The 57,671-nt window shown below is 69.9% G+C and carries 39 protein-coding genes (2 of these 39 only partly in view); 15 read left to right on the top strand and 24 right to left on the bottom strand.

All coding sequences use genetic code 11. The features are described from left to right. A protein-coding gene (locus ACWD3E_RS18000; RefSeq protein WP_451388506.1) for a HAMP domain-containing protein crosses the window boundary here: on the bottom strand, positions 1 to 1,129 show its start. The gene continues 1,148 nt to the left of window position 1, outside the view; the window shows 1,129 of its 2,277 coding nt (coding positions 1-1,129); the start codon lies at positions 1,127 to 1,129; the stop codon falls past the left edge of the window. A gap of 273 nt (positions 1,130 to 1,402) precedes the next feature. Continuing rightward, positions 1,403 to 2,620 (bottom strand): CapA family protein, encoded by a 1,218-nt coding sequence (locus tag ACWD3E_RS18005; RefSeq protein WP_451388507.1) that lies wholly within the window; start codon positions 2,618 to 2,620, stop codon positions 1,403 to 1,405. A 20-nt stretch (positions 2,621 to 2,640) separates the two neighbouring features. Between ACWD3E_RS18005 and ACWD3E_RS18010 the strand changes: the two genes are divergently transcribed. Both ACWD3E_RS18010 and ACWD3E_RS18015 read left to right on the top strand, forming a co-directional pair. Beyond that, on the top strand, positions 2,641 to 3,618 hold the full coding sequence (locus ACWD3E_RS18010; protein ID WP_451388508.1) for a hypothetical protein: 978 nt from the start codon (positions 2,641 to 2,643) through the stop codon (positions 3,616 to 3,618). Positions 3,619 to 3,622: 4 nt separating this feature from the next. Then, the gene (locus tag ACWD3E_RS18015) at positions 3,623 to 4,036 is read left to right on the top strand and encodes an NTP pyrophosphohydrolase (RefSeq protein ID WP_451388509.1); all 414 of its coding nucleotides are present in this window, start codon (positions 3,623 to 3,625) and stop codon (positions 4,034 to 4,036) included. A gap of 12 nt (positions 4,037 to 4,048) precedes the next feature. Here ACWD3E_RS18015 and ACWD3E_RS18020 read toward each other — a convergent pair whose 3' ends face one another. The 10 genes from ACWD3E_RS18020 to ngcE all read right to left on the bottom strand — a co-directional run bounded on the left by ACWD3E_RS18020 (position 4,049) and on the right by ngcE (position 17,682). Next, a complete protein-coding gene (locus ACWD3E_RS18020) occupies positions 4,049 to 5,500 on the bottom strand; it encodes an ArnT family glycosyltransferase (protein ID WP_451388510.1) in 1,452 nt (483 codons plus the stop codon). Positions 5,501 to 5,582: 82 nt separating this feature from the next. Further along, entirely contained in the window at positions 5,583 to 7,106 is a 1,524-nt protein-coding gene (locus ACWD3E_RS18025) for an amino acid permease (RefSeq protein WP_451388511.1), read from the bottom strand. A gap of 165 nt (positions 7,107 to 7,271) precedes the next feature. Next, positions 7,272 to 9,212 carry a 1-deoxy-D-xylulose-5-phosphate synthase gene (gene dxs / locus ACWD3E_RS18030; RefSeq protein WP_451388512.1) on the bottom strand — a complete coding sequence of 647 codons (1,941 nt, stop codon included), beginning with the start codon at positions 9,210 to 9,212 and terminating at the stop codon, positions 7,272 to 7,274. Between the two features lie 145 nt (positions 9,213 to 9,357). Beyond that, a complete protein-coding gene (locus tag ACWD3E_RS18035; RefSeq protein ID WP_451388513.1) occupies positions 9,358 to 10,662 on the bottom strand; it encodes a sugar ABC transporter permease in 1,305 nt (434 codons plus the stop codon). Further along, positions 10,659 to 11,450, bottom strand: a complete 792-nt coding sequence (locus ACWD3E_RS18040; protein WP_451388514.1) for an ATP-binding cassette domain-containing protein — start codon at positions 11,448 to 11,450, stop codon at positions 10,659 to 10,661. The genes ACWD3E_RS18035 and ACWD3E_RS18040 overlap by 4 nt, the downstream gene beginning before the upstream one ends. A gap of 186 nt (positions 11,451 to 11,636) precedes the next feature. Continuing rightward, positions 11,637 to 12,737, bottom strand: a complete 1,101-nt coding sequence (locus ACWD3E_RS18045; protein WP_451388594.1) for a substrate-binding domain-containing protein — start codon at positions 12,735 to 12,737, stop codon at positions 11,637 to 11,639. 134 nt (positions 12,738 to 12,871) lie between these two features. Then, on the bottom strand, positions 12,872 to 14,083 hold the full coding sequence (locus ACWD3E_RS18050; RefSeq protein WP_451388515.1) for an ROK family transcriptional regulator: 1,212 nt from the start codon (positions 14,081 to 14,083) through the stop codon (positions 12,872 to 12,874). A gap of 269 nt (positions 14,084 to 14,352) precedes the next feature. Then, complete coding sequence (locus tag ACWD3E_RS18055) at positions 14,353 to 15,276, bottom strand: carbohydrate ABC transporter permease (protein ID WP_451388516.1); 924 nt, start codon at positions 15,274 to 15,276, stop codon at positions 14,353 to 14,355. Positions 15,277 to 15,280: 4 nt separating this feature from the next. Then, positions 15,281 to 16,207: a carbohydrate ABC transporter permease gene (locus ACWD3E_RS18060; RefSeq protein WP_451388595.1), complete on the bottom strand. Its 927-nt coding sequence runs from the start codon at positions 16,205 to 16,207 to the stop codon at positions 15,281 to 15,283. A gap of 29 nt (positions 16,208 to 16,236) precedes the next feature. Next, a complete protein-coding gene (ngcE, locus tag ACWD3E_RS18065; protein ID WP_451388517.1) occupies positions 16,237 to 17,682 on the bottom strand; it encodes an N-acetylglucosamine/diacetylchitobiose ABC transporter substrate-binding protein in 1,446 nt (481 codons plus the stop codon). A gap of 413 nt (positions 17,683 to 18,095) precedes the next feature. On the opposite strand from ngcE, the gene ACWD3E_RS18070 reads away from it, so the two are divergent. After that, the gene (locus ACWD3E_RS18070) at positions 18,096 to 21,839 is read left to right on the top strand and encodes a GH92 family glycosyl hydrolase (protein WP_451388518.1); all 3,744 of its coding nucleotides are present in this window, start codon (positions 18,096 to 18,098) and stop codon (positions 21,837 to 21,839) included. Between the two features lie 344 nt (positions 21,840 to 22,183). Further along, positions 22,184 to 24,841: a SpoIIE family protein phosphatase gene (locus ACWD3E_RS18075; protein WP_451388596.1), complete on the top strand. Its 2,658-nt coding sequence runs from the start codon at positions 22,184 to 22,186 to the stop codon at positions 24,839 to 24,841. A 76-nt stretch (positions 24,842 to 24,917) separates the two neighbouring features. Here the strand turns inward: ACWD3E_RS18075 and acnA are convergent, their stop codons facing one another. Continuing rightward, positions 24,918 to 27,635, bottom strand: coding sequence for an aconitate hydratase AcnA (gene acnA / locus ACWD3E_RS18080; protein WP_451388519.1), 2,718 nt, complete (start codon positions 27,633 to 27,635; stop codon positions 24,918 to 24,920). A 243-nt stretch (positions 27,636 to 27,878) separates the two neighbouring features. On the opposite strand from acnA, the gene ACWD3E_RS18085 reads away from it, so the two are divergent. The 7 genes from ACWD3E_RS18085 to sbnA all read left to right on the top strand — a co-directional run bounded on the left by ACWD3E_RS18085 (position 27,879) and on the right by sbnA (position 39,175). Beyond that, positions 27,879 to 28,211: a hypothetical protein gene (locus tag ACWD3E_RS18085; protein WP_451388520.1), complete on the top strand. Its 333-nt coding sequence runs from the start codon at positions 27,879 to 27,881 to the stop codon at positions 28,209 to 28,211. Positions 28,212 to 28,321: 110 nt separating this feature from the next. Next, a complete protein-coding gene (locus ACWD3E_RS18090) occupies positions 28,322 to 29,851 on the top strand; it encodes a helix-turn-helix domain-containing protein (RefSeq protein WP_451388521.1) in 1,530 nt (509 codons plus the stop codon). Positions 29,852 to 30,052: 201 nt separating this feature from the next. After that, entirely contained in the window at positions 30,053 to 32,641 is a 2,589-nt protein-coding gene (locus ACWD3E_RS18095; protein WP_451388522.1) for a Pls/PosA family non-ribosomal peptide synthetase, read from the top strand. Between the two features lie 13 nt (positions 32,642 to 32,654). Beyond that, positions 32,655 to 35,951 carry a non-ribosomal peptide synthetase gene (locus tag ACWD3E_RS18100; RefSeq protein WP_451388523.1) on the top strand — a complete coding sequence of 1,099 codons (3,297 nt, stop codon included), beginning with the start codon at positions 32,655 to 32,657 and terminating at the stop codon, positions 35,949 to 35,951. A 42-nt stretch (positions 35,952 to 35,993) separates the two neighbouring features. Beyond that, positions 35,994 to 36,998: a TauD/TfdA family dioxygenase gene (locus tag ACWD3E_RS18105; protein ID WP_451388524.1), complete on the top strand. Its 1,005-nt coding sequence runs from the start codon at positions 35,994 to 35,996 to the stop codon at positions 36,996 to 36,998. After that, positions 36,995 to 38,110, top strand: coding sequence for a 2,3-diaminopropionate biosynthesis protein SbnB (gene sbnB, locus ACWD3E_RS18110; RefSeq protein ID WP_451388525.1), 1,116 nt, complete (start codon positions 36,995 to 36,997; stop codon positions 38,108 to 38,110). The genes ACWD3E_RS18105 and sbnB overlap by 4 nt, the downstream gene beginning before the upstream one ends. Before the next feature lie 36 nt (positions 38,111 to 38,146). Continuing rightward, entirely contained in the window at positions 38,147 to 39,175 is a 1,029-nt protein-coding gene (gene sbnA, locus ACWD3E_RS18115; RefSeq protein WP_451388526.1) for a 2,3-diaminopropionate biosynthesis protein SbnA, read from the top strand. A gap of 66 nt (positions 39,176 to 39,241) precedes the next feature. On the opposite strand, the gene ACWD3E_RS18120 is transcribed toward sbnA, so the two are convergent. The 4 genes from ACWD3E_RS18120 to ACWD3E_RS18135 form a co-directional block, all read right to left on the bottom strand. Further along, a complete protein-coding gene (locus ACWD3E_RS18120; protein ID WP_451388527.1) occupies positions 39,242 to 40,729 on the bottom strand; it encodes a glycoside hydrolase family 3 protein in 1,488 nt (495 codons plus the stop codon). Between the two features lie 7 nt (positions 40,730 to 40,736). Continuing rightward, positions 40,737 to 41,567: a carbohydrate ABC transporter permease gene (locus ACWD3E_RS18125; RefSeq protein WP_451388528.1), complete on the bottom strand. Its 831-nt coding sequence runs from the start codon at positions 41,565 to 41,567 to the stop codon at positions 40,737 to 40,739. Beyond that, the gene (locus ACWD3E_RS18130) at positions 41,564 to 42,565 is read right to left on the bottom strand and encodes a carbohydrate ABC transporter permease (protein ID WP_451388529.1); all 1,002 of its coding nucleotides are present in this window, start codon (positions 42,563 to 42,565) and stop codon (positions 41,564 to 41,566) included. Before ACWD3E_RS18130 ends, ACWD3E_RS18125 begins: the two co-directional genes overlap by 4 nt. 87 nt (positions 42,566 to 42,652) lie before the next feature. Continuing rightward, positions 42,653 to 43,933: an extracellular solute-binding protein gene (locus ACWD3E_RS18135; protein ID WP_451388530.1), complete on the bottom strand. Its 1,281-nt coding sequence runs from the start codon at positions 43,931 to 43,933 to the stop codon at positions 42,653 to 42,655. Positions 43,934 to 44,155: 222 nt separating this feature from the next. On the opposite strand from ACWD3E_RS18135, the gene ACWD3E_RS18140 reads away from it, so the two are divergent. Further along, complete coding sequence (locus ACWD3E_RS18140; protein WP_451388531.1) at positions 44,156 to 44,902, top strand: GntR family transcriptional regulator; 747 nt, start codon at positions 44,156 to 44,158, stop codon at positions 44,900 to 44,902. Between the two features lie 55 nt (positions 44,903 to 44,957). Here ACWD3E_RS18140 and ACWD3E_RS18145 read toward each other — a convergent pair whose 3' ends face one another. Next, on the bottom strand, positions 44,958 to 47,276 hold the full coding sequence (locus ACWD3E_RS18145) for a Dyp-type peroxidase (protein ID WP_451388532.1): 2,319 nt from the start codon (positions 47,274 to 47,276) through the stop codon (positions 44,958 to 44,960). Positions 47,277 to 47,398: 122 nt separating this feature from the next. Beyond that, entirely contained in the window at positions 47,399 to 49,294 is a 1,896-nt protein-coding gene (locus ACWD3E_RS18150) for a galactose oxidase-like domain-containing protein (protein WP_451388533.1), read from the bottom strand. A gap of 242 nt (positions 49,295 to 49,536) precedes the next feature. On the opposite strand from ACWD3E_RS18150, the gene ACWD3E_RS18155 reads away from it, so the two are divergent. After that, on the top strand, positions 49,537 to 50,013 hold the full coding sequence (locus ACWD3E_RS18155; RefSeq protein WP_451388534.1) for a hypothetical protein: 477 nt from the start codon (positions 49,537 to 49,539) through the stop codon (positions 50,011 to 50,013). A 108-nt stretch (positions 50,014 to 50,121) separates the two neighbouring features. Here ACWD3E_RS18155 and ACWD3E_RS18160 read toward each other — a convergent pair whose 3' ends face one another. The 3 genes from ACWD3E_RS18160 to ACWD3E_RS18170 form a co-directional block, all read right to left on the bottom strand. Continuing rightward, positions 50,122 to 50,547 (bottom strand): DUF6299 family protein, encoded by a 426-nt coding sequence (locus ACWD3E_RS18160; RefSeq protein WP_451388535.1) that lies wholly within the window; start codon positions 50,545 to 50,547, stop codon positions 50,122 to 50,124. Positions 50,548 to 50,641: 94 nt separating this feature from the next. Then, the gene (locus ACWD3E_RS18165; RefSeq protein ID WP_451349075.1) at positions 50,642 to 51,040 is read right to left on the bottom strand and encodes a RidA family protein; all 399 of its coding nucleotides are present in this window, start codon (positions 51,038 to 51,040) and stop codon (positions 50,642 to 50,644) included. Further along, a complete protein-coding gene (locus ACWD3E_RS18170; RefSeq protein WP_451388536.1) occupies positions 51,037 to 52,170 on the bottom strand; it encodes an acyl-CoA dehydrogenase family protein in 1,134 nt (377 codons plus the stop codon). The genes ACWD3E_RS18165 and ACWD3E_RS18170 overlap by 4 nt, the downstream gene beginning before the upstream one ends. Before the next feature lie 194 nt (positions 52,171 to 52,364). On the opposite strand from ACWD3E_RS18170, the gene ACWD3E_RS18175 reads away from it, so the two are divergent. Beyond that, a complete protein-coding gene (locus ACWD3E_RS18175; RefSeq protein ID WP_451388537.1) occupies positions 52,365 to 53,957 on the top strand; it encodes an AMP-binding protein in 1,593 nt (530 codons plus the stop codon). A gap of 15 nt (positions 53,958 to 53,972) precedes the next feature. Further along, complete coding sequence (locus ACWD3E_RS18180; protein WP_451388538.1) at positions 53,973 to 54,785, top strand: PaaX family transcriptional regulator; 813 nt, start codon at positions 53,973 to 53,975, stop codon at positions 54,783 to 54,785. A gap of 34 nt (positions 54,786 to 54,819) precedes the next feature. Here ACWD3E_RS18180 and ACWD3E_RS18185 read toward each other — a convergent pair whose 3' ends face one another. Further along, positions 54,820 to 57,099 (bottom strand): bifunctional salicylyl-CoA 5-hydroxylase/oxidoreductase, encoded by a 2,280-nt coding sequence (locus tag ACWD3E_RS18185; RefSeq protein WP_451388539.1) that lies wholly within the window; start codon positions 57,097 to 57,099, stop codon positions 54,820 to 54,822. 1 nt (position 57,100) lies between these two features. Next, positions 57,101 to 57,671, bottom strand: partial view of an enoyl-CoA hydratase family protein gene (locus ACWD3E_RS18190; RefSeq protein WP_451388540.1) — the 3' portion only. It continues 257 nt past the right edge of the window; 571 of the gene's 828 nt are visible here — the last part of the coding sequence; the start codon falls outside the window, past its right edge; it ends in the stop codon at positions 57,101 to 57,103.

Below are 57,671 nucleotides of genomic sequence, written 5' to 3' on the forward strand. Positions count from 1 at the left end.
CGCCGAGCAGCTGTCGCCGCAGCTGTTCCAGGGAGTGGCCGATGCGGTGCGCCTCGCCGTAGCCGGGGACGGTGACGGGCCGGTGGAGGTCGCCCCGGGTGAGTCGGCGGGACTCCAGGAACAGCCGGATCAGCGGGCGCTGCACGGTGCCCAGCAGCACGGCCACGGCGATGCCGCCGACGATGAGGAGTGCGGCGGCGGCGAACAGGCCGAACGCCGGGGAGCTGGGATGATCGGGGTCCTCGGCCACCTTGACCATGGCCACGACGGACAGGCCGAGCCCGGAGGCGGTGGTGGTCTCGCCGGGGTCCGGGGCGGCGAGCGTGGCGTATCCGGCGACGGAGCGGTCACTGAGCACGTGCCCGCCGAGCAGGCTGCCGCTGACGCCCTGGTAGCCGCCCAGATTGCCGAGTTCCTTGCTGGTGCGCGGATCCTGCTTGGCCTTGCGGGCCGCGATCTCGGCGAAGGCCTTCAGCTGCTTGCGGGAGGCCTTGGCGTCGGCGCGGTCGGTGCTGGTGCGCGCCTGCTCGGGCTCGATGATGCCGTCGCTGCTGAGGATCGTGCCGTCGGGGTGGACCACGGCGATGGAGCGGAACTGGCCGAGGCTGATGCCGGGGGCCTTCAGGGTGTTGGAGGCGACCAGCAGCAGCTGCGGCTTGCCCGGCCAGGTCAGCAGCGCGAAGGACAGCAGCCGGGTCTCGCCGTTCTTAAGCCTGACCAGGCGCGGCGTGAGCCCGCCCTCGTCGCCGACGGAGCCGGTGTCCACCTGGGTGAGCGGCACGGTCTCGCCGCGGGCCGCGACCAGCTTGCCGGTGCGGATCTCGACGACCGCGGTGCCCATCCACTTCTGGTAGCTGCTGCCGAGCTTGTCGAGGACCTCGTCACCGGTGACCGGCTGGCCGGCGCTGAACAGCGCGGCGGAGCGCGTGAGGTCGGTGACGGACTCGTCTATGGAGGCACGCAGCGCGATGGCGCCGTCCTCGGCGAAGTGCTGCTGGGAGGTCAGCACCGCCTTCGGCACACCGGCGTTGTCGACGCGGCCCAGCACGAGTGCCGTGATACCGGCGAGCGACAGCAGAAGCACCGACAGCACCGCGATCGGCGGGCGGATGCCTCCGATCAGCGACATGTCGGCTCGTCGGCGGGCTCGGTGCTGCCGCGCCGGGGGCGGTGACGCCAAGGGAGGGTCCTCTCAGGGTGTGCGGCCGGTCAAGTCCACACAGGGGTACACGGGGACGGTCTTCAGATGTTTCAGAAATACACGCGCTCTGCGTGCACCTGTGGCGCAGGTGCACTCGCAGCACTCAGACAGGTAAGCGCCTCATAAAGTTGCTTACCTGCCTGTGTGATCTGCACAACATTCGCGTTTAGATGTTCAGGGTAGGGCAAAATGCGCACGTCATCAGGGCAGCGGGGTCAGCGGCTTCAGGCCGTCCTTGGCTGCGCCGCGGTTGAGCAGCGTGCCCTCGGTGCGCTCGAACGCGAGCCGCAGCCGTGCACGTTGACGGTCCGTGAGGTGGTGGTCGTCGCGGAGCGCGGCCGGCACGTCCAGCAGACGGTAGTCCCGTGCGTCGTCGTCGGTGTACGAGGCCTTGTTGCCGTCCACGGCGTTCACGGCGTCCGGCGGGATCTGCAGCATGGTCGGCTCGAAGCGCGGCTGGACGTCCCAGTTGCCCTTGCCGTGCTCGGTGAACGTGAACCAACCGATCACGCCCTCCTCGGTCAGCCCCGTCGGCACCTCGTGCCGGGCGATCTGGTTGCCCATGCCGTAGGCGACCCAGAGGCGGCCTTCGACCTTCTCCATCGGCTGCACGACGTGCGCGTGGTGGCCGATGACCAGGTTGATGCCGGTGTGCTCGGCGAGCTGCCGGGCGAAGGAGAGCTGCGCGACGGTGGGGTTCGGCTGGTGCTCCTTGCCCCAGTGCAGGGAGAGGATGACCACCTCGGCACCCGCGTTGCGGGCCCGCTTCTCGGCGGCCTGGATCGCGCTGAGGCTCTGCTGGTTGGCGAGCCACGGCTTGTCCTTCGGCGGCGTGTGCGGCTCGTTGAAGCCGAACGCGAAGGATATCTGCGCGACCTTGACGCCCTTGACGTTCATGATCAGCGGGGTGAGCGCCTCCTTCTGGGTGCGGAAGGAGCCGGTGTGCTTCACCCCGGCGGCGTCCAGCGCATCCGTGGTGCGCTTCACGCCCTCGTAGCCGTGGTCGAGGCTGTGGTTGGAGGCGGTGGAGCAGGTGTCGTAGCCGAGGTCCTTGATGGTCTTCGCGGTCTGCGGCGGCACCGCGAAGTTCGGGAAGCCCTCGAACGGGCCGTTGGGGGCGCCCATCACGGGCTCCTGGTGACAGATCGCCAGGTCGGCCTTGCTGATGACGGGCTTGATGCCGGCCATCATCGGCCCGAAGTCCAGCCCGTCCACGCCCTGGCCGGTGCGCTTGGCGTCCTTGCGGGCCTGGTCGACGAGCTCGGGATGCATCAGGATGTCTCCGGCCGCCGCGACGGTGAAGGTACGCCCGCCGCCCTGGTCACCTCCGTCGCCGGGAAGAAGGCCGCAGCCGGCGACGGCGGCGACGAGGGAGAGCGGAGGCAGCAGGGTCAGCACAGTGCGGCTACGTCTGGTCACCGGGATATCTTGATACAGCCATGAGAGCCACTCGCTCACGCATCATAACGATCGCGACAATTCTGCTGGTCATCGCGGGCCTCGCCGCAGGACTGACCGCGCTGCTGCGCGCTGCCCGGAACACCGGAGCGGACGACGCGGACCACCGAGGAGGCCAGGGCGCCGCGCAGGTCGACCTGGCCCGCGAGGTGGCGGACTACACCAGCCGGTTCGGCCCGGACCACGGCTACCGGCCGCCCGGCAAGGCCGACCGCACGGCCGTCGCCGAGGGGATCGGGCTGCTCGTCGACGGCCGCCGCAAACAAGCGGAACAGTTGCTTTCCCAACGCGACTTCACCGTGCGCACCATCGTCGACCGCGTCTCCGGGCACCGCTACACCGAGGTGGCCGACCGCACCGACGACGCCGTGTCGCCGCGCGGCTGGGGCCGGGTCTACATGGATCTGGAGCACCGTCCGCGCTGGTCGGTCCAGGTCCCGCATCCGATCTTCGACGAGGGCACCGAGCAGCTGGGCGTACGGGTCCTGCGCGACTCCCCCGGCGGCGTCCTGGTGATTGCGGGAGCGCACCGCAAAGCCGGCGTCGGGAACGCCGCGGACGTGGCGCACCGCCAGGACACCGTGTTCCACGCCATCTGCGCCGAGCTGATCCGCCGCAGAATGCCCGGGATCCAGTTGCACGGCTTCGCCTTCTCCGCCGCCCCCGAGTACGACATGGTCGCCTCCACCGGCGTCGGATCGGCGGGCCGCGCGGACGGCCGCAGGCTGGCCGACGACCTGCGCGACCACGGCTTCCGCGTGTGCCGGGCCTGGGTGCGTTCCTGCCCCCTGGAGGGCAAGGAGAACATGCAGGGCCGGGCCGCCGACGCCGCGGACGTACCGTTCCTGCACGTCGAGTTCGCCAACGAGGTGCGCGTCGACGGTCCGACCGCCGACCGCGCGGCCAGGGTCATCGGCGGGCTCGCCCGCCGCTGGGACACCGCTCCTGTGACACCCTGAGGGCATGGCGGACGAGACAGACAACCCGGACGGCGCCCCGGGGGCCGCTCCCCTGCCGCTGCTCGTCGTGGACGGCGCGAACGTCGTCGGCTCCGTGCCCGACGGCTGGTGGCGCGACCGCCGCGGTGCCGCCGAACGCCTGCGGGACCGCCTGGTGCCGTTCTCCCGGTCCGGAACGGCCGGGCTGACCGGGCCGTTGGAGCTGGTCCTGGTGGTCGAGGGCGCGGCCCGGGGCGTCCCCTCCGTGCCCGGGGTGCGCGTCGAGGAGGCGCCCGGCAGCGGCGACGACCGCATCGTGGAGCTCGCGGCGGCGGCCGGCGACCGCCCCTGCCTGGTCGTGACGGCCGACCGCGAGCTGCGCCGCCGGGTCACCGAACTGGGCGCCCACGTCACCGGCCCCCGCGCGGTACTGACCTGATCGCAGCGGGTCCTACTCCCCCGGCACCCGGGCGTACAGCACCGCCCCGTCGACCTCCCCCACCTCCTCGTACCGTGCCGCCAGCAGCCTGCGCAGGCTCGGGACGCGGTCGGGGGCGTACGGCTTGCCCCGGGAGTCGTCCACGACCAGGGCGGGGCTGTGCGCGCTCAGCTCCTGCCGGAACACCGGCCAGGTGCCCGCGACGGCGTACTTCTCGCCGACCTGCGGGCCGTCGCGCCCGCCGCTGTAGTTGGTGAGCAGTCCGGCGGTGAGATAGCGGGTGGCGGGGGTGCGGTCGGACAGCCAGTACGTCTCCGGGTGCATGCCCCACACGAGGACTTCGTCGGCGGGTGTGGTGCGGCGTGCGAGGGCCGCCGCGAGCCGTTCGGCGTGGGCGAGTTCGGGACGCGGGGCGCACAGGCCCCAGGCGAGGAACAGGGCGCAGCAGCAGGCCGAGGTGAGGACGGCGGCCACCAGCCGTTCGCGGGGCAGGACCTGCAGCGCGGCCGTCGCCAACAGGGCGACCGGCGGGGTGAGCTGCAGATAGTAGTGGCCGAAGAAGTGGAAGCCGACGAGGACGGCGCCGGCCGAGGCGGCCAGCCACAGCCACAGCTCGGCCGCCCCGGTGCGGGCCAGCCGCAGCGTCCGTACGACCGGCGGGATCAGGCCCGCGCAGGCCACGGCGAGGATCGCGGTGTTGGTCAGCCCCCGGACGAGGACGTGGAGTTCGGAGCCGGTGAAGGAGACGTAGGCGGCGGAGCCGGTGACCGTCCAGAACAGGAACCCGGCGGGGTCCGTGACCAGGGCCGCGCCCAGCACCGGTACGGCGCAGCCGGCCGCGAGCCGCAGCACCCCGGCGCGCGGGGCGCCCGCGCGGTGCAGCAGCCAGGCCACCGGCAGCAGGACCGCCGCGCCGGTCTGCTTGGTGAGGAAGGCACAGGCGACGGCGGCCCCGGCCGCGCCCCAGCGCCCGCGGTCCGCGCACCACACGGCCGCGGCCGTGCAGGGCAGTATGAACACCTCGAAGGTGGCGGCCTGGGCGTCCTCGGGGTTGAGCCCGACCGAGACCAGCAGGTACAGCGCTCCGGCGGTGCGGCCCGCGCCGTCGCCCCAGCGGCGCCGGGCGAGGGAGGCCAGCACCGCGGCGGTGAGCAGCTGGGCGAGGACGGCGAGCACCCTGAGCGGGGTGAGCGAGCCGGAGCCGCAGACCGCGAAGGCGGCCTCGTACAGCCAGGGCAGCAGCGGCGGCTTGCGGTCCACGACCGTCTCGTAGAGGTGCCCGCCGTGGGCGAGCAGACGCGCCTGTACGGCGAGATAGCCCTCGTCCGGGTTCCACAGCGGCCGGACGAAGGAGGGGATCCGCGTGACGCAGGCGAGAGCCGCGAGCGGGGGCAGCAGCCGCGTCCAGTACGCCGTCCGGGCGCGGCACACGGTCCGTTCGGGGGCGAGCGGGGCGGCGAGCATGGGGAGCACGCTATCCGGCCCCCATTCCCGGCAGAAGCGGGACATACGGGGCCGGAGGAAGGAGGAGCCGGACTGCCCGGTGTTACTCGGCGTTTCCGTTCGGCGGGCGCATGACCTCGCTGACCGTGGTCTCCTCGTGCAGGCCGAGGCGGCTGTGCGAGCGGCCGTAGAGGAAGTAGACGAAGAAGCCGATGACCATCCAGACCGCGAACCGGAGCCAGGTCTCGGCGGGCAGGTTGAGCATCAGCCACACGGTGGCGGCGACGGACAGGATCGGGACGAACGGCACCCACGGAGTACGGAAGGCACGGTGCAGGTCCGGGCGGGTGCGGCGGAGGATGACCACGCCGACCGCGACGACGACGAAGGCGAACAGCGTGCCGATGTTCACGAGTTCGGCGAGTTCGCTCAGGCTGGTGAAGCCCGAGATGACGGCGATGAGCACGCCGAGCAGGATGGTCGGCCGGTGCGGGGTCCGGAAGCGGGGGTGGACGATGGAGAAGAAGCGGGGCAGCAGGCCGTCGCGGCTCATCGCGAAGAAGACCCGGGTCTGGCCGAGCAGCAGGATCATGCAGACCGTGGTCAGGCCGACGACGGCGCCGAAGCTGATCGCGCCCGCGTACCAGGGGTGGCCGTTGGCCTTGAAGGCGTCGGCGAGCGGGGCGTCGACGGAGAGCCTGCTGTAGTGCTGCATGCCGGTGACGACGATGGACACCGCCACGTACAGCGCCGTGCAGATGAACAGGGAGCCGAGAATGCCGCGCGGCATGTCCCGCTGCGGGTTCTTCGTCTCCTCGGCGGCGGTGGCCACGACGTCGAAGCCGATGAAGGCGAAGAAGACCACGGAGGCGGCGGTGAAGATGCCCATCACACCGAAGTTGGACGGCGCCCAGCCGAACATCAGCTGGATGAGAGGCGCTTTGAGGCTGCCCCCGGCCGGCACCGTCTGGGCCTTGGGGATGAACGGCTTGTAGTTGTCGCTGTTGATGAAGAAGGCGCCGGCAATGATCACGATCAGGACGACCGTCACCTTGACGGCGACGACGACTTCCGTGACCCGCGCGGACAGCTTCATACCGAGGACGAGGATGGCGGTGAGCACCAGGACCAGTGCGGCGGCGAGGATGTCGAAGCCGAAGCCGCTGGCCCCGTCCCGGCCGCCCAGATAGTCGGGCAGGTGCAGGCCCGCGTTGTCCAGCAGCGACCGCATGTACCCGGACCAGCCGACGGCGACCACCGCCGTGCCGAGCGCGAACTCCAGGACCAGGTCCCAGCCGATGGTCCAGGCGGGCAGCTCGCCGAGGGAGGCGTACGAGAAGGTGTACGCGGATCCGGCCACCGGGACCGTGGAGGCGAACTCCGCGTAGCACAGCGCCGCGAGGGCGCAGACGACGCCGGCCGCGACGAAGGCCAGCGAGACCGCGGGGCCCGCGTTCTCCTTGGCGACCTTGCCGGTGAGCACGAAGATGCCGGTGCCGATGATGACACCGACACCGAAGACGGTCAGGTCCAGCGCGGTCAGGGACTTCTTGAGCGCGTGTTCCGGCTCCTCGGTATCGAGGATGGACTGCTCGACCTTCTTCGTACGGAAGAGGGTGCTGCTCACGGGCCTACCTCCCACGCGCTTGTCGTCCTCGACCGGCTCGACATGATCGAGAGGGCTGGGGCCGCGGATGCCCCGGCACAGGCAGGTTCACGCAGACGGGCCGGTTCCGCCACCGCAAGGAGTGGCGCAACCGGCCCGGAAACAGGCTCTTTCCCTGTCGCGTTCCTAGTCGCGGGCGGGCTCCACCGAGTCCACCTCGGCGTCCACCTCGTCGGCCGTACGGTCGAACCGGCCGTCCAGCCTGGCGACCAGCCCGGTGACCTGGCGGGCGATGTCGGGCGCGGTCAGCCCGATCTCGGCCATCACCTCGGCGCGGGAGGCGTGGTCGAGGAAGCGCGGCGGGATGCCGAAGTCGCGCAGCGGCAGGTCCACGCCCGCGTCGCGCAGGGCCTGCGCGATCGCGGAGCCCACACCGCCGACGCGGCTGTTGTCCTCGACGGTGACGACGACCCGGTGCCGCTCCGCCAGCGGGGCCATGGCCTCGTCGACGGGCTTGACCCAGCGCGGGTCGACGACCGTGGTGGAGATGCCCTGCTTGTCGAGCAGGCCGGCGATCTCCAGGCACATCGGGGCGAGGGCGCCCACGGACACCAGCAGCACGTCCGGCCTGCCGGTGCCGGGCTCACGCAGCACGTCCATGCCGCCGACGCGGCCCACGGCCGGTACGGCGGGGCCGACGGCGCCCTTGGAGAAGCGCACCACGGTCGGCGCGTCCGTGACCTCGACGGCCTCGCGCAGCTGCGCCCGCACCTGCTCGGCGTCACGCGGCGCGGCGAGCCGCAGCCCCGGCACGACCTGGAGGATGGACATGTCCCACATGCCGTTGTGGGAGGCGCCGTCGGTGCCGGTGATCCCGGCCCGGTCCAGCACGAAGGTCACCCCGCACTTGTGCAGGGCCACGTCCATGAGGACCTGGTCGAAGGCGCGGTTGAGGAAGGTGGCGTAGACGGCGAAGACGGGGTGCAGCCCGCCGTGCGCGAGGCCCGCGGCGGAGACGGCGGCGTGCTGCTCGGCGATGCCGACGTCGTAGATCCGGTCCGGGAAGGTGTCCGCGAACTTCTTCAGGCCGACCGGCTGGAGCATGGCGGCGGTGATCGCCACGATGTCGTCGCGCTCCTTGCCGAGCTCGACCATCTCGTCGCCGAAGACGGAGGTCCAGTCGGCGCCCGAGGCCTTGACCGGCAGGCCGGTGTCGGGGTGGATGGGGCCGATGCCGTGGAAGCGGTCGGCCTCGTCCTGCAGGGCGGGCTGGTAGCCGCGGCCCTTCTCGGTGAGGCAGTGCACGATGACGGGCCCGCCGAAGCGCTTGGCCCGTGCCAGCGCCGACTCCAGTGCCTCGATGTCGTGCCCGTCGATCGGGCCGACGTACTTCAGGCCCAGGTCCTCGAACATGCCCTGCGGGGCGATGAAGTCCTTCAGCCCCTTCTTGGCGCCGTGGAGGGTCTCGTAGAGCGGCTTGCCGACGACCGGGGTGCGGTCGAGGATGTCCTTCGTCCGGGCGAGGAAGCGCTCGTAGCCGTCGGTCGTGCGCAGGGTCGCCAGGTGGTTGGCGAGGCCGCCGATGGTCGGGGCGTAGGAGCGCTCGTTGTCGTTGACCACGATGACGAGCGGGCGGTCCTTGGCCTCGGCGATGTTGTTCAGCGCCTCCCAGGCCATGCCGCCGGTCAGGGCGCCGTCACCGATGACGGCGACGACGTGGCTGTCCCGCTTCTTCAGCTCGTTGGCCTTGGCGATGCCGTCCGCCCAGCCGAGCACCGTGGAGGCGTGGCTGTTCTCGATCACGTCGTGCTCGGACTCGGCCTGCGCGGGGTAGCCGGACAGGCCGCCCCTCATCTTCAGCTTCGAGAAGTCCTGCCGGCCCGTGAGCAGCTTGTGCACGTAGGACTGGTGGCCCGTGTCCCACAGCACACTGTCCTTCGGCGAGTCGAAGACGCGGTGCAGGGCGATGGTCAGCTCCACCACACCGAGGTTCGGGCCGAGGTGGCCGCCGGTCTTGGAGACCGCCTCGACCAGGAAGGTCCGGATCTCCCCTGCCAGCTGGTCCAGCTCCTCCAGGCTGAGCCGGTCCAGATCGCGCGGTCCCGTGATGCGGGTCAGCAGCGGCACCCGTGCCTCCTTGCAAGTTGAGCTGATCGAGCTGTTGCCGGGCTTGACGAGTCTAATGTTCCGGCTTTGCAGGACACGACAGTGCCCGGCACCTTTCGGGCACCGGGCACTGTCACCCGCCTAGCTGCGCTGGCACCTCGAGGTGCTACGCGCGACCCGCGGTCTTCTGCGTCTTGCGCGTGATGGAGTCGATGACCACGGTGGTCAGCAGGACCGCGGCGGTGATCATGTACTTCACCGGCTCCGCGATGGACTCCAGCTGCAGACCGTACTGGATGGACACGATCACCAGCACACCCAGCAGGGCGTTCCAGGTGCGGCCCCGGCCGCCGAACAGCGACGTACCACCGATGACGGCCGCCGCGATGGCGTTCATGAGCAGGTCGCCCGTACCGGCGCTCTGGTTGGCCGAGGCGATCTTGGAGGCCAGGAACAGACCGCCGATCGCCGCGAAGCCGCCGGAGATGCCGAACACGGAGATCCGCACCGCCGTGACGTTGATACCCGCACGCCGGGAGGCCTCCACGCTGCCGCCGAGCGCGAAGATCTTGCGGCCGTAGGAGGTGCGCCGCAGGACGAAGTCGGTGGCGACCAGGAACGCGAGGAAGATCACGGTGGCCAGCGGCAGGCCCTGGTACTGGTTGTACATGTAGGCGCCGGCGAAGGAGACCACGGCCAGCAGGACCGTGCGCAGGACCGTGTCGCTGAGCGGCCGGGACGGGATGCCCGCGGCCTCGCGGCGCCGGTTGCCGAGGAAGGAGGAGACGAAGAACACGGCGACCACGGCGATGGCCAGGCCGTAGGCGGCGGCCACGTCCGTGAAGGTGTACGTGGTCAGCTTGCCGATCAGACCGTCCGGGTCGAGGTTGATCGTGCCGTTCTCGCCGAGCACCTTCAGCATGAAACCGAGCCAGAACAGCAGGCCGGCCAGGGTCACGGCGAAGGCGGGCGCGCCGAGCACCGCGAAGAAGAAGCCGTGCAGCGCGCCGATGGCGGCGCCGGCGGCGATGGCGACGAGCACGGCGACCCACTCGGGCCAGCCCTGGTTGACCGTGAGGACGGCCGCGAGGGCGCTGGCCGCGCCGCTGACCGAGCCGACGGAGAGGTCGATCTCGCCGAGCAGCAGGATGAAGACGATGCCGACGGAGATCATGCCCGTGCCGACCATCGTGACCGTGATGTTGCTGATGTTCTCCGCGGAGAGGAACTCGGAGTTCAGCACCTGGAAGATGATGCAGATGGCGGCGAGGCCCAGGATGACCGGCAGCGAGCCCAGCTCGCCGGCCTTCATCTTGCGCTTGAACTCGTGCCAGTAGCCGAGCAGGCCCTCTTCCTGCACCAGCAGGCGCGGGTCGACCGCGGTGACCGCGGCGGCCGGGGCCTCCGGGTTCTCGACAGCGTGCTCGTCCTTGGCGGACGAGGGAGACGCGGAGGTCTTGTCGATGCTCACTTGGAAACCTCCCCGGACGTGCGCGCCGCACGGCGGGTCACGGCGTTGTCGGTGGCGCCGGTGATGGCGGAGATGATCTCCTCCTGCGAGGTCGTCTTGACCTCGAAGACGCCATTGTTGCGGCCGAGGCGCAGGACGGCGACCTTGTCGGCCACCGCCTTCACGTCCGCCATGTTGTGGCTGATGAGGATGACGGCGTGGCCGCGCTCGCGCAGGCGCTCGACGAGGTCGAGGACCTGGGCGGTCTGCTCGACGCCGAGGGCGGCGGTGGGCTCGTCCAGGATGACGAGCTTGGGGTCGCCGAGCATCGAGCGGGCGATGGCCACGGTCTGGCGCTGACCGCCGGAGAGCGAGGCGATCGGGATGCGGACGCTCGGGATGCGGATCGAGAGCGTGGTGAGCAGCTCGCGGGAGCGGCGCTCCATCTCGACCTCGTCGAGGATGCCCCACTTCCTCAGCTCACGGCCGAGGAACAGGTTGCCGACGACGTCGATGTTGTCGCAGAGCGCCAGGTCCTGGTAGACCGTCGCGATGCCCAGGGCCTGGGCGTCGTGCGGCCTGCCGATCGACACGGGCTTGCCGTCCCACTCGATGACGCCTTCATCGATGGGGTGCACGCCGGCGATCGTCTTGACCAGCGTGGACTTTCCGGCACCGTTGTCGCCCACCAGGGCGACCACCTCACCGGCGTGGACCTCAAGCTCTACGTCGGTGAGCGCCTGAACGGCACCGAACCGCTTGGAGACCCCGCGCAACGCCAGCACGGGCGTAGCGGACACGTGAACCATCTCCTTCGCCGCCTGACCCGGCGGGAGGTTGTGCAGAAGTTTGGGGGGAGTTCCGTCCGGCGCCCCGCGTCGAGCTTGCGGGGCTGTCATTGAGCGCGGGGCGCCGGAGGAGCCTGGGGCAGTCCGTCCGGTCCCGTACCGGCATTCAAGGACGAATGACCGTACGGGGGAAGGGACTTGGACCGCTTACTTGAGGCCGAGCTTGTCGCAGGCGGACTTGTACTTGCCCGTGCAGATGTCGCCGACGGTGTAGACGCCGTCCTTGATGACGGTGTCCTTGATGTTGTCCTTGGTCAGGGAGGTGACCGGGACGAGGACCGACGGGACGTCGGTGGCGGAGCCGGAGGAGACCTTGTCCTTGGCGACCGAGTCGAGCGACTTGCCCTGGGCGAGCGCGACGGCCATCTCGGCGGCGGCCTCGGCCTCGGGGGCGTACGGCTTGTAGACGCTCATGTACTGCTCACCGGAGACGATGCGCTGCACACCGGCCAGCTCGGCGTCCTGACCGGTGACCGGGACCTTGACGCCGGCCGCGTTCAGGGCGGTGATGATACCGCCGGCCATGCCGTCGTTGGCGGAGTAGACGCCCGCGATCTTGTCCTTGCCGACCGCGGAGATCGCCGCCTCCATCTCGGAGTTGGCGTTGTCCGGCGACCACTCCTTGGTGTCGTACTCCTTGGCGATGGTGACCTTGCCGTCGAGGACGGAGTGCGCGCCCTTCTTGAACTGGGCGGCGTTCGGGTCGGTGACCGAGCCGTTCACCATGACGACCTTGGAGGACTTGGTGGCCTTGCTGCCCAGCGCCTTCAGCAGGGCCTCGCCCTGGGTCTTGCCGACCTGCTCGTTGTCGAAGGAGGTGTAGGCGCTGATCGGGCCCTCGGCGAGGCGGTCGTAGGCGACGACCTTGATGCCCCGGTCCACGGCCTTCTTGACGGAGTTCTGGATGGCCTTGGCGTCCACCGCGTCCAGGATCAGGACGTCCACCTTGTTGGTGATCATGGTGTCGACCTGCTGAGCCTGCAGGTTCGCGTCCTGGCGGGCGTTGTTGTACTGGATGTCCGCCTTGCCGTTCGTCAGCTCCTTGATCTTCTTCTCGATCAGCGGCTTGTCGAACTTCTCGTAGCGGGCGGTCTTGTTCTCCGGAAGGAGGAGGCCGACCTTGATGTTGTCGCCCTTGGCGGGCGCCGAGGAAGAGCTGTCGCTGCCCTTCGACTCCTTGGCGCTGCCACAGGCGGCGAGCGAGACGGCCATGGTACCCGCGGCAACGGCAACGGCGGCACGACGCATACGTGCGTTCACTTGATGAAACCTCCCTGACGAGGCCGCGTCGTTGCGGCCGAGGTGGCTGGAAGTCAACTCGGCCACACGTGCGACGTCAAGAAGTAAATCCTTAACGAGATGGCAACGGTGCCATCCGTTCTCTAAGTGAAGGCAGGAGTGGCGGTCGGCAGAGCACCGTTGACAGACCCGTCCAAAAGGGTCGAGTCGCCCATCTCACTCAGGGCGAGGGCGAGCGCCCCGAGCACCTCAGCACGGCCCCCAAGTGCCCCCGGGAGAACGGACAGTTGGCGCGCCGCGCTGGGGATGGCGTAGCGGCCGACGGACTCCCTGATCGGCCCGAGCACCAGCTCACCGGCCTCGGCGAGATCACCGCCGAGGACCACCCGGCTCGGGTTCAGCAGATTGCAGAGATTGGCCACTCCACTGCCGATGTGGCGGCCGACGTCGGCGATCACCCGACGGCAGCCCGGGTCGCCGTCCCTGGCCAGCCGCACGACGCCTTCCATCGTCAGATCGGTGCCATGGCTGGGCTGGAGCAGCGGGAGCACATAGCGCGCGGCCGTGAACGTCTCCAGGCAGCCGCGGTTCCCGCAACGGCAGACCGGGCCGGATTCATCCAGGGTAATATGTCCTATTTCGCCAGCGGTGCCACCAGGGCCGCGGTAGATCTTCCCGTTGATCACCAGACCGGCGCCGACACCGCTCGCGACCTTGATGTAAGCAAGGTCACGGACGCCCTTGCCGCTGCCCCAGACCAGCTCGCCGAGGGCACCGAGGTTGGCGTCGTTGTCGACGTACACGGGCACACCCAGGCGCTCGCGCAGCTCCTCCGCGGGCTTGGTGCCGCCCCAGCCCGGCAGGATCGAGGTGGAGCCGAGGGTCCCCGACTCGACGTCGATCGGACCGGGCACGCCGAGCCCGACCCCGGCGATCTTGGACCGGTCCACTCCGGTCGCCGCGATCAGGCGGTTGACCAGCTCCTCCGCCCGGTCGAAGCCCTGCGTGGAGGAGGCGTCGACGTCCAGCGGCTCGGACTCCTCGGCCAGCACCTGGTGGGCGAGGTTGCCGATCGCGACACGCAGGTGGGTGTGCCCGAAGTCGACACCGATCACGATCCCGGCGTCGCCGCTCAGGCTGACGCTGCGGGCCCGCCGCCCGCCGGCCGAGGTGGGCGTGACCTCGACGGTTCCGCCGCCCTTCAGCTCCCGCACGATGTTGGAGACCGTCGCGGCTGACAGGCCGGTCGTCCGCGCGATCTCCGCCTGCGTGAGCGAGCCTGCCAGCCGTACGGCCCGCACGACACGTTCCAGGTTGGCTCGGTGCAGCGACGACTGCGACCCCGGAGTCTCCATCGACTCATCCACTCCCGACATCGGTGGGGCGGCCCCAGCGCCGCCCGTGACCCAGGTCACATCCACGGAACCGGGCCACTTACAAGTTATGAACTCCAAGCTCGGCTGTACGGGTTACCGCAGTCAAGTCCTTGAGGGAAATCGCTGTCACTTCGATGGTCCGCCCCGGACACCCCACAGACACGACGACGCCACCCTGGAGCAGGGTGGCGTCGGATCGTGATCGAGTTGTGACCGTAAGTCGGCCAGGGCCTGCCGGCGGACAGGCCCTACTTCAGCGCCCCCGCCGTCAGGCCCGCGACCACCTGCCGCTGGAAGACGACGTACGCCGCCAGCACCGGGAGCATGGCCATGACCAGTCCGGCGAAGAGGCCGGACCAGTCGCCCTTGTAGCCCTGGCTGACCGCGAGCTGGACCAGGCCCTGGGTGAGGACCTTCTTGTCCGGGTCGGTGTTGAGGACCGTGGGCAGCATGTACTGGTTCCACTGGCCCAGGAAGTTGAAGATCCCCACGCTGATCAGGCCGGGCTTGGCCATCGGGAGCATGATCTGGAAGAACGTACGGGTGTGCGAGGCGCCGTCGACGAACGCCGCCTCCGCCACGGACGTGGGCAGCGTGCGGAAGAACGCCGTCAGGAAGAAGACCGTGAACGGCAGCGAGTACGCGATGTAGACCAGGATCAGTCCATGGAGCGTGTTCAGCAGGCCCATGTTGTTCACGACGTAGAACAGCGGGACCAGCGCCAGCATGATCGGGAAGCTCATGCCGCCGATGAACAGGTAGTAGATGAACCGGTTGCCCGGGAAGTCGAAGCGGGCCAGCACATAGGCCGCCATCGAGCCGAGCACCAGCGTGCCGATGAGCGAACCGCCCACCACCAGGACGGTGTTGAGGAAGTAGTCGCTCATGTTGGCGTCGGTCCACGCCCGCGACCAGTTGTCGAAGTGCAGGTGGTGCGGCAGGGCCCAGGGCGAGGTGAAGATGGAGCGGTCGTCCTTGAAGGACGTCATCACCGCCCACAGCAGCGGCATGACCACCATGACCGCCCAGATGATCAGGATGCCGTGGGAGAAGGCGTTGAGGACGGTGCCCTCTTTCTTCGGCTTCTGGGGCCGGGCCGGGAGCACGTCCACCTTGGCGACGGTCGCGCCGGACTCGGCCGGCAGCGGGGCAGGGGTCTCGGTCGTCTTCATGGCTTCAGAACTCCAGCCGCTCGCGACGGCCCAGTCGCATCACGATCGCCGCGAACGCGAGCGTGACCACGAGCAGGGCGACGCCGATGGTGGTGGCGTAGGCGGCCTGGCCGTCCCGGAACGCCTTCTGGTACACGTACAGGACCATCACGCTGGTCGAGTAGTCGGGCCCGCCCGGTCCGGTCGTCATGATCTGTACGACCGCGAACGACTCGGCGCCGAGCGCCATGATGCCCATGTACACCCAGCCGGACTGCACCGTGTCCCACAGCAGCGGCAGGGTGAGACGGAAGAACGTGGTGAATCGGTTCGCCCCGTCCAGCAGGGCCGCCTCGTACAGCTCGGCCGGGATGGAGGCCATGCCGGCCGAGAAGAGGACCACGAAGAAACCGACCGTGGACCACACGAGCACCGCCATCACGCACCACAGCGCGAGGCCCGGGTCACCCAGCCACAGCGGCTGGACGCTGCCGAGGCCGATGCCGCGCAGGAACGAGTTGATCGCGCCGCTGTCGGGGTTGTACGCGTACTGGAAAAGAAGCGCGACGATCGCGATCGAGAGGACCTGTGGGAAGAAATACACGATTTTGTAGAAGGAGGAGCCCCGGACCCCCGAGATCACGGGGCCGCCCCTTCTCCGCCGTCCGCCCACATTGATCATGAAGGCGAAGAACAGCGCCAGACCGAGGGTCACCAGCGGCAGCACCAGAGCGAGAAGGAGACTGTGCTGCAACGACTTCCAGAAGATGTCGTCGTGGAACATCCTCTTGTAGTTGTCGAAGCCGACCATCTTGAATTCGGGGCTCAGGCCGGTCCAGTCCGTGAACGAGTAGTAGATGGACTGGATGAACGGCCACACCACGAAGAGCGCGTACAGTCCCAGGGGCAACGCCAGAAACCCCACGATGAACCGGTACTTGCCGTGCTGCATCGTCACTCCGGTGCGTTAAAGGGTGCTGGTTACTGGTGCTTGTAGTGCTTGATGGAGCTGTCCTTCGCGGCCTCGTCGGCGAAGCCCTGGATCTTCTTGATGGCCTCGGCCGGGGTGAGGCGGCCGGCCATCATCTCGCCGAGTCCGGCCACACCGATCTTCTCCTTCTGCAACTGCACGTACCAGTCCTGGAGCCGCGGATTCACCACGTTGGATCCGGCCTTCTCCAGCGCCGCCACACCGGACTTCAGACCCGGGGTGAGGGAGATTCCATCGGTACCACCGTTGTACGCGGTCAGCGACTTCACCTTGGCCGTGAAGTTCTTCGAGGACGCCTCGGAGAGCATGATGCGCAGCTGCTCCATTCCGCCCTCGGGGTTCGCGGCCTTGGCCGGAACGACGAACGGCTCACCGCCGGAGGCCCAGATGGTGCCGAACGGCATTTTGTCGGACGCGTCGATGCCGGAGGGCGCCGACACGGCCAGGTTGAAGTCGGCCGGGATGACGTTGGCCGACTCGTTCTCCACCCAGGAGCCGTTCGGGATGAACAGCGCCTTGCCCTGGGCCCAGGCGGTCTGCGACTGGATGTGGTCCAGGCCGGGGGTGCCCTTGAGGACGTAGCCCTTCTTGTACAGCTCGTAGTACGCCTCGAAACAGGCCTTGACGGCCGGGTGCTTCCAGGCGTTCGGCTCCAGGTTGTCGATGGCGTCGAGCACCTCGCGCCCGCCGACCTTGCCGATCATCGGGTACAGCGAGAAGGGCAGGTAGTACGGGTACTTGCCCGCGTAGGTCCAGCCCGCCATGCCCTTTTTCTTGGCCTTCTCGCAGACCTTGAGCATCTCGTCCCAGGTCTCCGGGTACTTCTCGTCCAGCGAGTCGAGGGCCTTCTGCGAGTACCAGACGCCGTACACCGTGTAGGCGTAGTACAGGATCCAGACCGGGTTGCCGTCGAACTGGCCCATCTCCACGATGCCGGGGCGCAGCGTGTCGCGGACCTTCTTGCCGGGGTCGTCGTACGACGGGGCGTCCAGCAGCGCGGTGAGGTCCGCCAGCTGGTTCTTGCCGACGAGCACGCCCATGTCCATCTGCTCGGCGCCGGAGTTGTCGATGAGGTCCGGCGGGTTGCCCTGGTTGAAGCGGGGCTGGAGGGTGGACTGGATCTTCTGGGTGGCGGAGAACTTCACCTTGGCCTTGGGGAAGTTCTGCTGGTAGATCTTCACCGCGTCCTGGGCGTACTCCTTGCCGAAGCCGCCGTCGAAGAGGACGAATTCCATCGGGGCGGTGTCATTGACGGCGAGCGGGTTCTTGGCGCTCTTCTTGCCCGCCTTCGCCTTCTTCTGTCCGTCGCCGCCGCTGCTCGCACAGGCGGACAGCAGGCCCATTCCGGGGGCCGCGACAAGGCCGAGCGCGGCCGAACGCTTGATCAGATCGCGGCGGCCGACACCCTCGCCACCGTGGTGCTCAGTGGATCCCATGCTCAAGTCCTCGCCTTCTCCAGGACTCAGGCGGTGAACCGGATCCTCCCCGGCACCGCGGTCGGGTAGTGCAGGGTCGTGCAGGAAACGCCGACAGGTATAGTCCACTTCCCGCCAGCTGAGCAAGATCGAATGCAAGGTTCGCCATGGGTCTTTTCCGAGTTGAGACCTGGGGGAAACATGAGCCTCCGGCGCGGACCCGGTGAGAAAAATCCGCGGCATTGGTCCCTGAATGCCACACCCAACACCCTTGACATCAACGGCCACTTGACCACCTACTGGTTCCTGCGCACGAAGCTGACAACGTTGTCCACCGTTCGGCGCAGGGAGGGAATCCGTAGATGCAGCGGAAGATGCAGCGGAGAACTCGGCACAGATACGGTCCGGCGGTCGTCCTCACGGCCGCCTTTGTCATGGCCGTCGGATCGCAGGGCGCGGCGGTCGCGCTGCCCGGCAAGGCACCAGCCGCCGACCGGGAGTTCGCATCCTCGTTCGAGGTGAACGATCCGGCGCCGGACTGGCTGAGCACCGTCGACACCGCACCCGACGGCACCAAGCGCGCCTCGGGCGTCGACGGCGGCTACAGCACCGGCATACCGGGCAATGTGACCGACCGTGTCACCGACGTCCGGGCGAGCGGCGAGAACACGGGCGCCGGGGAGGTGAAGGAGAACCTCGTCGACGGTGAGCCCAGCACCAAGTGGCTGACCTTCCAGCCCACCGGCTGGGTGGAGTTCGACCTGGACAAGCCGGTCGAACTGGCGACGTACGCGCTCACCTCGGCCAACGACTACGACGGGCGCGACCCGAAGGACTGGACGCTCCAGGGCTCCGCCGACGGCCACGACTGGAAGACCCTCGACACCCGTGCGGGGGAAAGCTTCAGCGCGCGGTTCCAGACGAAGTCCTACGACCTCGCCCAGCCGGCCGAGTACCAGCACTTCCGGCTGGACGTGACGAAGAACAACGGCGCGACGGACATCCTCCAGATCGCCGACGTGCAGTTCTCCACCGGCGGCACGGGCGGCACGGTGCCGCAGGACATGCTGTCGCTGGTCGACCGGGGCCCGAACGGCTCCCCGACGGCCAAGGCGCGGGCCGGGTACACCGGCAGGCGCGCGCTGCGCTACGCCGGCCGGCACACGGCGAGCGGGCGGGCGTACTCGTACAACAAGGTCTTCGACGTGAACGTGAAGGTCGGGGGCGACACCCAGCTGTCGTACCGCATCTTCCCGTCGATGGCCGACGGCGACCGCGACTACGACGCCACCAACGTCTCGGTCGACCTGGCCTTCACCGACGGCACCTATCTGAGCGGCCTGGGCGCCACGGACCAGCACGGGTTCCCGCTGTCGCCGCGCGGCCAGGGCGAGTCGAAGGCGCTGTACGTCAACCAGTGGAACAACGTGGTCTCGCGCATCGGCTCGGTCGCGGCCGGCAAGACCGTCGACCGGATCCTCGTGGCGTACGACTCCCCGAGCGGCCCGGCGAAGTTCCGCGGCTGGATGGACGACCTGGCGCTCCGGCCGGTCCCGCCCGAGGAGCCGAAGGCGCACCTGTCCGACTACGCGCTGACCACCCGCGGCACCAACTCCAGCGGCAGTTTCTCGCGCGGCAACAACTTCCCGGCGACGGCGCTCCCCCATGGCTTCAACTTCTGGACGCCGGTGACCAACGCATCGTCGCTGAGCTGGCTGTACGAATACGCACGTGCGAACAACGACGACAATCTACCCACGATCCAGGCGTTCAGCGCGAGCCACGAGCCGAGCCCGTGGATGGGTGACCGGCAGACCTTCCAGGTGATGCCGTCCGCCGCGACCGGCACCCCGGACACGGGCCGCACGGCGCGGGCGCTGCCCTTCCGGCACGAGAACGAGACCGCGCGGCCGTACTACTACGGGGCGCGGTTCGAGAACGGGCTGAAGGCGGAGCTGGCGCCGACCGACCACGCGGCCGCCTTGCGGTTCACCTATCCGGGCGCGGACGCGAGCGTGCTCTTCGACAACGTCACCGAGCAGGCGGGGCTGACCCTGGACAAGGAGCACGGGACCGTCACCGGCTACTCGGACGTGAAGTCGGGCCTGTCGACGGGCGCGACGCGGCTGTTCGTGTACGGCGAGTTCGACAAGCCCGTGACGGACGGCGCGTCGAGCGGGGTCAAGGGCTATCTGCGCTTCGACGCGGGCGCGGACCACACGGTCACGCTGCGCCTGGCGACCTCCCTCATCAGCGTCGACCAGGCCAAGGACAACCTGAGCCAGGAGATCCCGGCCGGCACCTCCTTCGGCACGGTCAAGGAGCAGGCCCGGCGGACCTGGGACAAGCTGTTCGGCCGGGTCGAGGTGGAGGGCGCGACCCCGGACCAGCTGACCACGCTCTACTCCAGCATGTACCGGCTGTACCTGTACCCCAACTCCGGCTTCGAGAAGGCCGGCGGCAAGGACGAGTACGCCTCGCCCTTCTCCCCCATGCCGGGCCCGGACACGCCGACGCACACGGGCGCGAAGATCGTGGACGGCAGGGTGTACGTCAACAACGGTTTCTGGGACACCTATCGGACCACGTGGCCGGCGTACTCGTTCCTGACGCCATCTCAGGCGGGCGAGATGGTCGACGGGTTCGTGCAGCAGTACAAGGACGGCGGCTGGACCTCCCGCTGGTCCTCCCCCGGGTACGCCGACCTGATGACGGGCACCTCCTCGGACGTCGCGTTCGCCGACGCCTACGTCAAGGGCGTGCACTTCGACGCCGAGGCGGCGTACGACGCGGCGCTGAAGAACGCCACGGTCGTGCCGCCGACGTCGGGCGTGGGCCGCAAGGGCATGAGCACCTCGCCCTTCCTCGGCTACACCAGCACCGACACCGGCGAGGGCCTGTCCTGGGCGCTGGAGGGCTACGTCAACGACTACGGCATCGCGAAGATGGGCGAGGCGCTGTACAGGAAGACGGGCGAGCAGCACTACAAGGACGAGTCCGAGTACCTCCTCAACCGCGCCCGGGACTACGTGAAGCTCTTCGACTCCCGGGCGGGCTTCTTCGTCGGCCGCACCGCCCAGGGCGACTGGCGGGTGGACTCCGAGAAGTACGACCCGCGCGTGTGGGGGTACGACTACACGGAGACCAACGGCTGGGGCTACGCCTTCACGGCCCCGCAGGACAGCCGGGGTCTGGCCAATCTGTACGGCGGCCGCAAGGGCCTCGCGGACAAGCTGGACGAGTACTTCGCGACGCCGGAGACGGCCTCGCCGGACTTCGTCGGCTCCTACGGCGGTGTCATCCACGAGATGACCGAGGCCCGGGACGTCCGGATGGGCATGTACGGCCACTCCAACCAGGTCGCCCATCATGTGATCTACATGTACGACGCGGCCGGCCGGCCCTGGAAGGCGCAGCAGTACGTGCGTGAGGCGCTGTCCCGGCTCTACAACGGCAGCGAGATCGGGCAGGGCTACCACGGCGACGAGGACAACGGCGAGCAGTCCGCCTGGTACCTCTTCTCCTCGCTCGGCTTCTACCCGCTGGTGATGGGCAGCGGTGAGTACGCCATCGGCTCCCCGCTGTTCAAGCAGGTCACCGTGCATCTGGAGAACGGCCGGGACCTCGTGGTCAAGGCGCCGGAGAACAGCGCGAAGAACGTGTACGTGCAGGGCGTGACGTTCAACGGCAAGCCCTGGACGTCGACCTCGCTGCCGCACTCGCTGCTGTCCCGGGGCGGGGAGCTGGAGTTCTCCATGGGCCCCGAGCCCTCGGCCTGGGGCACGGACCAGAACGCGGGCCCGGTCTCCATCACCCAGGACGACAAGGTGCCGAACCCGCGCGCGGACGTCCTGACGGGTGACGGCGCCTTGTTCGACAACACCTCGGCCACCGCCGCGACGGTCTCCTCGGTGGACCTGCCGGTCAAGGACGCCACCAAGGCCGTCCAGTACACGCTGACCTCGTCGGCGGACCGCACGGAGGCGCCGACCGGGTGGACCCTGCAGGGCTCCGCGGACGGCAGGAGCTGGAAGACGCTGGACCACCGCGCGGGCGAAACCTTCACGTGGGACCGGCAGACCCGGGCGTTCACGATCACCGCGCCGGGTTCCTACGCCAGGTACCGGCTGGTGCTGGACGGCGAGGCGACGCTCGCGGAGGTGGAGCTGCTGGCCTGACGCGGGCACAGGGACAGGGGGGCGGGCCCGTCGGGGCCCGCCCCCTTCAAGACCGAAGGCCACGTACGCCCGCAAGACCGCGTAAGCCCGCGCGGGCGTACGCCGGGGGTCACCTGGTCGGGCCAGCCCAAGTGGCCGGACATCGTTGTCCAGAGCCACGCTGGAGCCATGTACAGACCAAGGGACAACGGTGCCGCATCCGGGCAGCAGCACAGGCCACTCGGTTCACAGGCCGGAAGGTGTGATGTCCATCGCTCGGGCCAGCCGTAGTCACCCGGAGGCGTCGGTGTTAGAAATATCGCATGTCGGACCTTTTCGGCCGATTCAGGAGCATGTGGCGCTCCATGGTCGGCAGGAGCCCGCGCAGCGTCGCCGGGCAGGTCTTCATCCTGCAGGTGGCCCTGGTGGTGGCACTCGTGGTCTCCGCCGTCTTCGCCGTCTTCCTGCAGTCGGAGCGTGACACCACCGCGGAGGCCAAGCGCCGGTCCATCGCCGTCGCACAGACCTTCGCGCACGCCCCTGGCATCGTGCAGGCGCTGCAGAGCCCCGACCCGTCCAAGGTGCTCCAGCCGCTCACCGAGGCGGGACGCAGGGCCGCGGGCGTCGACTTCATCGTGGTCATGGACACCAAGGGCATCCGGTACACCCACCCCATCCCGAGCAAGATCGGCCATCGCTTCGTGGGCAGGATCGGACCGTCGCTGGCCGGGCACGTCTACACCGAGTCCGTCCACGGCCCGCTCGGCCACGAGGTTCAGGCGACCGTTCCCATCGACGACGCCCATGGCAAGGTGATCGCTCTCGTCTCCGCCGGGCTGAAGGTCAAGAACGTGACCAGCCAGGTGGACCGGCAGCTGCCGATCATCCTGACCGCCGGAGCCGCGGCTCTCGTACTTTCGACCGGCGGGACGGCTCTGATGAGCAGGCGGCTGAGGCGGCAGACCCACAGCCTGGCCCCGGACGAGATGACCCGTATGTACGAGCACCACGACACGGTGCTGCACTCGGTGCGGGAAGGCGTGCTCATCGTCGGTGACGACGGGCGGCTGCTGCTCGCCAACGACGAGGCCAGGCGGCTGCTGGAGCTGTCTCCCGAGGCCGAGGGACAGCCGGTGCGGGAGCTGTCGGGGCTCGCCCCCGAGACGGTGGAGCTGCTCGTCTCCGGGCGGGAGGCCACCGACGAGGTGCACCTGGCCGGAGGACGGCTGCTGGCGGTCAACCAGCGGCCGACGGACGGTGCGGGCGGTCCCCGGGGAACCGTGATGACGCTGCGCGACTCCACCGAGCTTCAGGCCGTGTCCGGCCGCGCGGAGGCGGCGCGGGAGCGACTGGATCTGCTGTACGACGCGGGACTGGGCATCGGCACCACGCTCGACGTGGCCCGCACGGCCGACGAGCTGGCGATGCTCGCTGTCCCGCGCTTCGCCGACTTCGTCACCGTGGACGTGGCCGACGCCGTGCTGCGCGGCGAGGAGCCGGCCGCCACGGCGACGGACATGCGGCGGATCGCCGTGCGGGGCATCCGGAACGACCACCCGCTCTACGAGAAGGGCCGGCTGTTCGACTGGCTGCCCTCCACCCCGCAGGCACGCGGCTACGGCGCCGGGCGCTCCGAGCTGGTGACCGACCTGTCGACCGCCTCCGGCTGGCATGCACAGGACCCGGATCGCGCGCGCCGGATCATGGACTACGGCATCCACGCGCTCATCGCCGTCCCGATCCAGGCCCGCGGTGTCGTGCTGGGCATGGTCAACTTCTGGCGTTCCAAGCAGCACCCCTTCGACGAGGAGGAGCTGTCGCTTGCGGAGGAGCTGGTGGCCCGGGCCGCGGTCAGCATCGACAACGCCCGCCGGTACACCCGCGAGCACGCCCTGGCGGTCACGCTCCAGCGCAGCCTGCTGCCGCGGGCGCTGCCCGAGCAGAGCGCCCTGGAGGTCGGCTACCGCTATCTGCCCGCCCAGTCGGGCGTGAGCGGGGACTGGTTCGACGTGATCCCGCTGCCGGGGAGCCGGGTGGCGCTGGTCGTCGGCGACGTGGTCGGGCACGGCCTGCACGCCGCCGCGACGATGGGCCGGCTGCGGACCGCGGTGCACAACTTCGCCACGCTCGATCTGCCGCCCGACGAGCTGCTCGGCCATCTGGACGACCTGGTCGGCCGCATCGACCAGGACGAGAACCACGCGGACGAGGCGTCGGGCATCGTGGGCGCCACCTGCCTGTACGCGATCTACGACCCGGTGACGCGGCGCTGCGCCATGGCGCGGGCCGGGCATCTGGCGCCCGCGCTGGTCCACCCCGACGGCAGTGCCACCTTCGCCGACCTGCCCGCCGGGCCGCCGCTGGGCCTCGGCGGCATGCCGTTCCAGACGGCCGAGCTGGAGCTGGCCGAGGGGACCCAGCTCGTCCTGTACACCGACGGCCTCATCGAGGACCGCACACGTGACCTGGACGTGGGCATGGAGCTGCTGCGGCAGGCGCTCACCGGCCACCCCGACCGCTCGCCGGAGGAGAGCTGCCAGGCGGTGCTGACCGAGCTGCTGCCGGAGCGGGCCAAGGACGACGTCGCCCTGCTCATCGCGCGCGCCCGGGCGCTGCCGGCCGAGAACGTCGCCGACTGGGACGTGCCGAGCGACCCGGCCGCCGTGTCCGGTATGCGCGCCGCCGTGTCCGGCAAGCTCGAGGAGTGGGGCCTGGCCGAGCTGGGCTTCGGAATGGAACTCGTCCTGAGCGAGCTGATCACCAACGCCATCCGCTACGCCTCCGAGCCGATCCATGTGCGGCTGATCCGTGACCGCACGCTGATCTGCGAGGTGGCCGACGGCAGCAGCACCTCACCGCATCTGCGGTACGCGGCGACGACCGACGAGGGCGGCCGGGGCCTGTTCCTGGTCTCGCAGATGTCCGAGCGCTGGGGCACCAGGTACACACCCCAGGGCAAGGTGATCTGGGCCGAGGTGGCCATGCCGAAGTTCCCGGACTTCCCGGACCTGGCTGCGGACTGAGGGGATCGGGGCCGTACGGCGAAGGGCCGCACCCCCGTCGCCGGGGATGCGGCCCTGTACCGCCGTGCCGTACCGCTTACTTGCGGATCAGGTTGCGGAGCACGTACTGCATGATGCCGCCGTTGCGGTAGTAGTCGGCCTCACCGGGGGTGTCGATGCGGACGACCGCGTCGAACTCGACACCGCTGTCGGTGGTGACCTTGACCGTGCGCGGCGTGGTGCCCTCGTTCAGCTCGGTGACACCGGCGATGGAGAAGGTCTCCTCACCCGTCAGGCCGAGGGACTCGGCGGAGGCACCCTCCGGGAACTGGAGCGGGAGCACGCCCATGCCGATGAGGTTCGAGCGGTGGATGCGCTCGTACGACTCGGCGATGACGGCCTTCACGCCGAGCAGCGCGGTGCCCTTGGCCGCCCAGTCGCGGGACGAGCCGGAGCCGTACTCCTTGCCGGCCAGGACGACCAGCGGGATGCCCTGCTCGATGTAGTTGCGGGAGGCGTCGTAGATGAACGACACCGGCGCGTCGGCCTGGGTGAAGTCGCGGGTGTAGCCGCCCTCGGTGCCCGGCGCGATCTGGTTGCGCAGGCGGATGTTGGCGAACGTACCGCGGATCATGACCTCGTGGTTGCCACGGCGGGAGCCGTAGGAGTTGAAGTCACGACGCTCGACACCGTGCTCGGTCAGGTACTTGCCCGCCGGGGTGTCGGCCTTGATCGCACCGGCCGGGGAGATGTGGTCGGTGGTGACCGAGTCGCCCAGCTTGGCGAGCACGCGGGCACCGGCGATGTCGGTGACCGGGGCCGGCTCCATGCCCATGCCCTCGAAGTACGGGGGCTTGCGGACGTAGGTCGACTCGGCGTCCCACTCGAAGGTGTTGCCGGTCGGGACCGGGAGGGACTGCCACTGGGCGTCGCCCGCGAAGACGTCCTGGTAGGACTTGTTGAACATGTCCTCGCCGATGGCGTTGGCCACGACGTCGTTGACCTCGGCCTCGGTCGGCCAGATGTCGGTCAGGTAGACCGGGTTGCCGTCCTGGTCGGTGCCGAGGGCGTCCTTGGTGATGTCCACCTTCATGGAGCCCGCGAGGGCGTACGCGACGACCAGCGGCGGGGAGGCCAGGTAGTTCATCTTGACGTCGGGGTTGATACGGCCCTCGAAGTTCCGGTTGCCGGAGAGGACCGAGGTGACCGCGAGGTCGTGGTCGTTGACGGCCTTGGAGACCTCCTCCGGCAGCGGGCCGGAGTTGCCGATGCAGGTGGTGCAGCCGTAGCCGACGAGGTTGAAGCCGACCTTGTCGAGGTACGGGGTGAGGCCCGCCTTGTCGAAGTAGTCGGTGACGACCTTCGAGCCCGGGGCGAGGGTGGTCTTGACCCACGGCTTGCGGGTCAGGCCCTTCTCCACGGCCTTCTTCGCGACGAGCGCGGCGGCGACCATGACGTACGGGTTCGACGTGTTGGTGCAGGAGGTGATGGCCGCGACCGTCACCGCACCGTGGTCCAGCTCGTAGGTCGTGCCGTCGGGGGCGGTGACCGGGACCGGGTTGGACGGGAAGCCGTTGGGGTGGACGGCCGGGGCGTCGGAGGCCGGGAAGGACTCCTTGCCCGCCTCGTCGGCGTCGTCCACGTAGTTGCGGACGTCCAGCTTGAACTGCTCGGCCGCGTTGGCGAGGACGATACGGTCCTGCGGGCGCTTCGGGCCGGCGATCGAGGGGACGACCGTCGACAGGTCCAGCTCGAGCTTCTCGGAGAAGTCCGGCTCGGCCTTCGGGTCCAGCCAGAGGCCCTGCTCCTTGGCGTACGCCTCGACGAGCGCGACCTGCTGCTCGCTGCGGCCCGTCAGGCGCAGGTAGTTCAGGGTCTCGCCGTCGATCGGGAAGATCGCGGCGGTGGAGCCGAACTCCGGCGACATGTTGCCGATGGTGGCGCGGTTGGCCAGGGAGGTGGCGGCGACGCCCTCGCCGTAGAACTCGACGAACTTGCCGACCACACCGTGCTTGCGCAGCATCTCGGTGATGGTGAGCACGAGGTCGGTGGCGGTCGTGCCCGGCTGCAGCTCACCGGTGAGCTTGAAGCCGACGACGCGCGGGATGAGCATGGAGACCGGCTGGCCGAGCATGGCGGCCTCGGCCTCGATGCCGCCGACGCCCCAGCCGAGGACGCCGAGGCCGTTGACCATGGTGGTGTGCGAGTCGGTGCCGACGAGGGTGTCGGGGTACGCCTGCCCGCCCCGCACCATGACGGTGCGGGCCAGGTGCTCGATGTTCACCTGGTGGACGATGCCGGTGCCCGGCGGGACGACCTTGAACTCGTCGAAGGCGGTCTGGCCCCAGCGCAGGAACTGGTAGCGCTCCTTGTTGCGGCCGTACTCCAGCTCGACGTTCTGCTTGAAGGCGTCGTTGGTGCCGAACTTGTCGGCGATGACGGAGTGGTCGATGACCAGCTCGGCCGGCGCCAGCGGGTTGATCTTCGCCGGGTCACCGCCCAGCTCCTTCACGGCCTCACGCATGGTCGCGAGGTCCACGACGCAGGGGACGCCGGTGAAGTCCTGCATGATCACGCGGGCCGGCGTGAACTGGATCTCCTGCGACGGCTGGGCCTGGGAGTCCCAGTTGCCGAGGGCGCGGATGTGGTCGGCGGTGATGTTCGCGCCGTCCTCCGTGCGGAGCAGGTTCTCCAGCAGGACCTTGAGGCTGTACGGCAGGCGAGCGGAGCCCTCCACCTTGTCCAGCCGGAAGATCTCGTACGACTCGTCGCCCACCTGCAGCGTGCTGCGGGCGTCGAAGCTGTTCGCCGACACGACAGTCTCCTTCATTGATGTGCGCGTTCCACCGCATCCTGCCGCCACGCCGGTCTGGCCGGTCCGCTGAGGTAAGGCTAAGTTAGGTAACCCTTACCGAGTGGCGGCTGCGGTGCGCCTCGGCAGATATCTCGATGTCGAGATAACTCTAGTACATGGGCGTCGGCTGGTCATGCCCGACCGGGCCCGGCCCTGCCGTTTTTCGGTGGCGTGGGCCACAGGGTGCCAGGCGAAGATCACCACATGACTCTCGACACCGCACTGATCGGCCGCTGGGACAGCTCACCCTTCGACTACGGCGTGATGGAGGCGTCGGAACTGGAGTTCCTGGAGGACGGGCGGGGCCGCGGCACGATAGCCAACGCCCTGAGCGAAGACGTCACGGAGTTCGAGTGGCACTGCCCGGAGCCCGGACTGCTGGAGGTTCGCGACGAGTACGGCACCGTGGAGCGGGTTCGCTACGTCATGGCCCCCGCCGTACCGACGTTCACACCGGATCCCGTACCGGCGGTCCGCTTCGAGCCGGACCTGTTCTTCGCCCAGGACTACGCGAGGATATGCGTGAATAATGGATGAATCACCCAAATCATGGCACATAATCCGTATTTCCGCTGGTCACTGACGTCCCGTCACCCGAATGGACCCCCCAACAGGCACCATCTCATATCTGAGATAGCCTCAACCACATGGCAGACGACTACCTCGTACGCATCGGCAAGCTCATCCGTGACGCCCGGCAACACCGTGGCTGGACACAGGCGCAGCTCGCGGAGGCGCTCGGCACCAGTCAGAGCGCGGTCAACCGCATCGAGCGCGGGAACCAGAACATCAGCCTTGAGATGATCGCGCGAATCGGTGAGGCTCTGGACAGCGAGATCGTCTCGCTCGGGTACGCGGGCCCGATGCATCTGCGGGTCGTCGGCGGCCGTCAGCTGTCCGGCGCCATCGACGTGAAGACCAGCAAGAACGCGTGCGTGGCCCTGCTGTGCGCCTCGCTGCTGAACAAGGGGCGCACGGTGCTGCGCCGCGTGGCGCGGATCGAGGAGGTGTACCGCCTGCTGGAGGTGCTCAACTCCATCGGCGTCCGCACCCGCTGGATCAACGACGGCGTCGACCTGGAACTGGTGCCGCCGGCCGAGCTGGAGATGGCGGCCATCGACGCCGAGGCGGCCGTCCGCACCCGCTCCATCATCATGTTCCTGGGCCCGCTGCTGCACCGCATGGATGCCTTCAAGCTGCCGTACGCCGGCGGCTGCGACCTCGGCACCCGGACCATCGAGCCGCATATGATCGCGCTGCGCCGGTTCGGTCTGGACATCGCGGCCACCGAGGGCCAGTACCACGCGCAGGTCGACCGCACGGTCCGCCCCGACCGCCCGATCGTGCTGACCGAGCGCGGCGACACGGTGACCGAGAACGCGCTGCTGGCCGCCGCCCGGCACGACGGCATGACGGTCATCCGCAACGCCTCCTCCAACTACATGGTCCAGGACCTCTGCTTCTTCCTGGAGGCACTCGGCGTGCGGGTCGAGGGCATCGGCACCACCACGCTCACCGTGCACGGCGTGCCGAACATCGACGTCGACGTCGACTACTCCCCCTCCGAGGACCCGGTCGAGGCGATGAGCCTGCTGGCCGCCGCCGTGGTGACCTCCTCGGAGCTGACGGTGCGCCGGGTGCCGATCGAGTTCCTGGAGATCGAGCTGGCCGTCCTGGAGGAGATGGGCCTCGACCACGACCGCAGCCCCGAGTACTTCGCGGACAACGGCCGTACCCGCCTGGTGGACCTCACGGTCCGGCCTTCCAAGCTGGAGGCCCCGATCGACAAGATCCACCCCATGCCCTTCCCGGGCCTGAACATCGACAACGTCCCGTTCTTCGCGGCCATCGCGGCGGTCGCCTCGGGCAAGACGCTGATCCACGACTGGGTCTACGACAACCGCGCGATCTACCTCACGGACCTCAACCGCCTCGGCGGCCGGCTCCAGTTGCTCGATCCGCACCGCGTCCTGGTCGAGGGCCCCACCCGCTGGCGCGCCGCCGAGATGATGTGCCCGCCCGCGCTGCGCCCCGCCGTGGTCGTCCTGCTGGCGATGATGGCGGCCGAGGGCACCTCGGTGCTGCGCAACGTGTATGTCATCAACCGGGGTTACGAGGACCTCGCCGAGCGCCTGAACTCGGTCGGGGCGCAGATCGAGATCTTCCGGGACATCTAGTCACATCCAGTCACCCGACCGCCGTTCGGGTGATCCGCGACGGGGCCCGTATTCCTGGACGAAACCCAGGAATACGGGCCCCGTCGAGCATTCTCCGCCCGCCTCGGCGATCGATCAGAAGTGGCACCTTGACGACTGCCTGCCCAAACTGAAGCTGCCGGTTCGTGATCTGGAAAAATCCACGTTTCTCCGGGAGATCGCATGACGGAGCAGTCCTCCGAGGTCCACATATCCGGGCCTGACGAACCTGCTGTCACCTTGAGTGACGCCGGCCCGGACAGGACGGAGACCGAACGGAAGCTCGCGGAGGCGCTGGCCGACGTCGTAGGCGCAGAGCGTGTTCCGGTCGAGAGCCACTTCTTCACCGACCTCGGTGCCAACTCCCTGGTCATGGCCCAGTTCTGCGCGCGGATACGGAAGAGAGCGGATCTGCCGTCCCCTTCGATGAGGGACATCTACCGGCACCCCACCATCCGGAGCCTGGCGGCGGCTCTCGGGGAGGCCGTTCCCACTCCTGCCGATCCCGCGATCGCCAAGTCGACGCCGGCGGCCGTCACGCCGGCGGCTCCGAGGACGCACGGGAAGCGGCTGAGCCATGTGCTCTGCGGAACCGCCCAGTTGCTGGTCTTCCTCGGATACTCCCTTGTCTCCGGATTCGTCACCGCCGCGGGATACGAGTGGATCGCCTCCGGTTCCGGCGTAGGCGACATCTATCTGCGGTCGGTGCTGTTCGGAGGCATCGGGTTCATCGGGCTGTGCGCCTTCCCGGTCATCGCGAAGTGGCTGCTCGTCGGCCGCTGGAAACCGGATGAGTTCCCCGTCTGGGGCCCGGCGTACCTGCGCTTCTGGCTCGTCAAGGTGCTGCTCCACGCGAATCCGATGATCCTGCTCGTCGGAACTCCGCTGTACGTGCTGTATCTGCGGGCCCTCGGCGCGCGGATCGGCAAGGGGGTCACGATCCTGTCCCACTCCGTGCCGGTCTGCACCGACCTGCTGACGATCGGCGCCGGTTCGGTGATCCGCAAGGACTCGTTCTTCCTCTGCTACCGGGCCCACGCGGGGCGCATCCAGACCGGCCGGGTCACCCTCGGCCGCGAGGTGTTCGTCGGCGAGAAGACCGTCCTGGACATCGACACCTCGATGGGCGACGCCGCCCAGCTCGGTCATGCCTCCGCCCTCCACCGCGGCCAGGCGGTGCCGGACGGTGAGCACTGGCACGGATCGCCGGCGGAGACCACGCGGACCGACTACCTACGGGTCGCGCCGGCCAGGTGCGGCACCGCGCGCCGGGCCTGGTTCGGCCTCGGCACCCTGCTGCAGCTGTTCTTCCTCTACATACCGCTGGCCGTCGGCGGGGTGTACATGCTGTTCACCGAGGTACCGGCGATCGGCAGGCGGCTCGATCCGCAGATGGCCGCACTGAAGCGGTCGGCGTTGATCACCGACGCGCTGGAACTCTCGCTCGTGCTGTTCTTCGGCTTCGTCGTCCTGGGCCTCGTCGCCCTGTGCACGGTTCCGCGCCTGCTGAGGCTGGCCGTCAAGCCGGACCGGGTCTATCCGCTCTACGGCTTCCACTACGCGCTCCACCGGGCGACGGCTCGCATGACGAACATCAAGTTCTTCGCCTGGCTGTTCGGTGACAGCTCCTACATCGTCCACTATCTCCAGGCGCTCGGATACGACTTGTCACGAATCGAGCAGACCGGATCGAACTTCGGTACCGAGGTGCAGCACGAGACCCCGTTCCTGGTCTCGGTCGGCAGCGGGACGATGGTCGCCGACGGACTCTCCGTCCTCAACGCCGACTATTCCAGTACGTCCTTCCGGCTCTCCCCTGCCTCGATCGGGCCGAGCAACTTCCTGGGCAACAACATCGCCTATCCCGCGGGCGGTCGTACGGGGGCCAACTGCCTGCTCGCGACGAAGGTGATGGTCCCCCTGGACGGCGAGGTCCGGGAAAACGTAGGGCTTCTCGGTTCGCCGTGCTTCGAGATACCCCGGTCGGTGGAGCGTGACGCACGGTTCGACGGTCTCAGGACCGGTGACTCGCTCCGCCGCAATCTCGCCGCGAAGAACCGCTACAACCTTCGCTCGATGGCCCTCATGCTGTTCGTCCGGTGGCTGCACACCTTCGCGCTCACGCTGTTCGGGCTCGTGTCCGTGGACATGTACGGAGCGCTCGGACACGTCGTGATCGCCGGATACCTGGCCATCACGCTCGCGTTCAGCACGCTCTACTTCGTCCTGCTGGAGCGGTGCATCACCTCGTTCCGCGCGCTGCGGCCCCGGTTGTGCTCCATATACGACCCCTACTTCTGGTGGCACGAGCGGCTGTGGAAGGTGCCGGACCACTACCTCGACATCTTCAACGGAACACCCTTCAAGACCCTGGTCTGGCGTCTGCTGGGCGTGCGCATCGGCAGCCGGGTGTTCGACGACGGCTGCTACCTGACCGAGCGGACGCTCGCCGCCATCGGCGACGAGTGCACCCTCAACGTCGGCAGCAAGATCCAGTGCCACTCACAGGAGGACGGCACCTTCAAGTCCGACACCATCACGCTCGGCGCCGGCTGCACGCTGGGCGTCGGCGCCCACGTGCACTACGGCGTGACCATGGGCGAGGGCTCGGTACTGGCACCCGACTCCTTCCTCATGAAGGGCGAGGAAGTCCCCCCGCACGCACGGTGGGGCGGCAATCCCGCCATGGAGCTGCCGGAGACCGTCAGTCGGCCCGAGGGCGCCGGACGGGCAGCGTCAACAGCCAACGCCACTGCGGCGACCGTGAGTTGAGGAAGGCCTTGCAATGGGAACGCGCGTGGAATCGGACCAGCCGGCCGGGGAGTTCTGGAGCCGTGTGCTGACCGCGGGTGGTGTCACCGCCGTGCCCCGGTGGGTCCGGGAACGGATTCCCGGCACGGCCGAGCAGGACGCGGCGGTCCCGGACGACCTGGCGGACGCCGTGCGTTCCCTGGTGCGGCGGTCGGGCATGCCGATCAGCGTGCTGCTGCTGGCGGCCCACGCCAAGGTGCTGGCCGCCCTGTCCGGCGAGCAGGAGGTGGTGACGGGGTACACCGCCGGAGTGCGCGGCGAGCCGCTGCCCTGCCGCCTGACCGTTCCCCCGGGGTCCTGGCGCGCGCTGGTGGCGACCGCCGAGCGCGCCGAGGCGGAGCTGCTGGCCCACCGGGAGTTCCCGGTGGCGGAGCTGCGGCGGGAGCTGGGGGTGACGGAGCCCTCGCACGAGGTCGTGTTCGGCCCCATGGGGGACGACGCGGCCCACCTCGACGACGGCGTGCTGCACGTGCGCTGGTCCGACCGGAACGGACGGCTGATGCTGCGCCTGCGGTATCGCACGGACGTACTGGACGCCGCCGCGGCGGCACGGATCGGCGGCTACCACCTGACGGCGCTGCGGCTGATGACGGCTGACTACGACAGCGACGCCGACCACACGCGGCAGAGCCTGCTCTCGGCCGACGAGGTACGCGAGCAGCTGGAAGGCCTGGCCGGCCCCCACCGTCCGCTGCCGGACGCGCGGGCGCACGAACTGTTCGAGCAGCGGGTACGGGCGCATCCGCAGGCGGTGGCGGCCGTACACGGCGGGCGGGAGTGGACGTACGAAGAGCTCAACCGGCGCGCGAACAGGCTGGCACGGGCGCTGCTGGCGCGCGGGCTGTGCCCGGAGGACGTCGTCGCCGTCGTGACCGAGCGCAACCTCGACTGGCTGGCGGCGACGCTGGCGGTGTTCAAGGCGGGCGGCACATACCTGCCGATCGAGCCGCACTTCCCGGCCGGTCGTGTCAAGGCAACGTTGTCGCGCGCGGAATGCCGGCTGGTACTGACCGAAGCCGGCAGCACCCACAGCCTCGACGAGGCGCTGGCCGGCCTGCCCGGAACCGAGAAGCTGCTGGTGGACGCGGCGTACGCGGAACCGCACGCCGACGACGACCTCGGCGTGCGAGTCGAAGCGGGGCGGCTCGCCTACATCTACTTCACGTCCGGCTCCACCGGGGAACCGAAGGGGGCGATGTGCGAGCACGCGGGCCTGCTCAACCATCTCTACGCCAAGATCGACGACTTGGGGATCGGCGAGGGGTGCGTGGTGGCGCAGACCGCCCCGCAGTGCTTCGACATCTCCCTGTGGCAGCTGGTGTCCGCGCTGCTCGTCGGCGGACGGACCCTGCTGGTCGAGCAGGACGTGATCACGGACGTGGAGCGCTTCGTCGATACGCTGGAGCGCGGCCGGGTCGGTGTGGCGCAGGTCGTGCCCTCCTATCTGGAGGTCGTGGTCTCGTACCTGGAGCAGCACCCCCGCGCCCTGCCGGACCTGCGGTGCGTGTCGGTGACCGGCGAGGCGTTGAAGCGGGAGCTGGTACAGCGCTGGTTCGCGGTCCAGCCGGGGATCAGGCTGCTCAACGCCTATGGGCTGACGGAGACTTCGGACGACACCAACCACGAGATCCTGGACGGCGTACCCGAGCGGGTGCTGCTGGGGCGTGCGGTCAACAACGTGTGCGTCTACGTCGTGGACGAGCAGCTGTCCCTGGTGCCCCTGGGTGCCCCGGGGCTGATCGCGTTCTCCGGTGTGTGCGTGGGCCGGGGGTACGTCAACGATCCCGAGCGGACCCGTGAGGCGTACCGGGCGGACCCGTACCGGCCCGGTGAACGGCTCTACCTGGGCGGTGACTGGGGGCGCTGGCACCCCGGCGGCAAGCTGGAGTTCCTCGGCCGCCGTGACAACCAGGTCAAGATCCGGGGCTTCCGGATCGAGATCGGCGAGATCGAGAACTCCCTGCTGCGGGTGGACGGCGTACGGGACGGCGCGGTGGTCGTCACCGAGCGGGCCGGCCGGAGCAGGCATCTGATCGCCTTCTACACCGGCACACGTCAGCAGCCGGAGGCGCTGCGCGCGGCACTCGGCGCGGCGCTGCCCGCCTACATGGTCCCCTCGGCCTTCCACTGGCAGGACAGCCTTCCGCTGACCGCCAACGGCAAGACCGACCGCAAGGCCCTGACCGAGCTGGCCGAACGGACAGCGGTGACCGAACGGACGGCGCCGACGGCCGAGCGGGACGAGGCCGGCGCGGGCGATCCGGGTCCGCTCAGCCCGACCGAGCGAAGGCTGGCGGCGGCCTGGGCCGAGCTGCTGGGGGTGCCCGAGCCGCAGATCGGCCGCACGGACCACTTCTTCGAGCGCGGGGGCACCTCCCTGACAGCGGTCAGGCTCACCATCGCTCTCGACCGCGCGGTGTCCCTGAAGGACATCACCCGGCACCCGGTCCTCGCCGACCTGGCCGCGCTCATCGACGGTACGGCCCGGCAGCGCCCGGGGCTGCTCCAGCCCCTGTCGGCAGGGAGCGGTGCGCCGGAGTGCACCCTGGTGTGCTTCCCCTACGCGGGCGGCAACGCGGTCAACTACCAGCCGCTGGCGAGCGCGTTGGCGGGCAGCGGCCTGGGTGTCCTCGCGGTGGAGCTGCCCGGTCACAACCTGGCCGCGCCTCCGGAGCCGTTCGCGTCGATCGAGCAGGTGGCCGAGCAGGTCACCGCCGAGATCGTGGCGCGCGGCCTGCCCCGGGTCATGCTGTGGGGCCACTCGTCGGGCGCCGCGCCGGCCGTCGAGACGGCCCGGAAGCTCCAGGAGCGGGGCGTGCGGGTGACGCGGGTGTTCCTCGGCGCGCACCTGCTCGGCACCGCCGGCGAACGGCACAAAGCCATCGGTGAACTGGCGAGCCGGAGCGACGCCGAGATCGCGGCGCGGCTGACCGCGGACGGCGGCTACCCGGAGCTCACGGAACTGAACGCGCTCCACGCCCAGCAGGTCGGGGCCGCCTACCGGCACGACTGTGTGTCCGCACACGCCTATTTCCGCGCCGCCCTGGAAGGCCCGCCGCCGGTGAGGCTGTCCGCTCCGCTCACGGCGGCCGTCGCCGCGGACGACCCGTACACGGACGGCTACGCCCGCCGGCACCGGGACTGGCTGCTCCTGGCCGAACACGTCGATCTGTACGAACTGGCCGACGGCGGCCACTACTTCCCGCGCACCCGCCCCACGGAGGCGGCGCGGGCCGTCCTGAGCACCATCGCACCCCTTCCCCCCTTCTGAGCCCCGTCGAAACTCCAGGCGGTCGACCGAAAGGAAACCGAGATGCCGTCCTCATCCCTGGCATCACCGCTCGAAGTCGAGCTGCGGCCGGACCGGCCCGCAGTGCTGCACGTCGACGTCCCCGACGACGCCCCGAGCTGGGCAACCGAGCACCGCGAGGCGCTGCGTGCGCAGATCACCGAGCACGGGGCGGTGCTCGTCCGCGGTCTTGGGCTGCGGGACCCGCACCAGGCCGGGGCCGTCCTCGAACGGCTGGCCGGTGGCCTCATGACGGAGCGGGAGGCGTTCGCCCCTCGCCAGAGCCACGGTCCGGGGCTGTACTCCTCGACGCCCTGGCCGGACAACCAGCCGATGTGCATGCACCACGAGCTCAGTTACCCGGTGGAGGTGCCCGGCCTGATGCTGTTCGCATGTCTGACCGCGCCCGAGCAGGGCGGGGCGACGGCGGTGGCCGATGCCGAAGAGGTCCTGCGGGCGCTGCCCGCCGGGCTGACCGAGCGGTTCGAGCGTGAGGGCTGGTTGCTGGCGCGTACGTACAACGACGAGATCGGGGCGAGTCTGGCGGAGTCGTTCGGCACCGACGACCACGCCGCGATCGAGCGCTACTGCCGGGCCCACGCCATCGACTTCACCTGGCGGGCCGACGGGTCGCTGCACACCGAGCAGCGCCGCAGCGCCGTCGTCCGCCACCCGGTGACGGGCAGGCGCTGCTGGTTCAACCAGATCGCCTTCCTCAACGAGTGGACGCTCGCCCCGGACGTGCGCGAGTACCTGGTGGACGAGTACGGCGCGGACGGGCTGCCGTTCAACACCCGCTACGGAGACGGCAGTCCGATCGGCGAGGACGTCGTCCAGCTGCTCAACAGCACCTACGAGGCGCACACCCGGCGCGAACCCTGGCAGGCCGGTGATCTGCTGCTCGTGGACAACATCCGTACCGCCCACAGCAGGGAGCCCTTCACCGGAGAGCGGCAGGTGCTGGTCGGCATGGGCGAGCCCCGGCGGCTGGCCGACGGCTGCCCGACCCCGGAGGCGAGTGAGCGATGACCGAGGTGCTGCCGACCACCGCCCGATCGACCACCGCCCGATCGACCACCGCCCGATCGACCACCGCCCGGTCGGCCGAGCCCGGCCGGGCTTGTGTGCCGACGTTCGCGGTGATCTCCGGTGAGCAGGTGCAGCGTGCGCTGAGCGGGCGCGAGAAACAGCTCGTGGAGCTGGTCGAGGCCGCCTACCGGCTGCACGGCGCCGGGGACTCGGTCAACCCGCCGTCGTACTTCCTGCGCTTCCCCGACCGGCCCACTGCGCGGATCATCGCGCTGCCGGCCTCCCTCGGCGGGCCGGTCCGCGTGGACGGCCTGAAGTGGATCTCCAGCTTCCCGGAGAACGTGGGCGCCGGGCTGCCGCGCGCCTCCGCGGTGCTCATCCTCAACGACCCGGACACGGGCTACCCGTTCGCCTGTCTGGAAAGCTCGATCATCAGCGCCACCAGGACGGCGGCCTCCGCGGCGCTGGCGGCCGACCGGCTCAGCCGCGGCCGGACCCGCCCCCGCCGCGTCGGCTTCTTCGGCACGGGTCTGATCGCCCGGTACATCCACACCTTCCTGGCCGGCACGGGCTGGGCCTTCGACGAGGTCGGCGTGCACGACGTGTCCGCGGACAGCGCCGACGGCTTCCGCGGCTACCTGCGGCAGACCGGCAGCACCGGGCGGATCACCGTGCACGACAGCGCCGAGGACCTCGTCCGCGAGAGCGACCTCGTGGTCTTCGCCACCGTCGCCGGCCGGCCACACGTCACCGACCCGGCGTGGTTCAGCCACAACCCCCTGGTCCTGCACGTGTCCCTGCGTGACCTCGCCCCCGAGATCCTGCTCGAGTCGGCCAACTTCGTCGACGACGTCGAGCACTGCCTGAAGGCCGACACCTCGCCTCATCTGGCAGAACAGCTCACCGGCCGACGCGACTTCCTGAACGGCACCCTCAACGACGTGATGCTCGGCCGGGTCACGCCGCCCACCGACCGGCCGGTGATCTTCTCGCCGTTCGGGCTGGGCGTCCTCGACCTCGCCGTCGGCCGTTACGTCTACGACGAGGTGTCCCGGGCGGGGAACCTCCGGCTCATCGACGACTTCTTCCATGACCTGCGCCGGTACGGCTGAGGCCACCGCACTCGGCCCGACACCAGGAGGCCCGCCGTGCCCGTCATATCCACTCCCTACGCCTTCAACGAAGGCCACCTCTTCGTGGACATGGAGTCGATCTGCGGATACCCCCTCTACCTGAAGTGCGAGGGCTTCAACTTCGCCGGCTCCATCAAGCTGAAGGCCGCGAACGAGATGGTGGAGAGCGCCGAGCGGGACGGAGTTCTGAAGCCGGATTCCATCCTCGTGGAGTCCTCGTCCGGGAATCTGGGTGTCGCGCTCAGCATGATCGCCGCGAGCAAGGGTTACCGGTTCCTGTGTGTGACGGACTCCCGGTGCAACCTGTCGACCAGACTGCTGATGGAGGCGCTCGGCAGCGAGGTGCAGGTCATAGCCGACCTGGACTCCAACGGCGGTTTCCTGGGCACGCGCATCGAGTACGTCCGTACGCTGTGCGAGTCCGACGAGCGGTACGTCTGGCTCAGCCAGTACACCAACGCGGGCAACTGGTGGGCGCACTACCGCACGACGGCCCCGGAGATCGCCGAACAGTTCCCGGAACTGGACGTCCTCTTCGTCGGGGCGGGCACCACCGGCACCCTGATGGGCTGCGCACGCTACTTCCGGCAGTGGCACCGGCCGGTGCGGATCGTCGCCGTGGACGCCGTGGGCTCGGTGGCGTTCGGCGGCGAGCCGGGCCGCCGGATGATCCCGGGCCTCGGGATGAGCATGCGCCCGCCGCTGCTCGACGAGTCCTACGTCGACGAGGTGCTCCGCGTGGAGGAGACGGACACCATCCGGATGTGCCACCGCATGGCCAGACACGGCTTCCTGTTCGGCGGCTCCACCGGAACGGTGGTCAGCGGCGCGACGGACTGGCTGGCCCGGCACGACACACGCGGCCTCACCGCGGTGGCCATCGCACCGGACCTCGGCGAGCGCTACCTCGACACCGTCTACCAGACCAACTGGCTGCAGGACCTGTACGGCGACCAGGTGCTCGACACCGCCCAGGTGCGCCCCCTGCCCCAGGAGGCCAAGTCCGCGTCACGACGAGCGGCGGGGCGCCGGCGCAGCACGTAGCGGAACGCGCAAGGAGAGGGGGCCGCCCGCCCGAATGGGGCGGACGGGCGGCCTGGGTGGGGCGGGTCAGCCGCTGAGGACGGCCTCCGCGGCGGCCACGCCGCAGACTCGGGCGGCGCCATGGGTGGCGATGTGCAGGGCGCCGCGCGGCGGGGCCTGCGGTACGCCCATCTCGATCACGATCGTGTCGGGACGGGCGGCGAGCAGCGTGTCGAGGGCGGCGCCCATCCAGTCGTGGCGGTGTTCGTCGCGGACCACGGCGACGATCCGGCGGCCGTCCGCCGCCGCCAGGGCCGTGGCGCCCGCGGCGGCGCCGGTGAAGGAGCCGGCCGCGCTGCCGGGCAGCAGCCGTTCCAGCTCGGAGGCCACGCCCCACGGGGTCTCGTCGCCGACGGCGATGTTGGGCGCCGGGTTGAACCGGGCGATGTACACCGGCCCGTCGACCGGCTTCGCGGCTTTGGCGCGGGTGACCCGCAGGGCGCGGCGGGCCGCGGCCAGGCCGAGCTCCGGCTCGGGGGTCAGCTGGTCGGTGCGGGGTCGGGCCGCGGCGGTCCAGGCGGCGAGGCCGCGGACCCGGGCCGCCGCGTCGGCCAGCCGTTCCTCGGGCAGTTCGCCGCTGCGTACGGCGGCCACGAGCGCGTCCCGGAGCCGTACGACCGTGTCCTCGTCGCACAGCCCGCCGCCCACGCAGATGGCGTCGGCGCCGGCCGCGATCGCGAGGACCACGCCGTGCTCCAGGCCGTAGGTGCCGGAGATGGCGCGCATCTCCATGCCGTCGGTGACGATCAGGCCCTGGTAGCCGAGTTCGCCGCGCAGCAGCTCGGTGAGGATGCGGCGGGAGAGCGTGCCGGGGCGGTCCGGGTCGAGGGCGGGGACGAGGATGTGCGCGCTCATGACCGCCCGGGTGCCGGCCTCGATGGCGGCGCGGAACGGGGCCAGTTCGCGGGCGTGCAGGGTGTCCGCGTCGGCATCGATGCGCGGGAGGGCGTGGTGGGAGTCGACGCCTGTGTCGCCGTGGCCCGGGAAGTGCTTGGTGCAGGCGGCCACGCCGGTGGACTGCAGGCCCTCGACCCAGGCGGCGGTGTGCCGGGCCACCAGGCCGGTGTCCGCGCCGAAGGAGCGCACCCCGATGACGGGGTTGTCGGGGTTGGCGTTGACGTCGGCGGAGGGCGCCCAGTCGAAGTTGACGCCGCAGGCCGCCAGGCGCCGGCCCAGCTCGCGGGCCACGCCCCGGGTGAGGTCCGGGTCGTCGACGGCGCCGAGGGCGTGGTTGCCGGGGAAGGAGGAGCCGGTGCGCACCTCCAGGCGGGTGACGTCGCCGCTCTCCTCGTCGATGGCCACCAGCAGGTCGTCGCGTTCGGCACGCAACTGGGCGGTGAGGGCGGCGACTTGGTCCTCGGTGACGACGTTCCGGCCGAACAGGGCGACGGAGGCGAGCCCTTCGCCGAGGCGGCGGCGCACCCAGTCGGGCGCGGTGGTGCCGTCGAACCCCGGCTGCAGCACCGCGAGGGCGTCGCGGGTGAGGGTATTGGGGCCAGTGGCGAGTGTTGTCATCGAGGCGTCATCCCTTCACGGCGCCGTCGGTCAGACCGCTGACCGCCTTGCGTTGCAGGAAGATGAAGAGGATCAGGATGGGCAGCGCGAACAGGGACGAGGCGGCCATGGTGGCGCCCCAGTCGTCGCCGAAGGCGGTCTGGAACTGGGAGAGCCACAGCGGCAGGGTCTGCTTCTCGATGTCCTTGTTGAGGATCAGGACGAGCGGGAACTCGTTCCAGGCGGTGATGAAGCCGAACAGCGAGGTGGCCATCAGACCGGGCGCCAGCAGCGGGAAGATCACCTTGATGAAGGCCTGGGTGCGGGTGCACCCGTCGACCATCGCGGACTCCTCCAGCTCCTTCGGCACGGCGGCGACGTAGCCGCGCAGCGTCAGGATGGTCAGCGGCAGCACCATCATCGTGTAGAAGACGGTGAGCGGGACCAGGCTGTCGAGCATGTCGTTGTCGCGGACCAGCATGTAGATGGCGATGATCATGACTTCCCAGGGAGCCATCTGGGCGAGCATGAAGGTGACGATGAAGCCGCGCCGGCCCTTGAACCGCAGCCGGGCCAGGGCGAAGGCGGCGAACAGGGCGATGACGAGGGAGAGCAGCACCGAACAGGCCGTCACGGTGACCGAGTTGGCGACCAGGGTCCAGAAGTGGTCGGCGTCGACGGCTTTCTTGAAGTGGCCGAGCGTGACGTCGACCGGGAACCAGACCGGGTTCTCGGAGATGATGTCGCCGGTGGGCTTGAAGGCCGTGGCGAACATCCAGTAGACGGGGAACGCGAAGCCGATGAAGAGGATGACGGCGGTCGCGTTGGGCCAGATACGGCCGAAGAGCGAGCGCTTCACAGCTCGTCCTCCTCTTGCTTGAGCACCATGCGCAGGTAGTACGAGGTGATGACGAGCAGGACCAGGATGGTGAGGAAGGAGATCGCCGCGCCGACGCCGAAGTGCTGGTTGCCGACGCCCTCGACGAAGGCGTAGATCGGCAGGGTCTCGGTGAGGTGGTCGGGGCCGCCCTCGTTCAGCGCGAAGATCTGCGGGAACGCCTTGAAGACCCAGATGACTTCGAGGAAGGTCGTGGCGTACAGGAAGGGCCGCAGGAAGGGCAGGGTCACCGAGGTGAAGCTCTTCCAGGCGCCCGCGCCGTCCAGGGATGCTGCCTCGTACAGTTCCCTGGGGATCGTGGTGGTGGCCGCGTACAGGTTGATCGCCACGAAGGGGATGGACTGCCAGACGATCAGCAGGGTGATCACCGAGAAGGTGGAGAACTGGGTGGCGAGCCAGTTGTGGTCGGCCATGGAGTGCCAGCCGAGCTTGTCCAGGACCCAGTTGACGACCCCGAAGCGCTGGGCGAACAGCCACTGGTAGACGGTGGTGGCCGCGATGACGGGCATGGCCCAGGCGAGGACGAGGCCCAGCATGAGCAGCAGCCGCATCTTGTTGCCGAGGCGGGCCAGCAGCAGTCCGGTCAGGGTGCCGAGCAGCATGATCAGGACGACGTTGGCGGCGGTGAAGAACACCGAGCGCTCGACGACCCTCCAGAAGTCCGAACCGGTCAGGACCTCCTTGTAGTTGTCGACGCCGTTCCACTCGGTGAGGTGCTGGATGAGCTGGCGCGGGTTGAGGTTCTGGAACGACAGCATGCCGTTCTTCACCAGCGGCCAGCCGAGCAGGACCAGGGTGGCCAGCAGCGCGGGCAGCAGGAGCAGGTAGGGGGCGGCGGCGGTACGGCGGCCGGCCGAGGTCGGGGACACGGCGCCCTCACCCCTCCCCGGCACCGGTACCCGGGCCTTGCGGACAGCGGGCTCCCCGGCCGTGTCCGTGCCTTCGGTCTGCACTGACATGAGTTGCCATCTCTTCCGTGGCCGCAGAGGCCGTACGTTCGGCGCGTCTGAGCCGGAGGCGTCCGCCGACGCCCCCGGCGCGGGTCATCAGTTCTGCTGGGCCAGACGCTTGTTGATCTCGCCCTCGACCTGCTTGGCGGCGTCCGCGGGGGACTTACCGTTCAGCACCGCGGTCATGTAGGACTTGATCGGGTTCGGGGTGTTCTCCACCGCGGCCCACTCGGGGATCAGCGGGGTGGTGCCGCCGACGGAGGCGCCGGGGGCCGCGGCCTCGGCGACGGCGTTGCCCTTGAGGTTCGTCTCCAGGGACTGCTTGTTCGGGATGACACCGTTGAGCTTGGCGAGTTCGCCCTCGAACTGGTCGGACAGGGCGAGCTTCAGGAACTCCTTGGCGAGGGCCTGATTCTTGCTGCCCTGGGCGACGGCGAGGTTGGAGCCGCCGAGGAAGACGCCCTCGGGCTTGTCGGCCGTGGCGCCCGGGATGGTGAAGTAGCCGAGGTCCTTCTCGATGGCCTTGTTGGCCTGGACCGCGGTGCCGGCCTCCCAGCCCATGCCGATGAACGCGCCGGTCTTGCCCTTGGCGAAGACCTGGGCCTGCTGCGGGGTGGCCTCGTCCTTGTCCTTGGGGGCCTTGGAGTAGGAGGCGTACTTCTTGTAGACCTCCATGGCGGCGGCGACCTTGGGGTCACCGAGGTTGGAGACGTACTTGTCGCCGTCCTTCTTCACCAGGTCGGCACCCTGGCCGATGGTCAGGCCGTCGAAGAAGTACCAGTTCTGGCCGGGCAGGTAGAGCGGCTCGGCGTCGGTCTTCTTGCCGATGGTGTCGAGGTCCTTGAAGAACTCGTCGCGGGTCTTCGGGGTGTCCTTGATGCCGGCCTTGGCCCAGATCTTCTTGTTGTAGATGACGACGCGGTTGACGAAGTACCACGGGGCTGCGTACTGCTTGCCGTCGTACACGGAGGACTGGGAGACGGACGGCTTCCAGTCGGTGCCGATCTCCTGCTTGAGGTCGCCGAGTTCGGCGAGACCGCCGGTGGCCGCGTAGGCCGGGGTCTGGGTGTTGCCGACCTCGAGGACGTCCGGCGGGTTGGACTCCGAGAGGGCGGTGGTGATCTTCTGCTGGATCCCGTCCCACTTCTGGATCTCGAACTTCAGCTTCGCGCCGGTCTTCTTCTCGAAGGCGGCCTGGACGTCCTTGGTCCACTGCGGCGGCGCCGAGCCGTCCATCGTCCAGACCGTCAGCGTCTGGCCCTTGAAGCTGTCCGGACCCGCGTTCTTGCCGCTGTCGTTGCCCTTGTCGTCCCCACACGCCGAGACGGAGACCATCATGCCTGCGATCACGATCGCGGCTGCGAGCTTGCGCTTCACGCCACCCTCCTCAGGGATGCCACTAACCCCCCACGCCCTCGGCGATGACCTGCGCACGACGCTGTTGCACGTAGGGCTCGGGACCTGGCCACTAATGGTGTAGACCAGTACGGTGGAGCTTGGCCTAGACCTTTTGGAGTGTCAAGAGTGGTTCGGAAAGCCGGTACCGGCCGTTACGAGAAAGTCACCGGAGCGGATCCGTCCCCAACGGGGAAGGCAGGCATGACCACCGGCGTCAGCAGCGCGCGCGTGCCGAAGTACTACCGGATCAAGCAACAGCTCCTCGCCATGACCGAGGCGCTGCAGCCCGGTTCGGTGATGCCGGCGGAACGGCTGCTGGCCGTCCGGTTCAGTACCTCCCGGACCACCGTCCGCCAGGCACTCCAGGAGCTTGTCGGCGAAGGCCGCCTGGACCGGATCCAGGGCAAGGGCACCTTCGTCGCCCAGCCCAAGCTGTACCGCACCCTCCAGCTCACCTCGCACACCGAGGACATGCGGGCCCAGGGCCTCACGCCCGCCTCGCAGGTGCTGGACATCGGGGACATCCCGGCCGACCGGCGGCTGTCGGACCTGCTCGGCATCGGCATCGGCGAGCGCGTGCTGCGCATCGAGCGGCTGCGCCTGGCCGGCGGCGACCCCATGGCGATCGAGACGACCCACCTGTCCGCGCGCCGCTTCCCCGACCTGCGCCGCTCGCTGGCGACGCACCCCTCGTTGTACACGGCGCTCGCCGAGGTGTACGGCGTCCATCTCGCCGAGGCCGACGAGACCATCGAGACCTCGCTGTCGACCCCGCGCGAGGCCCAGCTCCTCGCCACCGACGTGGGGCTGCCGATGCTGCTGCTGTCCCGGCACTCGCGGGACCCCGAGGGCACGCCGGTGGAGTGGGTGCGCTCGGTCTACCGGGGCTCGCGCTACAAGTTCGTGGCCGCGCTGCACCGCCCGGTGCCGCGCCCCGCCCAGCGGTGAACGCGCCGAGGGCCCGGCGGAGAAACGCTCCGCCGGGCCCTCGCACGAGCCGGTCTCAGCCGCGCCGGAACCAGGGAGTGTCCGGGCGCGAGTCGCGGACCAGGGTGTCGGGGTGGCCCGCGCCGTCGGCGATGGAGATGGTGCGGTACTGGCCGCCGTCGTGCAGGACCCAGCACCAGGTCTTACCGCCCGTACGGTACTTGCCGAGCACGAACTGGAAGGCGTCCACCTTGGTGACGCCCGCCAGTGACGTCCACTTGCTCAGGTCGCGGTCACCGCGGTCGAGGGTGTCGGTGTGCATCGGCTGCTCGGCGACGGAGACGAGCCGGTAGCGCTGGCCCTGCGGGGTGGTGTGGAAGAGCCAGTACTGCGACTTGCCGCCGACGTGCATCATGTCGGGCACCGGCAGCACCGCGTCGACATGCGTGACCTGAGTGTCTCCGCCGAAGGAGTTCCAGCGGCCGAGCGGCTGGTCGTTGCCGACGCGGCGGGTGGTGTGGCGGGCGTCCAGGCCGATGTTGATGCGGCGGTAGACCTGGGTGCCCTTCACGGTGTGGAAGAGCCAGTAGCTGCTCTCGCCGTTGACGTTCTGCTCGTCGGGGACGGGCCAGATCGCGTCGACCCGCTCCACGCCCGCCAGCGCCTCCCAGGAGGAGAGGTCTTCGCCGGCTGCGCCGAAGACGATTCCGGTCTGCGCGTCCGAGCCGGTGGTCAGCTGGTCCACCGCGGCAGCGCCGGTTCCGGCGACCCGGATCGTCCGGCCGGAGAAGGACCAGTACCGGCCCTCCACGTCCGGCCAGGGCACGACCTCGTCTACGGGGCCGGGCTGCGCGGAGGTGTCCGGCTGCGGCTTCGGCTGCCCGGTCTGCTCCGTGGTCTGCTGCGACGGCCCCTCCAGGCGGCCCTGGGACAGACCGCGCAGGGTACCGATGGAGGGCGTGAAGGCGTACACCGAGCCCTCGGTGGTCACGAAGGTCTTGAACTGGAGCTTGGTGGTCCTGCGGTCGCCGTTGACCTGGCTCTCGAAGCTGACCTCGCCGTTGGTGATCTCCGGGAGCTGCCCGCTGATCATCGCGTCGGGGCCTGGCAAGTGCTCCTTCTCCTGCTCCTCCGGCAGGTGCGGGAACTTGGGGTCGTTGACCCAGTCGGTCTGGATGAACTCGAACTGCCGGGCCAGGTCGGCCTGGTAGCAGACGAACACCAGACCGCGCTCGTCGTCGGGGCCGCCGCCCTCGTCGTTGGCGGGGTCGAAGGGGGCGCCGTACGGAATGCCACGGCGGATGATGCGGCGGACGTCCATGAACTTCTCGTCCACGTGTTCGCCCTTGTCGTACAGTCCGTCGCGGGGGGCGCTCTTGCGCAGGTGGGACCAGAGCGGGGTGACGATGCCGTCCTCGTCGTCCACGAAGCTGAGGTCGTTGTCGGCCTCGGTGCCCGACGGGGGCTTGGTGGGGTACTTGGCGACCGAGGCACCGCAGCGCCAGCGGCCCACCATGCGGGCGGCGAGCCACTCGCTCCTGGTGTTCTCGTCCACCACCTTGGCGTCCCGCAGCTTCTGCAGCTCGGTGTCGACCTGGGCCCACCAGCCGGGGACGTCCTGGGCCAGACGCCGTACGACCTGGAAGGAGCCGAACTTCATCCACGCGGGGGCGCCGTCGGGCAGCGGGGTGCCCTGGTCGGCACCTAGGACGAACTCGGAGGCCGGGATCATCCGGCCGCCCTTGGCCTCCGCCGGGTCGTCGAAACCCTTCACGTACGGTTCACTGACGCCGTCCTTGAAGCCGAAGTGCTCCTTGCCCTTGCGCTTGCCGGGCAGCGTGGCGCCGGGCTGAATGTGGACGCCCACGATTCCGGCGCGGGAGGCAGCCTGCGTCTGGCGGTTGACCTCGGCGTCGTGCCGGCCCTTGTCATCGGCGGCGATGGTGAGCACCGCGTGGATGACGGGCCTGTGGTCGGCGCCGAAGATCCAGTACTTCGGGTCGTTGCGGCCCTTGTCACCGAGGGCGTCGGCGCGGACGGCGGACCCCTGGACGAAGCACTCGACGGTGCTGTTGGTGGGCACCTCGTCGAAGATCTGCTCCTTGCCCGTGAGGTGCTGGATGCCGGGGTAGGTGAGGCTCAGGCCCACCCAGGTGGCCTTGAGGGCCTGCGGGTCGTCACCGCCGGAGGTGGTGCGTGCGTCGTGGAACTTCTGGTTGAACTCGGCGACGTCCTTGTTCCTGGCGATGTTCGGGACCAGCTCCGCCAGCCAGTTCCGGGCGGCGGTCATGTCGCCGAACTGGAGGAAGAGCAGGGTCATGTGGTCCTTTTTGAACCCGGCGAGGATGTCGCCCTGGATCTCGGTGTTGTCGCGCAGGGGTAGCGGCGTGGTCATGGAACTCCCTTGTTCGGGTGAGGACATGGGCACACGCCGGGTCGCCCGGACGGCGCCTGGGAGGCGCCGTCCGGGCATCCGGCGGCAGGGGACTTCGAAGGGGCGGAAGGGGTACGGCGCCGTCAGGTACCGGGCTTCAGCTGCACCCACTTGGCGATGCTGGGCACACCGCGGCTGTCGAGCAGGAACAGCAGGTAGTAGCCGGGCGGCGCCTCGTTGGCGGACGCCGGGGTCTGGAGCACGAGCTTGTTGCCGGCGCGGCTGGTGATCTTCAGCTCGATGCGCCGCTGGCTGGTGTCCACCGCGTGGGTGGAGGTGATGGGCGCCATCAGCACGGCCCGCGTCACCTGGGTCGGCGTGTCGGTGCTGACCCGGAGGCCGGCGCCGTATGCCACGATGGGGTTCGTCACGTCCGTCAGCGTCGGCCGGGTACCGCCCTGGTTCAGATACGGCGGCGAGTAGATCTCGATGCTGCCGTTCATCCCGGACTTGATGTCACGGTTGTTGGCGATCTCCTGGAGTTCGTCGCCGGTGACCATGATGCGGCCGTCGGGCAGGATCACCGCGTTGGAGTGGTAGCCGCGCGGCAGCCGCTGCTCCGGGCCCAGCCGCCAGGTGCCGTCGGCACCGCGGATCTCGGTCTTGCGCCACCTGTCCTCGGCGTTGGGGTTGTACTGGCCGAAGCCGTAGTCGCGGATGTCGTAGCCGCCGTTGACGGTGAACAGCCGCCCGTCGGGGAAGATCAGCGTGTCGTCCTGGGTGCGGCCGAAGGCGCGTGAGGAGTCCGTGGTCCAGTTGCCGCCCGAGAACTTGTACGTCTTCGGGTCGTTGCGGTCGCCGCCGAGGATCAGCGTGGAGTCGGGGCCGTTGCCCGGGGTGGGGTTGGGCAGGGCCACCGCGGAGCCGTAGTTGCGCATGCCGCCGCCGGGCCGGTTGCGCAGCGGCTGGCTGGTCTCGCTCTGCGGGTCGAAGACGAACTGTTCGTCGAAGTTGCGCCCGAAGCCGTAGATCTTGCCGTCCCGCAGCGAGAACAGGTGCGGGTAGTCGGCGCTGTACTCGGCCTTGATCGGCCACTTGTCGAGCGACTGGCCCTCCGGCTTGGTACCGGGGTCGACCGACACCGCCGTGTTCTTGGCAGGGAAGCGCTCGATGGACTGGGAGAGCTTGCCCCAGCCGATGTCGCCGTGGCCGGAGGTGATGAACTGCCGGCCGTCGGCGCCGGTGACGACCGACGGGTACCAGCGGCCCTCGGCCATGTCCTGCTGGCGGTACCACTTCTTCGCCCAGGGGTCGAAGACGAGGGCGAGGTGGGCGCCGGTGCCGTGGTTGCCGCCGAGGTTGCCGCCGAAGATCCCGACCATCCCGTTGGGCAGATAGGCGTGCCCGGCGCAGAAGATGGGCGCGGGGCGCGGCTCGTCCAGGCCGTCGTCCATGTTCACGACCGGTGGCGGTACGGCCTCGAAGGCGTCGGGTCCCGAGCCCTTGCCGGGGTCCCAGAGGTAGGCGCGGCCGGCGTTGTCGCGGCCGATGACCTCGGTGGGCGCCGTCTCCTTGTTCGGGCTCGTCTCGACGGCCTCGAAGGAGAACAGCAGCACCTTGCCGGTGGGCAGCAGGGCCACGTGGTCGCCGTAGTCCGGGCTGTCGAAGTAGTCGGTGAACTTGCCGAACTGGGCCGGGTCGAAGGACGCGTTGTGTTCCCTCTGCGAGTCGGTGTGCTCCTTCAGGCTGCGGTTGCGCATCGGCTGCGGGTAGCCGCGGTCGACGGCGGCAAGGCCGATGCGGTCCCGGGCCAGGTCCTCGGCACGGTGTTGACCGAGGGCCTTGACCTCCTCGGGGCGGACCTCCTTCTTGATCTGGTCCTGGGTGATGCGCACGCCGCCGCCCGGGCGGGGGTCGAACTGGTGCGGGGCGGGCGGGGTCGAGCCGAGCGCGGCGGGAGCAGTGACGGACAGGACGATGGCGGCGCAGCCTGCCGCGAACGTCCACCTTCCTCTGCGGGGGATCCCTCTGCGGGACATGGGACTCCTCGTGGGATGAGCACGGGGCGCCGCAAACAACACGGAGGCGGCATGAGGCGACCACGTAGAGTGACGAGATGCGCGCAGTCAATCACACACCGTAACGATATGTGGCTGTCATCTCGAAAGATTGACCGTTTTACCCCGATGAGCGGTAACGCTGCGTGTCCGGCGCGGCAGACGACGACGGCGGGCTCCAATGGTGCTCGTCTCTCCCCTTCCCGATCCCGAGGAGCCTCACCATGCCGGGAACACGCATGCCCCTCGCCGCCGCCGGCGCCCTGGCCCTGTTGTGCTGCGTCGCCGCACCGGCCGCCGCGGACCCGCCGGAACCCCCGATGGAGGTCGGCGGCACGCTCATCCACGCCGGGGCCGACGGCAGCCCGCGCGAGGTGTTCTGCCCCGCGATGCAGCACGTGTTCGGCGGCGGGTTCGCACTCACCGCGTCGAACGGCAACCGGCTCTCCTTGGAGCCGGCCGACCTCATCGAGAGCCGCCCGAACGACCACGCCACCGGCTGGATCGTCGCCGTGCGCAAGACACAGCTGTCGCAGGCCCAGTGGAACCAGCTCTACGGCATCGGCCACGACAACGGCCTTGGAGTTTCCATCGGAGTTTCCAAGAGCAGCGACAAGCGCGGGGGCCACAACGCGGGCCCGGCCGACCTGACGATCCATCTGGTGTGCTCGGACGAGTCGACGATGCTGCATGGCGCCTGACAGGTGCCGTACACGCCGGGCGGCCCGGCACCCTGAGGGTCCGGGCCGCCCGGCGGACTACCGCCGTTTCACTTCCTGGGCATCGCTCTCGGGTGTCACCCCTGGGCATCACCCCTGAGTGAGCGCGATGTCCTGCTCCTGGACGGCGTGGAAGGCGGGCAGCGGCACGATGCCCGCGGGGCGCAGCTCCATCAGCGTGGCCTCAACATGGGCGGCACCCGCCTTGAGGCTCTGCGGCGAGACCTGGCCGGAGTTCTCCCAGCGGTGCTCGGCACCGTCGCACCGGGCGGTGGTTCCGCCGATGCCGTGCTTGAGGCTCTTGTCGCCCTGGCTGACCGAGGAACTGACGAACACCGGTCCCGTGCCGCCGGTGCAGCGGTAGGTGCCGGAGAGGGTGACGGTGCCGTCCGGGGCGATGCGGCCGGCGGGGTCGACGGTGACGGTCTCCGACGGATCGGCGGCGACCGGGCCTGCGGCGGCGCACAGCAGGGCCGCGGTGCCGAGGGCCGCGGCGAGGACGGGACGTACGGGCATGGGGTGCCTCCCGGTTTCGTGGGGTGGGGGCCTCCACTGGTACCGGTCGGGCACACCGGGGAGCGTGATCGTCACCCCATCGGTGGCGCGTCGGTCAGGGCAGCACCGCGAACCCGTCCAGCTCCACCAGGGCCTGTTCGTCCCACAGTCGTACGACCTCCACGACCGCCATCGCCGGATAGTCCCGGCCCGCCGACTCCCGCCAGATGCGGCCCAGTTCGGGGGCGTGGTCGCGATAGGCGGCGACGTCCGTGGCGTACACGGTGACGCGGGCGAGGTCGGCGGGGGTGCCGCCGGCCTCGCGCAGGGCGGTCAGGAGGTTGCCGAGGGCCCGCTCGAACTGCTCCGGGAGCGTGTCGCCGGTGATCTTTCCGTCGGTGTCCAGGGCGGTCTGGCCGGCCAGGAACACCAGGCGGGAGCCGGCCGCGACGACAGCGTGGGAGAAGCCGGTGGGCCGTGAGAGGGTGGGCGGATTGATGCGCTCGGTGGTCACCGGGCCTCCCGGTCGGGTGTCGTGGCGTACAACTCCTTGGCAATGATGCCTCGTTGGACCTCGCTCGCGCCTTCGTAGATGCGCGGGGCGCGCACCTCGCGGTAGAGGTGTTCGAGGAGGTGGCCGCGCTGCAGGGCGCGGGCGCCGTGCAGTTGGACGGCGGCATCGACCACGTACTGCGCGGTCTCGGTGGCCAGCAGCTTGGCCATCGCGGCGCGCCCGGGGACACCGGGGGCGCCCGTGTCGTAGGCGGTGGCCGCCGCGTACACCATCAGCCGGGCCGCCTCCGTGCGCAGCGCCATCTCCGCGACCTGGTGGGAGACGGCCTGGAGGTCCATCAACGGGCCGCCGAACGCCTGGCGTCGGCGGGTGTGCGCGATCGTCGCGTCCAGGGCGGCCTGGGCCATGCCGACCGCGAAGGCACCGACGCTGGGCCTGAAGAGGTTGAGGGTGCCCATGGCGACGGCGAAGCCGCGGTCGGCCTCGCCGAGCATGTCGTCGGCGGTGACCGGGACGGCGTCGAAGTCGAGGGCGCCGATGGGGTGCGGGGAGAGCATCTCCAGCGCGGTTCCGGTGAGTCCGGGCCGGTCGGCGGGGACGAGGAAGGCGGTCACGCCGCGGGCGCCGACGCCGGGCGTGGTGCGCGCGAAGACGGTGTAGAAGTCGGCCTCGGGGGCGTTGGAGATCCACCGCTTGGCGCCGGTGAGCCGCCAGCCGGTCCCGTCCGGTTCGGCCGCGAGGGCCAGCGCCGCCGCGTCCGAGCCGGCGTCCGGTTCGCTCAGCGCGAAGGCGGCGACCGCGCTGCCGTCGGCGACCCGGGGCAGCCAGCGCTCCCGCTGGGCGGCGCTGCCGTGGGCGTGCACCGGATGGGCGCCGAGGCCCTGCAGGGCGAGGGCCGTCTCGGCCTCGGTGCAGCCCTGCGCGAGGGACTCCCGCATCAGGCACAGGTCAAGCGCGCCAGAGGTGAACAGCCGTGCCGTCAGCCCGAGTCGGCCGAGTTCGGCGAGGAGGGCACGGTTGACGCGGCCCGGTTCGCCCTTGTCGGCGAGCGGGCGCAGCCGTTCGGCGGCCAGGGTGCGCAGCTCGGCACACCAGGCGGTCTGTTCCGGTTCGAGCGAGAATGCGGGCACGGCCGGTCCTCCCTCCGGGGCGGGTCACCGTGACCCCTCCCCCTCACCCAACGACGTTATCGCGCACAGTTGACTGCCGTCACCAAGACGATACGCTCGAACGGGAGCCTACAAGGATGCCCGAGCCCGCCAGGACGCCCGTGCTCACCAGGACGCCCGTCTCGACGCTTGTCACGGCAAGGGGGCGAACCGCCATGCACGTCTCGGCCCACGTCGACACCTTCGCGCGCGACCATCTCCCGCCGCCGGACGAGTGGCCCGAGCTGCGCTTCGACCTTCCGGAACTGCAGTACCCCGACCGGCTGAACTGTGCCGCGGAACTCCTCGGCCACGCCGATCCGGGCCGCCCCGTCTTCCGCACCCCCGCCGGGCCGGTGTGGACGTACGGCGAACTGCGCACGCGCGTCGACCGGATCGCGCACGTCCTCACCGGCGCCCTGGGCGTCGTCCCCGGCAACCGGGTCCTGCTGCGCGGCCCCACCGGCCCGTGGCTGGCCGCCTGCTGGCTGGCCGTGCTGAAGGTGGGCGCGGTCGCGGTCACCGTGCTGGCCCAGCAGCGCCCGCACGAGCTGGCGACGATCTGCGAGATAGCCCAGGTGCGGCACGCGCTGTGCGACGTCCGGGTGGTGGACGACCTGGCGAAGGCACAGGTCCCGGGGCTGCGCATCACGACCTACGGCGGTGAGACCCCGGACGACCTGCTGCACCGCCCGGTACCCGGCACGCCCTTCCCGGTCGTCGACACCGCCTCCGACGACGTCGCCCTGATCGCGTTCACCTCCGGCACCACGGGTCGCCCGAAAGGGTGCATGCACTTCCACCGGGATGTGCTGGCGATAGCGGACACCTTCTCCAGACATGTGCTGCGCCCCCATGTGGACGACGTCTTCGCCGGCAGTCCCCCGCTCGGCTTCACCTTCGGCCTCGGCGGGCTGGTGATCTTCCCGATGCGGGCCGGCGCCAGCGCCCTGCTCCTCGAACAGGCCGGTCCCCGGCAGCTGCTGCCCGCGATCGCCGAGCACCGCGTCTCCGTGCTGTTCACGGCGCCGACCGCCTACCGCGCGATGCTGGACGAGCTGGACGCGTACGACGTCTCGTCCCTGCGGCGCTGCGTGTCGGCGGGCGAGAACCTGCCCGCGGCCACCTGGCGGGCCTGGCACGAACGCACGGGCCTGCGCATCATCAACGGCATCGGCGCGACCGAGCTGCTGCACATCTTCGTCTCCGCCGCCGACGAGCACATCAGGCCGGGCACCACGGGCGTTCCGGTGCCGGGCTGGGAGGCGCGCGTCCAGGACCTGCACGGCACGCCGGTGCCCGACGGGGAGCCCGGGCTGCTGGCCGTGCGCGGCCCGGTCGGCTGCCGCTACCTGGCCGACCCACGGCAGCGGGAGTACGTGCGGGGCGGCTGGAACGTCACCGGCGACACCTACGTCCGCGAGGCCGACGGCTACTTCCGCTATGTGGCCCGCGCCGACGACATGATCATCTCCGCCGGGTACAACATCGCCGGACCGGAGGTGGAGGAGGCGCTGCTGCGTCACCCGGACGTGGTGGAGACGGCTGTGGTCGGCCGCCCCGACGAGGCCCGCGGACAGGTGGCCGTGGCCTACACGGTGCTGCGGGACGGCGCACCCCGCGACCCGGAGGCCCTGCGTGTCTTCCTCAGGTCCGAACTGGCGCCCTACAAATGCCCGCGCGAGTTCGTCTTCCTCGACGCGCTCCCGCGCACCGCCACCGGCAAACTCCAGCGGTTCCGCCTGCGCACCGATGGCGACCAGCAGTGATGCCGACGACCTAAAATGATCAACGTGTCCGAGCAGCACGCCCCCAGGTCCCTCATCGTCACGCTCTACGGCGCGTACGGCCGCTTCACACCCGGGCCGGTGCCCGTCGCCGAGCTGATCCGGCTCCTGGCCGCGGTCGGCGTGGACGCGCCGTCCGTACGTTCCTCCGTGTCCCGGCTCAAACGGCGCGGCCTGCTGCTGCCGGCCCGCACCGGGAACGGCGCCGCCGGGTACGAACTCTCCCCGGAGGCACGCCAGTTGCTGGAGGACGGCGACCGGCGCATCTACGCCACGGCGCCTCCCGAGGACGCGGGCTGGGTGCTGGCGGTCTTCTCGGTGCCCGAGTCGGAGCGGCAGAAGCGGCACGTGCTGCGCTCCCGGCTGGCGGGCCTCGGCTTCGGCACGGCGGCCCCGGGGGTGTGGATCGCCCCGGCCCGGCTGTACGAGGAGACCCGGCACACCCTGTGCCGGCTGCACCTCGACCCGTACGTGGACTTCTTCCGCGGCGAGCACCTGGGCTTCGCGCCCACCGCCGAGGCGGTCGCCCGCTGGTGGGACCTCACCGCGATCGCCAAGGAGCACGAGCGCTTCCTGGACGCCCACGGGCCCGTGCTGCGCTCCTGGCAGCACCGGGTGGACACCCCGCCCGAGGAGGCCTACCGCGACTATCTCCTCGCCCTGGACTCCTGGCGCCACCTCCCCTACACCGACCCCGGCCTGCCCACCGCCCTGCTGCCCGCCGGCTGGCCGGGCGTGCGCTCGGCGGAGGTGTTCCGGGGGCTGCACGAGCGGCTGCGGGACGCGGGGGCGGAGTTCGCGGGGGTGTGAGGGGCCGCCTCCTCGCCCCTCGGAATGCGAAGAATCACGCAGAAGGCGTGTGACCGAGCGACAGCCTGGGCTTCGGGGCGTCCGTGCGGCCCGTCTGCGGGCGGCGGCTGCCCGCGCGGTAGGGGGCGGGCCAGATGACACCCGGCCCCTCGTAGCCCTGCTCCGCGGCGGCGTGCAGGGTCCAGTGCGGGTCGTACAGGTGCGGGCGGGCGAGCGCGCACAGGTCCGTACGCCCCGCCAGGATCAGGGAGTTGACGTCGTCCCAGGAGGAGATCGCACCGACGGCGATGACCGGGACGCGGACCTCGTGGCGGATGCGGTCGGCGAACGGCGTCTGGTACGAGCGCCCGAACTCCGGCTGCTCCTCGGCCACCACCTGCCCGGTGGACACGTCGATCGCGTCGGCTCCGTGCGCGGCGAAGGCCCGTGCGATGTCCACGGCGTCCGCTGCCGTCGTGCCGCCCTCGGCCCAGTCCGTGGCGGAGATGCGCACGGTCATCGGCCGCTCCTCGGGCCATACGGCGCGCACCGCGTCGAAGACTTCCAGCGGGAACCTCAGCCGCTTCTCCGGCGTGCCGCCGTAGGCGTCGGTGCGCCGGTTGGTCAGCGGGGACAGGAAGCCGGAGAGCAGGTAGCCGTGCGCGCAGTGGAGTTCGAGCAGATCGAAGCCGGCGCGCGCGGCCCGCAGGGCGGCGGTGGTGAACTGCTCGCGGAGGTCTGTGAGTTGGGCCCGGGAGAGCGCGTGCGGGGTCTGGCTGCCCGGCTTGTACGGCAGCGGGGAGGCGGCCACCAGCGGCCAGTTGCCCTCGGGCAGCGGCTCGTCCATCCCCTCCCACATCAGCTTCGTGGACCCCTTGCGCCCGGAGTGCCCGAGCTGCACGCCGATCGCGGTGCCGGGCGCCTGGCGGTGCACGAAGTCGGCGATCCGGCGCCAGGCCTCGCCCTGCCGGCCGGTGTAGAGACCGGCGCAGCCGGGCGTGATGCGGCCCTGCTCGCTCACGCACACCATCTCGGTCATCACCAGCCCGGCCCCGCCGAGGGCGCGGGCGCCCAGGTGGACGAGGTGGAAGTCGCCCGGAACGCCGTCGGTGGCGGAGTACATGTCCATGGGCGACACGACGACCCGGTTGCGCAGGGTCAGTCCGCGCAGCCGGAACGGCGTGAACATCGGGGGTGTGCCGGGCGGGCAGCCGAACTCGCGCTCGACCGAAGCGGTGAAGTGGGCGTCGCGCAGCCGCAGGTTGTCGTGGGTGACGCGGCGGCTGCGGGTGAGCAGGTTGAACGCGAACTGGCGGGGCGGCTGGTCGAGGTAGCGGTCCAGGTTCTCGAACCACTCCAGGCTGGCCCGGGCGGCCCGCTGGGTGGAGGCGACGACGGGCTTGCGCTCCTCCTCGTAGGCAAACAACGCCCGTTCCAAGGTGGGCTGTTCGCGCAGGCAGGCGGCGAGGGCCAGCGCGTCCTCCACGGCCAGTTTGGTGCCGGAGCCGATGGAGAAGTGCGCGGTGTGGGCGGCGTCGCCGAGGAGGACGACGTTGCCGTGCGACCAGCGTTCGTTGACGACCGTGCGGAACGTGGTCCAGGCCGACTTGTTGGAGCGCAGGGGGCGTCCGCCGAGCGCGTCGGCGAAGATCTTGGCGCAGCGTTCGACGGACTCCTGCTCGTCGAGCTCCCCGAACCCGGCGGCTCGCCACACCTCCTCGCGCATCTCGACGATCACAGTGGAGGCGTCGGCCGCGTACGGGTAGCCGTGGAGCTGCATCACGCCGTGCTCGGTCTCGGCGATCTCGAAGCGGAAGGCGTCGAAGGCGAAGTCGGCGGCGAGCCATATGTAGCGGCAGTGGTGTGCGGCCACATGGGGACGGAACACAGAGGCGTAGGCGTCGCGGGTGGTGCTGTGCACACCGTCGGCGGCGACGACGAGGTCGTACGACGCGGCCAGCCGGTCGGGGTGCGGCGCCTCGGTGTGGAAGCGGAGGTCCACGCCGAGGTCGCGACAGCGCTCGTGCAGGATCTCCAGGAGCCGCTTTCTGCCGAGTGCGGCGAAGCCGTGTCCTGTGGAGGTGTGGCGGGTGCCCCGGTGCACGATGTCGATGTCGTCCCAGCGGACGAAGTCGCGTTGCAGGGCCTCGTAGACCACCGGGTCGGCGTGTTCGATACCGCCCAGGGTCTCGTCGGAGAGCACCACGCCGAAGCCGAAGGTCACGTCGGGGGCGTTGCGCTCCCAGACGGTGACCTCCCGGGCCGGGTCGAGGCGCTTGAGCAGGGCGGCGGCGTAGAGACCACCGGGGCCGCCGCCGATCACAGCGACCTTCATGTCACCTCCCGCGCCACTTCGGCGGACGCTTCTCCGAGAACGCCGCGTGGAACTCCGCGTAGTCCTCGCCGTTCATGAGGAGGGCCTGCGTGGCGGCGTCCAGTTCCACCGCTGCCGCGAGCGGCATGTCCAGCTCGGCGGTGAGCAGGGCCTTCGTCTGGGCGTGGGCGAGGGCCGGGCCGTCGGCCAGGCGGCGGGCCAGGTTCTGGGCGGCCTCGTCGGCCCGGCCCTCCTCCGTCAGCTCGCTGATCAGGCCGATGCGCTCGGCCTCGGGTGCGCGGACGGGCTCGCCCAGCATCAGCAACCGGGTCGCGTGGCCGAGGCCGACGACCCGGGGCAGCAGATAGGCCGCGCCCATGTCGCCGCCGGACAGGCCGACGCGGGTGAAGAGGAAGGCGAAGCGGGCCGTGGGGTCGGCCACCCGGAAGTCGGCCGCGAGGGCCAGCACGGCGCCGGCGCCCGCCGCGACCCCGTGCAGGGCCGCGATCACCGGGAACGGGCACTCCCGTACCGCCCGCACCACCTGCCCGGTCATCCGGTTGAAGTCGAGCAGCTGGGCGGTGTCCATGGAC

This window comes from Streptomyces sp. NPDC002676 (genome assembly GCF_053592455.1).

What these genes read in the sequence shown, in the direction of transcription:
- ACWD3E_RS18010 (WP_451388508.1), top strand. Translation starts at nt 2,641, where the DNA reads ATGAGAGCCACTCGCTCACGCATCATAACGATCGCGACAATTCTGCTG.
- ACWD3E_RS18015 (WP_451388509.1), top strand. Translation starts at nt 3,623, where the DNA reads ATGGCGGACGAGACAGACAACCCGGACGGCGCCCCGGGGGCCGCTCCC.
- ACWD3E_RS18020 (WP_451388510.1), bottom strand. Translation starts at nt 5,500, where the DNA reads ATGCTCGCCGCCCCGCTCGCCCCCGAACGGACCGTGTGCCGCGCCCGG.
- ACWD3E_RS18040 (WP_451388514.1), bottom strand. Translation starts at nt 11,450, where the DNA reads ATGGTTCACGTGTCCGCTACGCCCGTGCTGGCGTTGCGCGGGGTCTCC.
- ACWD3E_RS18045 (WP_451388594.1), bottom strand. Translation starts at nt 12,737, where the DNA reads ATGCGTCGTGCCGCCGTTGCCGTTGCCGCGGGTACCATGGCCGTCTCG.
- ACWD3E_RS18050 (WP_451388515.1), bottom strand. Translation starts at nt 14,083, where the DNA reads ATGGAGACTCCGGGGTCGCAGTCGTCGCTGCACCGAGCCAACCTGGAA.
- ACWD3E_RS18055 (WP_451388516.1), bottom strand. Translation starts at nt 15,276, where the DNA reads ATGAAGACGACCGAGACCCCTGCCCCGCTGCCGGCCGAGTCCGGCGCG.
- ACWD3E_RS18060 (WP_451388595.1), bottom strand. Translation starts at nt 16,207, where the DNA reads ATGCAGCACGGCAAGTACCGGTTCATCGTGGGGTTTCTGGCGTTGCCC.
- ngcE (WP_451388517.1), bottom strand. Translation starts at nt 17,682, where the DNA reads ATGGGATCCACTGAGCACCACGGTGGCGAGGGTGTCGGCCGCCGCGAT.
- ACWD3E_RS18070 (WP_451388518.1), top strand. Translation starts at nt 18,096, where the DNA reads ATGGCCGTCGGATCGCAGGGCGCGGCGGTCGCGCTGCCCGGCAAGGCA.
- ACWD3E_RS18075 (WP_451388596.1), top strand. Translation starts at nt 22,184, where the DNA reads ATGGTCGGCAGGAGCCCGCGCAGCGTCGCCGGGCAGGTCTTCATCCTG.
- ACWD3E_RS18085 (WP_451388520.1), top strand. Translation starts at nt 27,879, where the DNA reads ATGACTCTCGACACCGCACTGATCGGCCGCTGGGACAGCTCACCCTTC.
- ACWD3E_RS18090 (WP_451388521.1), top strand. Translation starts at nt 28,322, where the DNA reads ATGGCAGACGACTACCTCGTACGCATCGGCAAGCTCATCCGTGACGCC.
- ACWD3E_RS18095 (WP_451388522.1), top strand. Translation starts at nt 30,053, where the DNA reads ATGACGGAGCAGTCCTCCGAGGTCCACATATCCGGGCCTGACGAACCT.
- ACWD3E_RS18100 (WP_451388523.1), top strand. Translation starts at nt 32,655, where the DNA reads ATGGGAACGCGCGTGGAATCGGACCAGCCGGCCGGGGAGTTCTGGAGC.
- ACWD3E_RS18105 (WP_451388524.1), top strand. Translation starts at nt 35,994, where the DNA reads ATGCCGTCCTCATCCCTGGCATCACCGCTCGAAGTCGAGCTGCGGCCG.
- sbnB (WP_451388525.1), top strand. Translation starts at nt 36,995, where the DNA reads ATGACCGAGGTGCTGCCGACCACCGCCCGATCGACCACCGCCCGATCG.
- ACWD3E_RS18120 (WP_451388527.1), bottom strand. Translation starts at nt 40,729, where the DNA reads ATGACAACACTCGCCACTGGCCCCAATACCCTCACCCGCGACGCCCTC.
- ACWD3E_RS18130 (WP_451388529.1), bottom strand. Translation starts at nt 42,565, where the DNA reads ATGTCAGTGCAGACCGAAGGCACGGACACGGCCGGGGAGCCCGCTGTC.
- ACWD3E_RS18140 (WP_451388531.1), top strand. Translation starts at nt 44,156, where the DNA reads ATGACCACCGGCGTCAGCAGCGCGCGCGTGCCGAAGTACTACCGGATC.
- ACWD3E_RS18145 (WP_451388532.1), bottom strand. Translation starts at nt 47,276, where the DNA reads ATGACCACGCCGCTACCCCTGCGCGACAACACCGAGATCCAGGGCGAC.
- ACWD3E_RS18150 (WP_451388533.1), bottom strand. Translation starts at nt 49,294, where the DNA reads ATGTCCCGCAGAGGGATCCCCCGCAGAGGAAGGTGGACGTTCGCGGCA.
- ACWD3E_RS18155 (WP_451388534.1), top strand. Translation starts at nt 49,537, where the DNA reads ATGCCGGGAACACGCATGCCCCTCGCCGCCGCCGGCGCCCTGGCCCTG.
- ACWD3E_RS18160 (WP_451388535.1), bottom strand. Translation starts at nt 50,547, where the DNA reads ATGCCCGTACGTCCCGTCCTCGCCGCGGCCCTCGGCACCGCGGCCCTG.
- ACWD3E_RS18175 (WP_451388537.1), top strand. Translation starts at nt 52,365, where the DNA reads ATGCACGTCTCGGCCCACGTCGACACCTTCGCGCGCGACCATCTCCCG.
- ACWD3E_RS18180 (WP_451388538.1), top strand. Translation starts at nt 53,973, where the DNA reads ATGATCAACGTGTCCGAGCAGCACGCCCCCAGGTCCCTCATCGTCACG.
- ACWD3E_RS18185 (WP_451388539.1), bottom strand. Translation starts at nt 57,099, where the DNA reads ATGAAGGTCGCTGTGATCGGCGGCGGCCCCGGTGGTCTCTACGCCGCC.